Raw genomic sequence first — 52,825 nt, 5'->3', positions numbered from 1 at the left:
AAACTGCATGAACCGCAGAGATCGCAGAGTACGCAGAGAAGCAAATGGCTCAAAACAAGACCATCTAACGTCGCCGTCGGCGTTAATCTGAAAAACAGACTGTCCATGCGCCCCGCTTCGCTAGTTTTCTGTAAGTCTTTTCGCTCAAAATACCTCTGCGGCCTCTGCGATCTCCGCGGTGAAATATCCGGGTTAGTCGGCGCCGATGTCGTCCAGCACGTCTTTCGCCAGATTGCGCGTGTCGGCGTCCGCGTCGGCGTCGCGCACTTTCACCATCGCGTCCTTGGCGCCGGCGGCCGCCGGGCCCATCGCCCGCAGCACCGCCAGAACGCCCTGGCGCTTCTTGACGCTGGGGCTCTGCAATGCCGCCACGAGAGTCGGCAGCGATTCCTTCGGCGCCGCCACGGCCACCGACTCGACCGCCGTGCCTATCGCCTCCCAGACCAGGAAGTTTTCGTCATCGTACCGCTCGACCAGCGTAGGCAGGGCGGGCAGGGCGGCGCCCTGCAGACGGCTGAGGGCGAAGGCGGCCTCTTCGCGAACCTCATACTGGGGGTGCTTGAGTGCGACGATCAGGTCCGGAACGGCTGCCGCCCCGATGGCATTGAGCGCGTCGGCCACGCGCGCGCGATCTTCATCGCCACGAGGCTTGATCACCAGCTCGAGCCACTGCGCTACCGTCTTGCCCTGGTGCGCCGCTTGAGTCGCGGCGGTTGCCGCCGGCGCCGTGGCCGTTGCGGGTTGCGTCTTGGCCGCCGGCGCCACGTACGGCGTCGCGCCGCTCTTGGCGTGCTCCTCTTTCACTGGCGGTTTCTTGGGCTCGGTCCTGGAGCAGCCTGCAGCAAGGATCGAGATCAGGACCGTGGCAATGAGTGTTCGTGCTGGCATGGTCGCTCCGCGGGTTAGAGTATGACCCTATTCTACAAATCCCGGCGGTGGCTTCCAGCCTTCTGGGGAAAAGTCGCGGCGGAGGCACCAAGTATTTATCAAAGCCGTTGTGTGGCTTTGATGAATACTTGCGCTGGGCAGGGGTACACGGCCCCAAATGAAGAAGTAATTCACATAACGAATTACTTCTTCATTTAGTGCCTCCGCCGTGATTTTCCCCATGTCTGAGGCATCGCCGCATTTGCGGCCTTGGCGCAGGCAACATGACTCTGGATAATGCTGGCGCGGCAACGATCCGCCCCGGAAAGGTGGATACACGAACCGCCGCGACAGGAGACTCTTGTGGCACGAGCTAAGAACGGCAGCGGACCCATTCGCGTGGCGATTGTCGGATTGGGCCGGGCCGGCTGGGGGATGCACTGCGGCGAGCTGGACCGCCGGGCGGACAAATTCCAGATCGTCGCCGCCTGCGACATCGAGCCCTCGCGCTGCCAGCGCATGGCCGAGCGCTACCCCCACTGCACGACCTACGGCGACATCACACACCTGCTGCAGGATGAGTCCGTCGAGCTGGTCAGCATCGCCACGCGATCGCCCGACCACGTCCCCCACGCCCTGGCTGCCCTCAAGGCGGGCAAGTACGTCTTCGTCGAAAAGCCCATCGCCGTCACGCTGCAGGGCGCGATGAAGCTCAAAGCTGCCGCGGCCAAGTATCCCGGGCGCCTGTTCGTGCGGCACAACCGCCGGTTCGAGACCGAGTTCGTGCATATCCGCGAGGTGATCGACTCGGGCGTGCTGGGCAAGATCTTCCAGGTCAAGCTGCGGCGCAACAGTTACTCGCGGCGCGACGACTGGCAGACGCTCAAGGGCTGCGGCGGCGGGCAACTGCTCAACTGGGGCCCGCACATTATCGACCACGCCCTGCGCCTGCTCGATTCGCCGGTGTCGAGCGTCTGGAGCAACCTGGGCCTGGTGGCCGCACTGGGCGACGCCGAGGACCATCTCAAGATCATCCTTACCGGGCGCAGCGGCCGAGTGGTGGACCTCGAGATCAGCGGCGGCGCCGCTCTGGGCGGACCGGAGTGGACCGTTTACGGCTCCAAGGGCGCCCTGACCTGCTCGGGCAACACCGTCACCGCGCGCTACATCGACCCGGCGATGAAGTTCAAGACGCGCCGCTCCAGCCCCGGCACGCCGGGCATGGACGGGGCGTTCCACCAGGTCGGCCCGGACGAGACGCCCGTCTGGATCGAGAAGACCTATCCTGCCGCGGCGCCGGTGTCCACCGACAGCATCTGGGACGCCCTGTACGCCACCATCCGCCAGGGCAGGAAGTTCCCCATCACGATCGAGCAGGCCGTCGAGGTGATGAAGATCGTCTCGCAGGTGAAAAAAGGAACCCCCTTCGACACGCTGCCCAAATACCGCGGCTGCTGAACTCCCTCCTAAGACCTAAGACCTAAAAGGAAACCACTATGGCAAAGATTACGTTCATGGGCGCCGGCAGCACTGTGTTCGCCAAAAACGTGCTGGGCGACTGCATGTGCTCGGAAGCGCTCAAGGGCTCGACCATCGCGCTGTATGACATCGACGCGCGGCGGCTGGAAGACTCCGCCCGCATGCTCGGCCACATCAACACTACGCTCAAGGCCGGCATGACCATCGAGAGCTACCTGGGCGTGCCGCGCCGCAAGGCCGCCCTGCGCGGGGCGAACTACGTCGTCAACGCCGTGCAGGTCGGCGGGTACAAGCCCTCGACCATTATCGACTTCGAGATCCCCAAGAAGTACGGCCTGCGCCAGACCATCGCCGACACGCTGGGCATCGGCGGGATCTTCCGCACGCTGCGCACGTTGCCGGTGGTGCTGGACTTCTGCCGCGACATGGAAGAAGTCTGCCCCAACGCCTGGTTCATCAACTACGCCAACCCGATGGCCATGCTGACGATGGGCATCCTGCGGGGCACGTCGATCAACGCCGTGGGCCTCTGCCACAGCGTCGAAGGCTGCGCCCCGGGGCTGGTGTACATGACCGGCATGAGCAAGGAATGGGGGCACAACCCGTTCAAGAACTTCAACTGGAAGGTCGCCGGCATCAACCACCAGGGCTGGCTGCTGGAGATCAAGGACGGCGACCGCGACCTGTACCCGGCGATCAAACGCCGCTGGGCCGAAGCCCGCAAGGTGATCCTCAAGAAGGGTGTCGCGTTCGTGCGCGCCGCCGCCCAGAAGAAGCACGGCGGCGACTGGTGGACGAAAGACGCCACGGCGCGGATGTCATGCGACGCCGTGCGGCTGGAGCTCATGCACCAGTTCGGGCATTATGTGACCGAGTCGTCCGAGCACACCAGCGAGTACACGCCGTGGTTCATCAAGAGCCGCTACCCCGAGTTGATCGACCGCTTCGGGATTCCGCTGGACGAGTACCCGCGGCGGTGCGTCGGGCAGATCGCCGGCTGGAAGAGCATGCGCAAGCACCTGATCAGCAACAAGAGCCTGGACCACAATCGTAGCGGCGAGTACGCCTCGCACATCATGGAGTCGATGGAGACCGGCGTGCCCTACACCTTCGGCGGCAACGTGATGAACCGAAACCTCATCACCAACCTGCCGGCCAAGGCCTGCGTCGAGGTGCTGTGCGTGTCCGACCGCCGCGGCGTCAGCCCCACCGTCGTCGGCGACCTGCCCGAGCAGTGCGCGGCCCTCAACCGCACGAACATCAACGTGCAAATCCTGACGGTCGAGGCCGTGCTGAGCCGCCGCAAAGACTACGTCTACCAGGCCGCCCTGATGGACCCGCACACGTGCGCGGAACTGTCCATCGACGACACCGTGAGCCTCTGCAACGACCTGTTCAAAGCCCACGGCAAAATGATCCCGGCGATGAAGTAGCTGACCATTCACCGCAGAGGTCGCAGAGTTCGCAGAGAAGAAGATGGATGAGGGGATGGATGGATGGATGGATGGATGTTTAATCCAACCGATCATCTGTTTGTTCGTTCGGCTTTTTCTCCAAAGCTCTCTGCGTCCTCTGCGATCTCTGCGGTGAGACTACTATGAATTCTCGCGAAATCATTCTGGCGAATATCGAACACACCCCGGCCCCGCGGCCGGGAATGACCTTTGGCGGCGGGCGGCTTAACGATATGGCCTGGACCGGGCCGGGGGCTTCCAAAACGTACACGCCCAAACGCTGGACCGAAGGCGGCCGCGAGTATTACGACGATGAGTGGGGCAATCTCTGGGTCCGCATGGTCGGCGGCAGCGTCAAAGGCGAGATCCACACGCCCGCCCTGCAAAGCTGGGACGACCTGCCCAAGCTCCAACTGCCCGACTACCATGACCCCGACCGCTGGAAGGGCGTGCGGGAGATGCTCGCCCAGCCGACCGACCGGTTCACGATCGTCGGCATCGGCGGGTGGATCTTCGACAACGCCCGCTATCTGCGCAAGATGGAAAACTACTTCTGCGACATGGCCGCCGAGCCCGAGAAGATCAAACAGCTCAACGCTCTCGTCGCCGGCGTGTATGAGGCCAAGATCCATCACGCCGGCCAAGCCGGTGCCGATGGGATCATGATCGGCGAGGACCTGGGCACGCAGAACGGCCCGCTGTTCTCGCCGGCGATGTTCCGCGAGTTCTTTAAGGCCGACTACACCCGCCTGCTGGGGATCGCCCACGATTACGGCATGAAGGTGCTCATGCACTCCTGCGGCAACAACTGGAAGCTCATCGACGACCTGATCGACGTCGGCGTCGACGTCTTCCAGTTCGATCAGCCGGCCCTGTACGACATGCCCGCCCTGGCCGAAAAGCTCCGCGCCCGCGGCGGGGCCCTCTGGTCCCCCGTCGACATCCAGAAAGTCCTGCCCACCGGCGACCGCGCGTACATCGAAACCCAAACCCACCGCATGTGCGAAACCTTCAGCGGCATGCTGATCTGCAAAGACTACCCCGACCTGCCCGGCATCGGCGTAAAGGTCGAGTGGGACCAGTGGGCCTACGAGGCGATTCTCGATCATTTCGGCCTGAAATGAAGATCACTTTGCGGGCTGTGACGGTGACGTCACAGCCGCCCAGCCCAGGGCCGCGCGGATCTTGTCGCGGTTGCGCTCTGCTGCCACGCGGCCGGCGGCTAGCAGGAGGCTTTGTTCTTCGACGGCCACACTGTACCACGTGGGGACGTCGCGGACGAGGTGGAAGGGCTTGGGGGTCTTTTCTTTTGACAGCGATTTGATCTGGGCCTGCGTGAGACCTTTTTCGCACAGGGCTGCGCAGTCGGGCAAGTCCGCCAGGTCGTCGAAGCTCAGGAAGATCGGCGTGATGTTGTTGGCGCGGCAGATGTCTTGGGTCATCTCGCGGTAACGCCCGCGATATGAGGCTTGCTGCACCATCGCCGCCTGCAGGGCGGTCTTGGCGGCGCTGGGCGGCGAGGAGTCGTTCGAGAACGGAGCGTACCCGTCTGCCGAGGCGTCGATCACCAGCAGCACCTTGCGGCGCGGGCGCCGGTCCTGCTTGAGCATGCGCAGGGCGGTCACCAGCCCCATGTTGTCGCCGATGCCCCCGTCAAAGAGGTACAGGTACGGGTTGAGCTTGTCCATCTCGCTGCGCAGAACCGTGGCCGGAATGGCCGCGGGGAACGTGCCGCTGGCCTTGGCCGCCAGCGACAGCGGCACCGCGTCGAGAAATTCTTCGTAGCTCTGGGTCTTGGCGTCGAACGAATACCGCTTGAAGCGGTGCGTGTACCCGATCACCTGGTACAGCTTGAGCTGGTCAGGCGCGAAAGGGAACAGCGCCCCGTTCTCGTACACCGCCGCGTTGGCCACCCAGTACGGCAGCCGCACCGGCCGCGGCGAATCCGCCCGCACGAAGATGTCGCCCAGCGTCAGGCTCTGACCGAAAGCCGGGTCCCCGCCCATGGCCTTGATCTTGTCGCGCCGCCACGTGCGGCCCAGGACGTTGTCGTCGAAGGCGGCCTCCAGATATTCGCCCCGGTCGTGGCTCGTCCACGCCAGGGCGCCCTTGACGATGTCGCGCACGTAGCTGATCTCGAGATACCGCCGCAGTTGCGGGTCGCTGCGCGCCTCGGCCGTCAGAGGCCCACGGCTTCGCAGCGCCACGGCGAAGGAATAATCATCGGCCGAGCCGCCCAGGCAGAGGTGGTCGTTGAGGCTGCTGAGATACGCCGCGGCCGCCAACCCGCCGCCGGAGACGCTGGAAATATAGTCCACCTGTCGCAGGGCGTTGACGGCCGCGGCGCCGCTGGGGCTGATCTCTTCAAGCCCGACCATGACGCCGGCGGCGAAGTTGGCCGCCCGCTGCCCCCCGCCGGAGATCGCCACGGCAAAGGCGATATTCGCATCCTGCCCCGCGCGCTCCTGCGCATCGCGATACGCCGACATGTCAATGGGGCATTCCTGAAACGCCCGCCCCGGCAGCGACGGATGCACATCCGAAGCCCCGTCGCGAGTGGCTCCGCAGCCGCCCAACGCTAGAGCCGACATCAGAATGACCAGCTTGTGTAACAACCGCAGCATCTGCGCCCTTCAAAAACACTTGCCACGAAGCTCACAAAGACCACAAAGAAGTGGCACTGAGCCTTTTCCCTTTGTGTCCTCTGTGGCAATGTCTTCTTTTTGTTATTGGCCCGCCTGCGTCACAGGGTCAAGCAGCTTGTCCAGTTCATCCGGCGGCAGGATTTTGTTTTCCAGGCACACTTGGCGCACCGTTTTGCCCGAGGCGCTGGCTTGCTTGGCGATGGCGGCGGCGGCGTCGTAGCCGATTCTCGGCACCAGGGCGGTCACCATCGCCAGGGATTGCTCGAGCGACTGGCGGCAGCGAGACTCGTCGGCTTCGATGCCGGCGATGCATTTCTCGGCGAAGACCTTGGCGGCGTTGGTGAGCAGGTTGATTGCCGTCAGCAGGTTGCTGGCGATCAGCGGCATGGCGACGTTGAGCTGCAGGATACTGCCGACGCCGCCGGTGGCGCCGGCCGCGATCGCCGCGTCGCATCCGACGACCTGGCAGGCGACCTGGATGACGCTCTCGCAGATGACCGGGTTGACCTTGCCGGGCATGATGCTGCTGCCCGGTTGCAGCGCCGGCAGGCGAAGCTCGGCCAGCCCGCACCGGGGGCCCGACGCCAGCAGGCGGATGTCCGAGGCCACGCGCCCCATCGCCAGCGCTGTCGATCGCAGCGTGCCAGAGGCGGCCAGGGCCCCCGCCGGCGCGGACTGAGCGGCAAAATGATTGCCCGCCTCGTGGATAGGCAGGTGCGCTTCGGCCGCGAGGATCTTGCATACGGCTGCAGCAAAGCCCGCCGGGGCGTTGAGCCCGGTGCCCACGGCCGTGCCGCCCAACGCCACCTCGCACAGTCCCGCCGTCGCCGCCTGCAAGCCCGTCAGGCACGCGTCGATCTGCGCCGCGAAGCCCGAGAACTCCTGCCCCAGGCGCATGGGCACGGCGTCCATCAGGTGCGTGCGGCCGATCTTGAGGACCGAGTCAAACGCGGCGGCCTTGAGCTTGATCGCCTCCGACAGCGCCCGCAGGGCGGGGACCAGGCGGTCATGAATGGCCATCGCGGCGGCAAGGTGAATCGCCGTGGGGATCACGTCGTTGGAGGACTGGCCCATGTTGACATGGTCGTTGGCGTGGACGGCGGCGCCCGTCAATTGGGCGGCGCGGGCGGCGATCACCTCGTTGACGTTCATGTTGGTGCTGGTGCCGCTGCCGGTCTGGAAAACGTCGACGGGAAACTGCCCGCGGTGGCGGCCTTCGATGATCTCGCCGGCCGCCTGCGCGATCGCATCGGCCAGGTCGGGCGTGATGCGTCCGGCGGCCTTATGCACCGCGGCGGCGGCGCGTTTGATGCGTGCGACGGCGGCGATGAACTCGGCGGGCATGGGCCAGCCGGAGATGGGAAAGTTGTCAACGGCACGAGCGGTCTGCGCGGCGTAGAGCGCATCGGCCGGCACGGGCATCGGTCCCAGCGAGTCTCGCTCGATTCGGTCTTGCGCCATTACATGCTCCTTTGCTGGCGGGATTATACTCCCGCCGGCGCCGGTGGCACAGGCTTTCCAGCCTGTGACGGGTGGCATGGCGGCACGCGAAGCGGGTCGCCATGTCTGTGGTACCGTCATGCCACCCGATTGTGCGGAACCCCAGCGGCACCTCGAGCGTCTCAATTGCATGGGCCGACGTTGCCTCGGCGGCGGCGGCGGCTTAAACTCGTATTGGCATGAGTGCGTTCATTCACTACTTCCGCCTGCATCCCTGGCAGCGACGGGTGCTGACGGCCTTGGCGACGCTGGTGATTGCCTTGATCGCCGCGATCGCGCTGGCCGTGCCCATCCGCGACTGGATGCTCATGCGCCGCCTCTGCAGCGACGACATCGACCAGCGCGACCAGGGCCTGGCGGCGATGAGGGGGATGATGCAGCGCGTCGAGCCGCCCCAGTCGATCATCGACCGCCTGGAAGAAGGCCTCGATACCGACGACGACACGCGCTTCGACCGCATCGCCCAGGCCCTCAGTGCGGCGCATCGGTTCTCTTTGCTCAGCGGCGACCTGGCCCGGCGCGACCGCCTCTGGAGCATCCGCCTGCAGACCACCACCGACCCGCAACTGCGCATGGAGATGATCGAGACCACGCTCGTCGGCGGGAGGCAGAACCAGTACGTCCGGCGCATGATGCGCCTGGCGGCCGCCGACGCCGACGCGAACGTGCGCATCCGCGCCGCCCTGCTAGCGGCAATGCTGCACGAGGACGCGGCGCTGGAGGCGCTGCTGGGCGACAAGGAACCCGCCGTCCGCGCCGCGGCGGCTCTGGACGCCGGGCTGGCCGGGCGCAGCGCCCTGGCCGAAAAGATCCGCCCCCTGCTGGAGGACAAAGACGACCTGGCCGCCGCCTCGGCGGCGTACGCCCTGGCGACGATGGGCGATCGGCGGATGTTCGAGGCGCTGCCGGGCATGATCGCCACGAGCCAACCGGGGCCGCGGCAGGAAGGCCTCCTCCACGCCCTGCGCCTGGCCCCGCCGCAGACGCAGGCCAAGGCACTGCACCTCATCTTCGATCGCGCCAGCGATAAGAATCCCTCGCCCCTGGCGATTGTGCTGGCCGGGGCGGCCCGTTATGCCCCCGCTGGTAAGGCTATCCGCAAGATACTGGATCAGGCCACGGGGAGAGAGGACCCCGCCCTGACGGAGGCGCACGTCCTGGCGGCGCTGCTGGCGGCCCGGCAACTGGCTGTCCCAGTGGAGGAAGATGTCTATGCGCTGATGTTGCACTATTGGTCGCCGCCGCTTGAACTGACCATGATCGCCGCGGCGGAGGTACTGGGCGATCAATTGGGCCCTTCCCTGCCCATGGAGATAGGCGGCGCCTCGCCCCACAAAATGCTCTTGGCCCTGCGCGCAGCGGCGGAGTACTCCCCTCCGCTGCTGACTGGGCAAACTCAGCCTGCACAGACGCTGGCTGCCCAAAGCGCCGCGGGCACCATGCCGGAGGATCGTCCTGCCGACGAAAACCTCACGATGCCCCTGGCGCGGGCGGCGGCCGCGGCGGCACTGTGGCGGATCAGACCCTCATCCTCTTATATCGTCAACGAGGCGCCGGCGGACGAAGCGGCCGCAGGGCTGGCGGTTCTGAAGTACAATCGCCAATCCAGCGCGTTCTATGTGCACCTGGTCGCCGGCAGCGACTCGACCCTTTCCGGCGATTACATCGCCTGGCATCTGGCGCGGATAGGCTCCAGGAAGCCTGCCAATGTAGATTCGCCACATGCTGGGCCAATCCCCGGTGGTATAGAGTTGCCGCAAGCTTTCGAAACCGGCCTGGGCATGCTGCCTCTGCCCGGCGCGCCGCCTGAGCAGCGGGTCTACAACGAGAACGTCCGAGCCGCCGGCGCCATGCTGCTGGCGATGGCCGCCGCCAACGATGACCAGAAAGCCGCCGCCCTGGCCCGCATCGTCCCGCGGGTCCAAGGCAGCAGCCGCGAAACCGACCCCTACACGGCCGGGGCGTACCAGTGCGCCCTGTTGATGCTGGGCGACGGCAATTTCGACGCCGTGCGGCGGCTGGCGTCCAATCGCGAGTTCCCCCAGCGGCGCGTGCTGACCGCCCTTCTCTGGGCCGGCGACGTGCGCTGCCTCGACGAGATCCTGTGGACGCCCTCGCTGACGAACCAGGAGGTCGCCTACCTGCTCATCAACAAGGGCATCGCCGAGGTGGTCGCCGCACTGGTCAAGGACCTGCCGCCCGTCGACGCCGTGGCGTCGCCGGCCGTGATGCACTGGCAGACGCAGATCCTGCGCGACGCCTACCTGCTCCGCCGCGGGCAGCTCAAGTCCGGAGCGCCCCGATGAGCATCGCCGCCGGTCTTTCCGCCCGCATTGCCCACGCCGCCGCCGCGGTGACCGAGCTGGTGTGGCCGGAAGTTTGCGCCGCCTGCGCCGCGGCCCCCTGCCCCAACGACGCACTCTGCGACGACTGCGGCCGCAAGCTGCTGGGGCTGATCGCCGTGGCGTATTGCCCGCAATGCGGGGCGTCGCTTGGACCCAACATTCCCGCCCGCGACGACGGCTGTTGGCAGTGCCCTCAAGTGCTGCCCCGCTACAGCGAGGTGGTGCGCCTTGGACCGTACAGCGGTCCGCTGCGCGACCTGGTGCGGCAGATCAAGTATCGCCGCCGCCAGCGCATGACCGCCCGCCTGAGTGAAATGCTCGTCCAGCGCCTGGACATACAGTGCCCGCAGCGGGCGGTGGACCTGGTATTCCCCGTGCCGATGCACTGGCGGCGAAGGCTCTGGCGCGGGTTCGACCACGCGCGGGAACTGGCGGCCAGACTCGCCCGCCGGCTCGACGCCGCCATGGGCGACGAACTGATCCGCGTGCGACACACGCAGCCGCAGACGACGCTGTCCCGCACCGCCCGGCGGCGGAACATGCACGGCGCCTTTGCCATGAGCGGAAATGCGTCGCTCGACGGGGCGTGCGTGCTGCTGGTGGACGACGTGACCACCACCGGCGCTACGGCCGACGAGGCGGCGCGCGTCCTGCTTTCGGCCGGAGCGTCGGCGGTTATCCTGGCGGTGCTGGCCAAGGCCGAATCGCAGCGCAATTACGAGCCCGCCGGGGAGATTTCACCGCAGAGTTCGCAGAGATCGCAGAGTTGTTGAGGACAAAGAACGGCACGCGGGTTGGCATGTTAGCGGCGGAGCTTGCTCCGCGCGGTTGTTGGGCGGCGAAGAACGCGCGGGGCAAGCCCCGCCGCTAACGTGTCTGCTTGACGTTCCATCCTTTCAACATTCCATCATTCCATCATTCCACCATTCCATCATTCCATCATTCCGTTTCCAGAAACTCCCTCAGCAGCAGTTCCTGGCGGGCAGCCATGGCGGCTGCGGCGTCGGCCGACTGATCGTCGTAGCCCATCACGTGCAGCAGTCCGTGCAGCACGTAGAGCAGCAGTTCGTGCGTGGGGGCGATGCCCCGGCGGCGGGCTTCTCTCACGGCCAGCGGTCCGCAGACGATGATCTGGGCCTCGATGGGTTGGCCGGGGGTGGTCAGGTCGAACGAGATGACGTCGGTGGCGCCGGCGTGGCGCAGGTAGCGGCGGTTGACGGCGGCGATCTGGCGGGCGTCTACCACGGCGACGTCCACCTCACCCAGGCGGGCCCGCTGCCGCCGCGCGACGAAGGCGACCAGTGTGGCGATCGCCTTGCGGGGAACTCGCAGCGCCCGCTGGGTGGAAGATATCCGCACGATCAGTTTTTTTGCCTTGGACATGCCTTGAGCATAACGGCCGCAATGACCGATGGCGATACTGGAATTGCCGGGGGGAAGTATGTACAGTAATTGCTGTCATGGGGCGGAGGAAACCTGAGTTGTCCGGACAATCGAGAGTGCTGCACAAGGAGCTTCCTGAGGCACTGGAGCAGGCCCTGGAGCAATCGGGCCTGGCGCCGAAGGAAGCATGGCTGCGTGTCGACACCGACCTGAACCTCGCCAGCGATTACGAGCAGGTCTTTCTTTGCGCCGAGGCGGACCGGCTGTACACCGCCGCCGCGCCGACGACGGGCTCAGCCAGCCCGGTTCGCGTGCTGCTGACGCGCGAGTCGATCAAGGAGATCCGCACGCGCCAGGGGGTCGGCGGCGGGTTCCTCGAGGCGCTGGTGGAGGGCATCTACGTCGAGGTGCTGGCGTTTTCGAACGCGCGCTCGGACGTCTTCCACAAGGTTGCGCCCAAGCTGCGGGCCTGGTGCGAGAAAAAACCCGCCTCGGTCGGCGTCGAAGACGACCACGACCCGCGACGATGTCCCAAGTGCGGGCTGACGCTGGCGTTCCCCGGCGACCTGTGCCAGCGCTGCCTCAAACGCAGCGCCACGTTCTTCCGAGTGCTCAAGCTCATGCGCCCCTACGCCGGCAAGGCCGCTCTGATGATGGCGCTGGTGCTGGCGGCGATCGCCCTGGCGATGGTGCCCCAGAAGCTGGTGCAGTTGCTCATCGACGGGGTGCTGGCGCCGGTGAAACAGATCGACGTGCTGGGCTGGACGCTTTCGACGCCGGTGCTGCGGGGCGACAAGGTCGTCTGGCTGCTGGCGTTGATCGGCGTGCTGATGCTGGTCTACATTATCAGCGCGATCCTGACCGCTGTCAGCGGCCGCCTGTCCAGCCAGGTCGGCACGCGCATCACGTACGACATGCGCAACCGCGTCTTCGACCACCTGGTGAAGTTGGGCGTGGACTTCTACGATCGCTACAGCACCGGGCAGATGATGACGCGCGTGGCAATCGACACCCAGCAGATGCAGGGCTTCGTGCAGCAGTTGACGTCGGGCCTGCTGGCGCAGTTGATCCAGTTGGTGGTGGTGGGCGCGGCCCTTTTCGCCATCAATTGGAAGCTGGCGCTGTGTACGCTGTTTCCGGCCCCGTTCGTCGTGATCGCCACGCGGTTCTTCTGGAAGAAGATTTACCCCCGCTACTACCGGGTGCAGGACGCCACCAGCAAACTGCACGGGGCGCTGAATACGATTTTGTCCGGCATTCGCGTGGTCAAGGCCTTCGGGCAGGAACCTCGCGAGCAAGGGCGCTTCGACCGCTCCAGCACGTACGTGCGCGACCGCGAGCGCGAGGTGCAGTATTCCGTGACGGCGTTTCACCCCAAGGTCTCGCTGCTGTTCCAGGCCGGCTCGATGCTGGTGTGGTTCGTCGGCGGCACGCAGGTTTTCGACGGTGAGATGAAGCTGGGCACGCTGATGATGTTCTTCGGGCTGCTGGGGATGTTCTGGGCGCCGCTGACGCAGTTGACGCAACTGACGAACTGGCTGACGAACTTCCTGACAGCCTCGCAGCGGGTCTTCGAAATCCTCGACACCAATCTTCAGATCGTCGAGGCGCCCAACCCGGTGCCCATGCCCGCGGCCAAGGGCGCCATCGTGTTCGAGAACGTCTCGTTCGGCTACAACCGCCGCGAGCCGGTGCTCAAGAACGTCTCGTTCAGCATCGCCCCCGGCGAGCACATCGGCGTGGTGGGCAAGAGCGGCTCGGGCAAGACGACGCTGATCAACCTGCTGTCGCGGTTCTACGACGTCGACGAGGGGCGCATCCTCGTCGACGGGGTCGACATCCGCCAGATCAAGCTCAACGACCTGCGCCACAATGTCGGTATCGTCCTGCAGGAACCTTTCCTCTTCCGCGGCGGCATCTGGGCCAATATCGCCTATGGGCGCACCGACGCGACGCCCGAGATGGTGCTCACGGCCGCCAAGGCCGCCAACGCCCACGAGTTCATCATGCGCCACCCGCTGGGCTACGACACGTACGTCGGCGAGCGCGGGGCGGGGCTTTCCGGCGGCGAGCGCCAGCGCGTCTCCATCGCCCGGGCGCTGCTGTACGACCCGCCCATCCTCGTGCTCGACGAGGCCACCAGCAACATCGACACCGAGAGCGAGCAGCTCATCCAGGGCGCGCTGGTGCGAGTGACGGCCGGTCGCACGACGCTGGCCATCGCCCACCGCCTCAGCACGCTGCGCAACTGCGACCGGATCGTCGTCATCGACGGCGGCACGGTGGCCGAATGCGGCACGCACGACGAGCTGATGACCGGGCAGGGGCTGTACTACCGCCTGGTGAAGATCCAGACCGAGTTGTCGCGGGGCTCGACGGTCGACGCGATGATCGCCGGAGGTCAGGCATGAGCGCGGTCGAAAAGAACAACGAGCGGATCGGGCCGGACCCGACCATCACGCGGTTTCTGACGCCGGACATGTGCCGCATCCACCTGGGCAACATGTCGGCGATGCACGTGACGATCGTGGGCGAGCGGATCTACGGCGGGGTGTTCGCCGCCTACGCCTTCCCGGTGGGGCACCCGGACGGCTACGTCTCGTTGATCCACTCGCACAGCGGCGGCGAGATCGAGATCGGGATCATCCGCGACCTCAACGAGTTCCCGCCCGAGCAGGCGCAGCTCGTGCGCCACGCGCTGTCCAAGCGGTATTTCGTGCCCGTCATCCGCGGGATCGACGCCATGGCCTGGCAGTTCGGCCTCATCGGCGTCGAGGTGCAGACCGACAAGGGCCCGCGCAGCTTCCTGATCCGCTGGCAGCAGACCAGCGCCGTCGACTACGGCCATCGCGGCAAGGTCCTCATCGACATCGACGAAAACCGCTACCTCATCCCGGACGTCTCGGCCCTTCCGGGCGACCAGCAGCAGCGATTCCTGCGATTTATCTACTGGTGACGCGGAGTTCACGCGACCACTGTATCCGGGCCGTCTCCGTCGAGTTCCCCTGGGATGAAATCCAGCCGAATCATCTTTTTTGGGAGGACGCCCAGGCGCCAAGCCAGTCTGTGCAGAAACGGCAACGACCGATTCCAGGCGTGGACCACTTCTCGGAGCCGGCAGCAGTGCTCATTCTTCCTGTCACCAACCATCCGTAAGACTTCCAGGCAACCCAATGGGTTTCGCGCCATCAAACGTGCCGTGGCCAAGTTCCTTTTGACGCGGTCAGGCACGTCGCACTTCACGCACAGTGTGCGAGAATCCAACGCAATCTCATTGAAGACCGTCAAGGCCTCATATATTTTGCCCAACCGCAGCAGGCCTACTCCGTAGGCGTTTAGTAAATCCATAGACGAGGGCTCCGTGGACGCGGCAAGGCCCGCGGCGGCGTTTGGGCGATCTTCTTTCAATCGTTGCAGAAGGCTGTCCATCGTTGGGCCGGCATGTTTACTTGTCATGGGACCTGCTCCCGTGCTGTAAGGGCGCCGATCTGGACCCATCGGCCCATCCCGTGTTCCTTGCACTCATACCGCAAATAGGTGTCGCACCCGCTACAGCAAAGCTCCTGAAAGTGCCATTGCAGGCCGGCGCGGATTGCATAGCCGCACACCGGGCATTTGTACCACTGGTGCCCATTGTGATGTTGGATAGACCCGATCATAGGGCACGCCTTAAGCTCGAAGAGCCACACTGCCCGAATCGGAGGCCTGCCTTCCGGGCAACAGAGCCCGAGCGTCTTGAACGTGCGCGGCTGTGATCGCGCCACGCTCGTCACCAGGCGGCGTTTCCAGAACCAGCCACCCCTCGTATTCCACGCTCCGCAGCGCATGGGCCACTGCACCAAAGCAGACGCTTCCGTGCCCCAGGCGAACGTTGAAATCTGGCGGAAGCCCGCTAACAAGGCAGACATCCTTGATGTGGACTTGCGCCACCCGGTCTCTTCCCAGCCCCAGAATCATGTCGGCCGAGTCGCGACGGCAGGCTGTCACGTCTCCCACATCCAGGCACACCTGCACGGAATCACTGCAGCATCCGCCTAAGAGGCTCTCGATCTGGCCTAGATGGAGGCTGCTCTCCACCGCGAGCATCAGGCCCTGGTCCTCCGCTGCCGGCGCCAGAGCGGACATTGACGCCGCGGCCGTGTCGAGTTCCTTGGGCAGTTCAATGCGATTGCGCCCATAGAACGGGACGATCACATCCACCCCGCCCACACTCGCCGCCACTGCAATCGCCCGGCGGATCAACTCTTGCGATCGGGCAACCAGGGAGGAATCGGGACCGATCAGGGAGGGCTCTGCACACAGAACACCCAAGTGCAGACCGGTAACGGCCAGTCTGTACCGTTCGACAAGCCTGCGCACCTTCGCCGCATGGGCGGGGTCTTCCAGAAGAGCGGCATCCGCCGCAGTGCGATAGCACAAACCCACGCCGTCGGCCCCGGCTCGCTTGGCGCGGAGAAAGCATCTGGCAAGGCTGACTTCTCCCAACGTCGTTTGTTGAATTCCGATTTTCACGGCATTCTCCTTCGCTGTCATTGTTGCAAAGAATTCAAACGGTGGCGTCCCGAAACGCCCCCGGAGCACGCGAGCCGCGAAAAAACCTTTTTAGCGGCACGATTCATGTGGAAGGCAACGGGGCTGACAGGAAGACGGCCAAGCACATGCCGATCTCCTGCATCGAACGCCGCTGGAAGGGCTTGAGAAGAGAATTAGAGAAAACCGTCAGCGAACCGGGCGGCTCAAGACCTGCCAGCGGCGCAGCGCAAATAGCCACTGGCACTGGAGAGATTACCGCGAGCTCTTATATAAAATCGATCATACATGGCGGGGAGCCTCAACAGATTTAAGTATAGACTATCAACCCGTCATAGTCAAATCTTTATGGAGCTGCCTGGGGATAGAGGACAAATCACGAAACGCTCCTGTAAGCCAAAGGTTTCATCAATACCCGCCACCCCGCTACCCCATCTCCGACCTGTCCACCTGCCGGTCGACCAGTAGGCAGCGATTCCTGCGGTTCGTCTACCGGTCAGTACCGGTGAGCGTATCTGCCAGGAAGGCACTGCCCGGCTTTATTCCTTATGCACTGTCATTTAGCCAACGTCTGACCGGTTCTCATGAAGCAGTGTCTCGCGAATACGCGCTTCGTCCTTGATGTGTGCCAGCACTGTTATCTGGTCCCACCCCTGCAGATGGGTATCGCCTTTCGGCGCGATAACCTCGCTGCCCCGCGTGATCAGCGTGATAACGCAACCCGGCGGCAATTTCAGATCGGCAACTCGTGGGCCAGGCGCGCCCTGTGGGCCGGGCAGGTCAACCACGATAAGATCCATATCGCTCTGCGCCATCGTTACAAGCTCGAGGTTGTACAGCGATTTTGGACGTGCCTGCGTCGAAAGCCTGAGCCATCTGGCCAACGCACCTAAGCTCGAACCCTGGATGGCCACTGACAGCATCACCACGAAGAAGACCACATTGAATATTTCCCTCCCCACCTCCAGCCCGGCGGCCATCGGATAGGTGGCCAAAATGATCGGCACGGCGCCTCGTAATCCGGCCCAGGAGATGAAGACCCTATTCCTGGCGCTCAGTCCCATGCCCAACGTCCCCAGCCACACAGCAACTGGCCGGGCCACAAAGCTAAGGACCAGAAACAACACGATGCCTTGCACCCACAGGTCCGACCACTGGTGTGGGTAGACCAGCAACCCCATCAATACGAACATGCTGATTTCCGCAACGGTGGAAAACGCTGAGACGAAGTTTGTCACGCCTTGCTTGTGGACAAACGGCCGATTACCCATGATGTAGCCGGCGACAAACACCGCCAACATGGCGCTGCTCCGGGCCAGTTCTGCCAGGCCGAAGATCAACAAAACCACACCCACCGTCAGCACGTAGTAATGTCCCCTGTCCTGAGGCCTGAGGCGGTTGAACAACCAGACCGCAGTTCGGCCCAGCGCCGCCCCGATGCCTATGCCGGCAACAAACTTCCAGATGAAAGACAAAACCACAAGATACCACTGTGCATCGCCAACCGTAAACGCCTGTATGGCTGCAATCGTCAGGAGGATAGCCATAGGGTCATTGGCGGCGCTCTCGATCTCCAGAGTGGAGGAAACCTCGGAGGACAGCGACTGGCGGCGAAGAGTTGAAAAGGTCGCGGCCGCATCGGTCGAGGAGACTACCACGGCCAGCAGCATTGAGTTCTCAAGTTGCCACCCCAGCAGGCCCCAAGTAACCAAAAAAGTCGTCAAGGCTGTAAGGATGACGCCCCAAGTTGCCAGACCCCCAGCCGGGAGTGCGACAGAGCGGAGATTCTCGCGCCGTGTGCTGAACCCTCCGTGGAACAGGATGAAGACCAATGCCATATTGGCGGCTTGGTTGGTCAGGTTCACATCACTGAAGTCCCACAGGTTCAAAACATCGCTGCCAAAAATGATGCCCGATCCCAGTGCGATAAGAATCACAGGCACGCTCCAGCGGTCAAGCAAGGCGGCTACCAGAACGACCACCACCAGGATCAGCGGCACAACGATATAGACCTCATTCATACGTCAATCACTCCGGTAGCGAGTTCCGTGCAGCCCTTCTCCCGTAGCCGATCCCTTGGTAGAAGCTCGCCGCAGTCAGGCATCCCCCTTGGTCTCTGCATAATACTACCAAGACCGGACGCCCGCATAGTGTGAGATCGTCATTGTGGTTGGAGGATGGACAATGGTTTTGGCGGGGGTTCTACCTCACACGTACGGAGACGGCAAAACTCCGGCGGCTTGCATTGCCTCTGTTCCAGAAGGCCTGGTACTGACCGTGGCAACGATGCTGGAGGATGGAGAGCGTCCCCCGACTGCAGGCCGCGCGGGCGAGCGCACGAAGCAAGTCAACATCCGCCTGACCGCCTCCGAAAAGGCGTTGCTGGAGAATCACTCCCGGGTCGGCGGGTTTACGTCCGAGCGTCGGTACTGGAGAAGGACTGATCGGCCGGCGCTCGGCTGGTGTCCGGGCGCGCCGTTCAGGTCTTTCAGGCCTGCCTCTATTTGCTTGACGGTGGGCAGACTCCCTCGGAGCGTCTTGGGCAAAGACTCGACAAGTTTGGTCAAGTATCGAGCCACCCCCACCGGTTTGGCTACATCGCGCAGCGCATACTCGGCGACAACGCGGCTGCGGGTCTTGCAAAGGATCAGGCCGATGGAGGACTTGTCGTCAGGATGGCGCAGCAAGTCGTCCACAGCCCAGAGGGACCTGTTGGCCGACGAAGGCGAACCCGGCGCCAAGTTCCAGGAGGAACTTTCGTATGTGGCCGAGCAGGCCTTGTTCGAGATCGCGTTCCGCCGCGTCGGTGCGCAGCGTGAGGAAGTCGAAGGTGTAGGGGTCCTTCACAAGTTCGCTGGCCAGGTCCGACTGCGGGGCGGGTAAAGCGGTTTTGAAGTTTGTGACGGCCTTGCCCTGGCGAGCGTAGAGGTCCGATTCAATCCAGTGCAGGAGCATCGACCGCGACCAGCCGTTGGCCGATGCTTGTTGCGCGTACCAGAGGCGATGCTCGTGCTGCTCCAGCTTCTCAATCAGCAGGATGTTATGCCCCCACGGAATACTCAGAACAGCTTGCGGCATAGCTACTGAAGTCAATTCTCGCACAGCTTGTGCGAGATCTTTCCTGGACGAACCTTCTCGCACAGGCTGTGCGAGATCTTGCCGGAAAGCGTAAGCCAAGTAAAACGCTCGCATCCGCCATAGATTAGAGGAGGACAATCCTGACATCCTCGGAAACTCCCTTTGAAGGTCGCCAGCGGGTTGTCGGGCATCTGGGCCGGGCTGGTGGCCTTGGCCGGGTTGGCGATCGACAGTTGGGTCTGCGGCCACTGCGACGCGCGCACGGCCATGTGGATCAACCTGGCTGTCTGGGCGGGCGTGCTCGTGCTGGCGGCCGGCGGCGTGCTGCTGCTGACGCACGTCCGCGAGCGGCGTCAGGGCATGCCGGCCTGGTCGAGCGTCAAGAAGCGTATCGCCCTGACGATTCTGCCGTGCCTGGTTGCGGGGGTGGGCCTGACGCTGGTGATTGCGGGGCGCTGGTGGTGGAACGTGCTGCCCAATGAGTGGGGGCTCATCCCGGTCATCTGGATGTGCTTCTACGGCGTGGCCCTGTGGCAACTGGGCGAGTTCAGCCCGCCGGAGGTGCGCGTGCTCGGTGCGGCGTTCATTCTCTCGGGCCTGGTGACGGCCGCCTGGTTCCAGGCCGACCCGTACTGGGCGCTGGGCCTGACCTTCGGCGCGATGCACATTCTCTACGGCATCGTCGTCCGCATCCGCTACGGCGGGTAGGACCCGGGAAAAACATTAGTCCACGAATGTCACGAATGACACGAATGAAACAACAGGAAACAACCAGGGGAAAAGCACCCTCAGCGGTCGAGCTTGCTCGACGCGGTGTCTTCCCCGGCGCCGGAAACCGCGCGGAGCAAGCTCCGCCGCTAACGGTTCTCGTCTCATCCGTTCATCCCTGTCCTGCGATCCCGTTGTTCATTCGTGTCATTCGTGGAAAGTTGTTGTCAGTGAGACCTTGACCAAAGAACCGCACAACCTGATCGACGAGACCATCCACCAGCGTACGCGCCTGGCGATGATGGCCACGCTGGCCGGCGTGGGGACCCTCGAGTTCAACGAGCTCAAGGACCAGCTCGCCCTGACCGACGGCAACCTCTCGACGCACGCGGCCGCACTCGAACGGGCGGGCTTCATCCGCATCGACAAGCAGTTCGTCGGCAAGAAGCCCCGCACGACCATCGCCATCACGCCCAAAGGGCGCAAGGCCCTGGAGAACTACATTAACCTCCTGCAAGGCATCCTGAACAAGGCCAAGTGACCTGAAGAGACAGTGGTGAGTGGTGAGTTGTCTGTGAGCTCACCACTCACAACTCCTATGAAAGGAATTGCCATGAGCGTTTTGAGATTTTTCGCTGTCGCGATGATCTTCGCCTGCGTGAGCGTGGCCTGGATGATTCTCGGCGGGGCGGTATGGATGCGCACCGAATCGCTCAGCACCGACCTGGAGCGCGAGATGGCCCAACTCGTCGGCCCGCCCGAGGTGCGGCAGGTGGCGCCGTATGTGGCCGAAAAGCCCGCCCTGGCGCGCGGGCAGGAGGGCACGCGCGACGTCGACAGCAGCGCCATCGCCGTCGACCTCAAGCACGAGCACCGCTACAAGGGGCTGCTGTGGTTCAGCACATTCACGGCCGGCTTCGACGCCACCTACGGCGTCGAGTGCGACAAGCCGCTGTGGCTTATGTTCGAGATGCCTGGCGAGATCCGCCGGCTCGACGCGCTGGAGGTGCTGGTGGACGGCCAACCCGTGGCGCTGTCGGGGGCGGAGAAGATGTCCGGCCGCCTGGGCATTCCGCTGACGCCGGGCAATCGCAGCGTCACGGTTCGCTACACGACGCTGGGCCAGAATGTCTGGCTGTACGCGCCGGGCTGGGCCTCTTCGGCGACGACCATGACCGAGCTGCGCCGCTTCCAGCTTTCCGTCGCGACGGACTTTCGCGAGATCGACTACCCCAAGGGCTCCAGCAGCCCCTCGCAGCGGGCCGTCCAATCCGGCAGCGGCATGAAGGCCCAGTGGCAGTACGCCTCATCAATGACCGGCCAGCCGATGGGCATAGCCATGCTTCTCGTACGCGTTCTTTTACCCCGGTCAGACGGGCCTGACGATCACCATCGGGGCCATCCTGACGCTCTTCGTGCTGATGCAGGCCACCGGGCGCGTCAAGTGGTCCCAAGCCTTCAGCCGTCGCCGGTATGACGACGTTCCGCCTCTGCCGATATCGCTCCAGCCGTTATCGCCGCAGCCGCCGGCGCCGCCCACCGCCTGACCGCCAAACACGCGGCGGACCGGCGCGGGGCGGGCCGGTCCGCCGCAATAAATAGAGAAACGGCCGGGTGCCACGCACAACTCCGTTGTGCGTGTCCCGGACCTGCCGAAAGTAGTCTTCCGGGTGAAAATCAGAAGGATCCTGCCCGCCTTGACGGAGGCAGTCTCGCCCTTCGCTGGGCCGCCGGGCTTATCTTGACGGACCGCCAGCCTTTGGGGCGTTATTTTGTGGCTTTATTTGAGATTGTCCCGCGAAACGGCTTGACAAAATAGCGATGCCGGGTATACTCTAATCGGCTGTTTCAGGGTCCAAAGTCTGGCTCCCGGTCGAAAGCAGAGGACGGCTTCCCCACTTCCAAAGCCGTTTTCGCCGGGACGAAGGCAGACACTTCAAGCCCTGACGTTTTTTACCAGATTCACAAACATCGGCATTTTCCGGTTCGGCAGGTGTGCTGCCGCTGCCGGTAAACGGATGGTCCTTGATAAAGGAGCGGTCAGATGGTGAAGAAGCATTTTGGCGTGGTGGCGGCAGTCCTGCTGGTTGCGGGATTGATCGCAGGCCCGGCATGGGCGGGAAATTTCACCGCCACGGGTACAGGCAACTGGACCAACAATGGCACCGACCCGCAGGCCACCTGGGCTCCCAGCGCCGGGGATACCGGGCCCGTCGCGGGCGACAACGCCTACATCCAGGCGGCTGTCGATTACGATGCCGACGCCACGGGAGAGCTCAACTCTCTGGAGATCCGCACCGGCGGAACCCTGACGCTCAGCGGCGGGATTGGGCTGACCACTACCGGCGACGTCAACGTCCGGCGCGGCGGCACACTTGATCTCGTTGACCAAACGCTTGCCGTGGGCAGCAACATGACCCTCGGCGGCGACGGCGGCCCGGCCGTGGTCAACCGGACCACCGGCCAGATCAATGTCACCAACTGGCTGGGCGTGACCGAAGGCACCGATTTCGCCATGGGCGCCGGCGACACCTCAATGTACCTCCAGGTCTGGGGCAGCTATTGGAACGGCTCCGAGAGCATCTTCGCCAAGGCCTCGACCACCGCCACCAGCAACGTCACCAACTGGGTGGCCGTTGATTCCTGCGAACTGACGCTCGGGGCCAACATGGTGCTGTCTGAGTCGTTCCGCGTCGGCGGCGCCAATGACCAGAACACCCTGGGCGTGGTGAAGATGAACGGCTCCTCGATCAATGCCCCGAACATCCAGTTCGGCAGCAACGGCGCCGGCCGCATTGAACGCTCACTGGCCAGCGAAGTCATGACGGCCCAGTGGATCGGAATCTCGGAAGGTTCGAACGTCGACCTGATCGCGGGCGACACCTGCAACTATCTGCAGGTCTGGGGCAGCTACTGGAACGGCAGCGAGAGCGTCTATGCCAAGGCCTCCACGGCCGCCACGAGCAACGTCAGCAACTGGATTCAGGTCGATTCGTGCGAACTGACCCTCGGTGCGGACGTGGTGCTCAATGAGCAATTCCGCGTCGGCGGCGGCAATGACAACAACACGCTGGGCGTGGTGAAGATGAACGGCCACAGCATCACGGCTCCGAGCATTCAGCTCGGCGGCAACGGCGCCGGCACCATCGACCGCTCAGCGGCTGGCGAAGTCCTGATCGCCGACTGGATCGGAGTTTCCGAAGGATCGAGCCTCAACCTGATCGCCGGCGACACCACCAAGTATCTGCAGGTCTGGGGCAGCTACTGGAACGGGAGTGAACAGGTCTACTCCAAGGCCACGACGGCCGACACCGGCAACGTCACCAACTGGATTCAGGTCGATTCGTGCGAACTGACCCTCGGTGCGGACGTGGTGCTGTCTGAGTCGTTCCGCGTCGGCGGCGGCAATGACAACAACACATTGGGCGTGGTGAAGATGAATGGCCACAGCATCAGCGCTCCGAACATTCAGTTCGGCGGCAATGGCGCCGGCACCATCGAGCGTTCATCGGCCGACGAAGTCTTGACGGCCACCGACTGGATTCAGGTCAACGAAGGCTCGAATATCTCCCTGATCGCCGGCGATACCTGCAAATACCTGCAGGTCAACGGCAGTTACTGGAACGGCAGCGAGAGCGTCTACTCGAAGGCATCCACCGCCGCCACCGGCAACGTCACCAATCAGGTCCAGGTCGACTCGTGCGAGTTGTCGCTCGGGGCGGACATGGTGCTGTCAGAGTCCTTCCGCGTCGGCGGCGGCAATGACAACGGCCATATCGGGCTGTTGAAGATGAACGGTCATTCCCTGACCTCTCCGAACGTCGATTTCGGCGGCAACGGCGCCGGCACCAGCGACGGCACGGGCATGGTGTTCGTCAGCAGCAACCTGCAGGTATATGAAAACAGCATCGGCCAGGTTGCCGGTGGCACCGTCGGCAACGGGATCTATCTGCATAACGGCGACAATATCCTTCGCGTCATGCAGGGGCTCAACCAGCTTGACGGCCTGAGCCTCGACGGCAACACCTTCAGCATGGGCAGCGGCGCCCTGCTGGACCTGCTGTTCGACAACAAGGAAGTGGCCGGCCTGGACTGGGCGTTCCGATGGCTGGGCGACCGCGTGACCACGCTGGAAGGCTACCAGACCGCCGGCACACTGACCTGGAGCGGCGCTCCGGTTGATGTGAGCATCTTCTACAACGCCGACGACGGCTACACGTACGTCGGCTACGTCTCCACCATCCCCGAGCCGGCGACGATGACGCTGCTGGTTCTCGGAGCGGCCGGCGTGCTGATTCGCCGTCGCCGTGCCTGACGAGTCGCAGTAGACAATCAAGCTCCGGGGAGCACCTGCTCCTCGGAGCTTTTTTGCGCGCCTTCATAGACTCCGAACTGACCCGATATTTCACCGCTGAGGTCGCAGAGACCGCAGAGGTTTTTGAATGAAAAGACTTACTCTGCATAGCAAAGGTGTAACGTCGTGTTTTTCTGGCAAGATACTGGGGCTCCGCCCCAGACCCCGAAGTTTATCCCTTTTGGGCTTCGGGCAGATAGGCTCCGGCGCTTGGGTGAAGCACGGCAAGGCCGCCGGCGTCGTGGGCAGGCCCCAAACGGAGGCACATGGGGGGCCGGCTTGGGGCCTGGGGTCCCACGGCGACGGCGGCCGGCGAAATTGAGCAATGGCGTCGGCGGCGGAAACTTTTGTTGCGGCCGAGCGAAGCGAGGCCGCGTCAAGTACTCTGCGGTTCATGCAGTCTTCAGGCTAAGGTGATTATGAGCTTGCGGTCCGGCCATTTCGCCATTTGAATTGACCTGGCGGGGCTGATACAGTGCCGGCACGTTTATCTTTCCTTTCAGGGCACAGAGGCGTAACGATGAAGTGCGCGATCGCGTGGAGTTCCTTATACGTGCAGGCGGACGGAAAGGTCACGCCCTGCTGCGGGCGCCGCGCCGGCAGAAGACTCGTGCGGATCATCACCGGGGCCTTTCTTGGAGTCTTGCTCATGAGCACGCTGCTGCCAGGCCAGGTCGTTTACCATGTGTCACCGCGAGGCAGCGACGAGAATCCCGGCACGGCTGACAAGCCCTTCGCCTCGCTGCAGCACGCACGCGACGCGGTTCGCCTGGCCAAGCGCCAGCCGGGCTTCGCCGGCGCGACGGTGCGCGTCAACGCCGGGGTCTATCCGATCTCCCGTGGCCTGGAACTGACTGACGCCGACAGCGGCACCGCCCAGGCGCCCGTGCGCTACTGCGCGGGCGCGGGCAAGCCCGCACGGCTGATCGGCGGGATCGTGGTTCCCGCCGCGGCGTTCAAGCCTGCCGCCGACGGCCCCGACCGCGCGCGGCTGCACCGCACCGCCGCCCGAAAGATTCTCGTCGCCGACCTGGCCGCCCTGGGCGTCAAGAACCTGCCCGTCTGGCCGGACAAGACCCGCGGCGGCTCGGGCATGCCCGAGCTGTTCTTCGACGCCCAGCCGATGCAGGTGGCCCGCTGGCCCAACAAGGGCTGGGTGACCATCGAGAAAGTCATCAGCGCCGGGGCCAAGCGCGCCATGTTCGCCGGGCCCGTCAGCGGCAGCGGCGGAGGCGTGTTCCAGTATTCCGACCCGCGCCCGGCGGCATGGAACGCCTCGGCCGGCGTGTGGCTGAGCGGCTACTGGTGCCACGACTGGGCTGACGAAACCCTCCGCATCAAGTCCATCGATGCGGACAAAAAGACGATCGCGCTGGCGGCGCCGCACGGTTACGGCATCGGCGGCAGCGGCAAGCGGCGGTACTTTGCGATCAATCTTCTGGAAGAGCTCGACGCGCCGGGCGAGTCGTATCTCGACGCCAAGGGCCTGCGGCTGTACTTCCATCCGCCGGCGGACCTGGCCTCGGGCGAGGTGGTCCTCTCGCTGCTGACCGAGCCGCTGATCAAACTCAGCGGCGCCAGCCACGTCACGGTGGAAGGCCTGACGCTCGAGGCCTGCCGCAACGCGGCCGTCATGATCGAAGGCGGCCAGGGCGTGCGCATCAGCGGGTGCCAGATCCGCAACACCGGCCGCGCGGGCGTCGTCATCGCGAGCGGGACCGACCATGGCGTCGGCGGCTGCCAGATCAGCAATACCGGCACGGTGGGGATCAGCATCGCCGGCGGCGACCGCAAGACGCTCACGCCGGCGGGCAACTGGGCGGCCGACAACCACATTCACCATTTCTCGCGGTTGCAGCGGACGTACGCCCCGGCGGTGTCGCTGCAGGGCGTGGGCAACCGGGTGTCGCATAGCCTGATCCACGACGCCCCGCACTGCGCGGTGCTCTTCGGCGGCAACGAGAACGTCATCGAGTTCAACGAGTTCCACAGCGTCTGCCAGGAGACCGGCGACGTGGGGGTGATCTACACCGGCCGCGACTGGACCGTGCGGGGCAACGTGATCCGCCACAATTACATTCACGACGTCAAGGGCCCGGGCGTTTACGGGGCGCAGGGGGTGTACCTCGACGACTGCGCCAGCGGGACGATCGTGCGGGGCAATGTGTTCGTCAAGGTGCAGCGGGCGCTGCAGATCGGCGGCGGGCGCGACAACGTCATCGAGAACAACCTCGTGGTCGATTGCCCGGCGTCGCTGGCCTTCGACAACCGCGGCCTGGGGTGGATGAAGCACCACGTGGGCAAAGACGGCGTGATGCCCAAGCGCCTGACCGACATGCCCTACAAGACCCCGCCCTGGTCGACGAAGTATCCCCCACTGCTGACGCTGCTGGGCGACGAGCCGGGAAGCCCCAAGGGCAACGTCGTCCGCCACAACGTGATCGCCGCCGCCGGGGCGATGCAATTGGCCGGCGAAGTCACCCGCTACGGCACCGTCAGCGACAACCTGGTGCTCAAGACCGCCCCGAAGTTGCCGCTGGCGCCCGCGTCGGAAGTCTTCAAGAAGCTCCCCGCTTTCAAGCCGATCCCCTTCGACCAGATCGGCCCGCGACGCCACACGGAACAACAGGGTCAGCCGACCCATTAATTTTCAATTTCTCAGAAGTAATTGGCCGCAGGATCGTCTCAGATAGTGATGCTAAATGCCTGGGCGGCGATTGGGCATCGTATGGAAAGGGGCACTTATGAGAATTGCAGTCTCAGCGAGAGTCGGCGCGGCCGTGCTGATCGGTGCCTTTGCGGGCGGGTGTCATGGGCCGGCGGCGCGGCCGCTGCAGTCGCAGCAAGAGCAAGGGCAGCAGGAGCGGGTACTGGCCCTGCTGCGGGCGTACGAAGCCGCGCAGGAGCGGACAGCAAAGGTCACGCTGAAGTCCGGGGTCTTGAGCGGCCACTACGTTCTCACGGTGCGACGCCGGGCTCAGGCTTCTGCCGCCAGCGCGCCGGCGGCCTCGGCACCGGCCCCTTGGGTGGGGCACTCTCTCGACCTGGCCGCGGGAGGACTGGTCTCGACACTGCTGGGGCAAGTGGTCGGTTATGCGGCGGCTGGCATGTCTCCGCTGGCTGTTCTGGACGATGCATCGATCCGAGTGACAGGCACGGCGGTCGTTGACGGGCGGGCGTGTATATTGATCGAGGGTGCGCCTTCGGGTCGGTCGGCGCCGCTGGGCGATGTCGGGGAGGTGATTGCCGATAGAGGGGAGTTGACGCTCGGTCATTCTCCTGACGAAGATGCGTTCAAGTTCCCGGATGGGCAAAGGCCTGCCGCGCCGCCGGCACAGGCGCAGGTGGAGCACCCGCAGAGGCCGCGAGAGACGTGGCGTTTTGCCGTCGATGCGGCCGACGGATTTGTTCGGCGCTTTGAAGTAGTGGATGCAGAAGGCAAGAGCGAGTTCTTGGGCTCATACGCCAAGCTAGGCGAAGCCCCGGCCGCGCCTGCGAGCCAGCCGCGCAAATAGATTCTGCGTGGCAGAGGAGATTGTCGCCGGGACCGAGGCAGCGACGGCCTCGGAATGAGTAACGATTTTTAACATTTATGTTTATACTTGTTACATGTAATAGCCGACAGAATCTACATGAGCGAAGTAACCGAGACCATCCAGCGGACTGTGGCGAAATTGCTGGCCGGCAGCCCGGCAGGGCATCGGCTGCATCTCATTGGCGGCTTTCGATATCGCCTGCTGGACGGCAGCCCGCGCGTGTCGCAGGACATCGACTATGCCTGGGAAGGAGATCTCGATCAAAAACAACAGGAGATCATCGACCTGTGTAACCGTCGGCTGCTGCCGGACATTCGCAGCCGCATGGGGTACCAAGGCAGCGCGCAGGCGGGCACGGGTGAACTTGCCGACGCCCCCTCGCTGCGCGTGGTGAACCTGGCCTTCTGGCGCGACGCGCCGGGCAGTCGCATCGAGATCCCCGTCGAGATCACGCGCGTCATCCGCCTGGACGCCCCGGCCGTTCGCACCGCCGGCGGCACGGTGTACTCCACGCTCAGCGACGCCGACATGATCGAGAGCAAGGTCATCGCCCTGTTGGGGCGGCCGGTGATCGAGCATCGCGACCTGGTGGACGTGTTCCTCCTGGCCGACCACCTCGCCGCCGACAGCGACACGCGCGTGACAGAAAAGCTCGCCCGCCTCGGCCTTCAATCGCACGCCGCCCAGCGCATCGCCAGCCTGCACGACAGCCGCCGCTACCATGCCCGGTCGATCGATGCGGTGGTAGCCGCCCAGATCGATGAACCGGCGGCCGCGAACATCCGCTGCAGCGGCGGCGGGGAGATGATTCTCGATGCGGTGTTGGGCACACTGGAGCAGAAGCTGGCCTTGTCGAGGTGTCCCCCATGACCTGGCGTCGCCTGCAGGAATATCTGGAATCGCAGCGGCGGATGCATGGCAAGACGGTCTTTACCGCCACCGAGTTGGCCAACGCGGCCGGCTGTTCGCTGCCGGTCTTGCGGACGACGGTTACCCGCCTGGTCAAGGATGGGCGGATGGTGCGCTACGCCGCGGGCCGCTACGGTCTGGGCGCGGACGTGACGGTTGACGCGCTGCTGGCGACGCTTGACTCGAATGCCTACATCACCGGCCTGTACGCCCTGCATCGCTACGGCCTGGTGACGCAGGCGGTGCGCGAGATCACGTGCTTCACTACCCGCCGCCACAACCGCTCGCGCGTCAGGACCACGCCGCTGGGCCGCCTGGTCTTCGTCTGCGTCAACCGCGCCCTCTATACCCCCCCCGCCGCCGGCGTGGTCGCCCCGCCCGAGCAGGCCCTGTGCGACTTCGTCTGCCTCACGCTGCGCCAGGGCCTGCTGCCGCAGACCCTGGTGACCCTCCGCAACCTGGAGACGCTCGACGCCGCAATACTCCAGCGCGTCTGCCAGCGATACCCGCTATCCGTCCAGCGCTGGCTGAAGAAGACGCTGCCGTCTCGCCACACTGGCCCGAGCAGGTTCGAGCGCTGAGGGATGGCCGCGGGTGGTTAATCCATGGACGGAGTCTCAAGAGTCGGGAAGGCGTCGCCATGGCCTTTGAAGAGCTTGACCAGGATCAGCAGCACTCCCAAGGCGATCGCCGCGATTCCGCCACCCATCAGCCACTTGTACGCGGGTTTGCGCCCCTCCGCCAGGATCACCAGCTTCGACTCGTCGAGTTTCCAGACATCCCGAATAGCCCTGCGGTCATCATCGGAGAGCAGGGTGTTGACCACCAGCCCCTGCAGCGAGGGACTTTCGGCGTCATAATTCGGGATCGCCCCGACGCTCCTGAAACTGTCGGTCTTGACCAGCACCGCGAAGGACTTGAGCTGGGCATTCTCGGCGCCTTGGGCCAACAGCTTGAGATACGGATGATTCTGCGAGACAACGGGATAGAAGATGTAGTTCACCTTGGTCTTGGGTCCAGGGCCGCCAGGCTGAAACTCATAGGAATACACGCATAGTGGATACAGCCGCACGTGCGGACCAAGTTTCAGATGCGCGCTGGGCGGGGCGGTCCCCGCCTCCAGTTCCTCCAGCGTCACCCGAACCGGCTCGGTGCTGGCCCCTTTACTGCTCTTGTACTGGCTGTAGCCCACTGCCAGCACCGCCACCCCGACCACAGCAACCCCCAGTCCGATACGCACCATGTGCTAATCTCCTGAGAAAAGGTCCATAGCAGGAGGCCGCCCGCCTGCCGTGCGCGGACGCTACCACAGACATCGTGACCGATCAAGCACCGGCGGATCGGGTTGTATGCTCTCTGTAATGCCGCAGCCGAGCGCAGCGCCAGATTCTCCGCAATGAAATCCCAAACAAAAACCGCGTGGCGGGGGCGGTCTGCCCTCGCCACGCGGGGTGTCTTTTCAACTGCTGGGATTATTCCTCGGGAGCCGCGGCCGGAGCATCAGGGGTGGCCGGGGCGGCGGGCATGGCCGGAGCGTCAGGGGTGGCCGGGGCGGCGGGGGCGCCTGGGGCGGCGGGGGGAGTCATGGTTTTCATCATCTCACCGGCGAGCGTGTCGCCGAGCTTGTCTTTTTCGACCTTGCCGTCGCGGACCTGCTTTTCAAAGCTGGCGTAGGCTTCGCCCATCTTGCTCATCATGGCTTTGGCCTGTTCGGCCTTTTTGGCCATCTCGGCGGCGGGCTCATTGGGCACGACGTACCACTTGCCGCCGATCTTCTTCATGTTAAGGTCGTCGTCGGCCTTGCCGGCGATCTCGACGGTGGCGGCGTCGCCTTCGGTCTTGATCACGACCTTTTCCCAATTAACCTTGCCGTTTTCCATGGCGCCCTTCAGCGGGGTGTCGGATGCGGACATGCTGTTCTGGAAGGTTGCATCGGCCGCTTCTTTGCCGAACTTCTCGGTGACGGCTTTACGGGCCGAGGCCTCTTTGGCCTGAATATCTTTCAGCGTAGCCATCATGACGCCCACGGGCTTCTGGTACTCCGGGGCGGCGCAGGCTGTGATGGCGTCGACGTCCATCGCCCGCACGGCCTTGTCCAGGCTCTCCAGGGTGGCCTTGGGCGTATCCAGATTCACGCTGGCCTTGGGTGCCGCCTTTGCGGCGGGCTTGGCCTCTGTGCCGCCGGAGGGCGTGGTGGTGCTGGACTTATCCTTGCATCCGCCGGCCGCCAAAGCCGCCACCGCCACTACAACGAACAACCATCGTGCCGATTTCATGGGTCTCTCCTCAAGAGATTTTTCGATCCGCCGCGGACCCATTGCCCGCGCCGGTTGACAGCCCAGACTAAGACGAGAATCCTCTCCGACAATCCGCCGGAGCAGGCGCGTTTCATGCTAACACTTGCGGCGCGGTTGTCAAACAATCTCGCCGGAGGGGAAAGATTCTCTGTTCGGACACGCATGGGCGGGGGAAGTCTGGAGGTTCGGGGAAAGATAACTGCCAAGCCGCAAGCGGCAGGGGCGGCGACCTTGTCTGCCCTGACGCCGACCGAGGCGGCGTAATGTGTTAAGTCTTTGATTAATAAGTGTTTATGGTATGCCCAAGACTGACAAGGAACGGGCAATTGTGGGGCATGTAATATAGGTTTCCGGTACCGCCCTCGTCAGATGGTGCTCTGCAGGTCCCCAAAATAGGAAGCTCGCGCACCCGAAATCGCCAATCCGCAAGCGGCGAATCGTGGCGACTCACAGCGGGCGGCGTCCTAGAGAATCCACTTGCGGCGGATGTTCTTGAGGCTCATCGCGAACAGGGCGGCGCAGAAGGCCGCCAGCACGCCGAAATCCAACGCCAGGGGCATGTTGGGCGGGCGGTGGATCGCCGCGTGGAGGATGTCGGCCCCGTAGGTCAGCGGCAAAGCGTATGAGAGCGGTTTGAGCCAGAGTGGCAACTGCTCGATGGGAAAGAACAGCCCGCACAGGAAGAGCATCGGGAACCGGAAGAAGTTCGAGAACGACTGGGCTTCGAAGACCTCTTTGACGGACACCGCGACGAAGAGTCCCAGGAACGTCGAGCTGATGGCGATCAGTGCCACGGCAGGAATGAGCATGCCCCACTGCACGCCCGAAAGGTCGGCCAGGAACGCGGCGATGGCGACGGGAACGAAGGCGTTGGCCAGACCGAAGAGAATCGCCCCGGAAGTCTTGGCCAGCATCAACAGCTCCAGCGACACCGGCGCCAGCAGCAGGCGGTCGAAAGATCGGCCTTTCTTTTCGAAGGTGACGGTCACGGCCAACAGGCTGGTCGTGCCGAACAGCACCGAGACGGCCATCACGCCGGGCAGGAGTGCGGGGATGCTCCCGAGGCCGGCGCCGGAGCGGATGAAGAACATGCCCGTCCAGGCCAGGGGAAAGATGAGCCCCCAACTGATATTGGGCGGCTTGAGGTAGTAGGTCCGCAGGTCCTTGAGCATGATGTTCCAGAACGCGATCCAGGCCTTCATGACGACGCCCCCGCTTTCTCCTTCTCGCGTTTCATTGCGTCGGCCTCGATGCCCGTGACGGCGACGAAGACGTCTTCGAGCGAGGGCTGAACCTTGCGGGCCTCGGCGACTTCCGCCCCGCGGTCTTCGAGGAATCGCACCAGCGGCCCGACGCGCACGGGCTGGGGCGACTCGACGCGGATGCCTCCCTGCCCGGCCGACCGGCACGCCAGGGCGGGAAACTCCCGGGCGATCGCCTCGCACAGGTCGGCGGCGCTGTTGGAGACGGCGACATGCACCACGTGGCGACCGTCCGCTTGAGCCATCAGGTTGGCCACGGTGTCGGTGCGGACGACGCGTCCTTTGACGATGAAGGCGATGCGGCCGCAGAGTCGTTGGGCCTCTTCGATGTAATGCGTGGTGAGGAAGATCGTGGTTCCGGCGGCATTGAGGTCGGCCAGGAGCTGGCGGATCTGGCGGGCGCTGGCGACGTCGATTCCGGTGGTCGGTTCGTCCAGGAAGAGGATCTGCGGTTGATGGATGATGCCCGCGGCGATGGTGAGTTTTCGCTTCATGCCCTTGGAATACGCGGCGAAGCTGCGATCGGCGACGTCGGCCAGGCCGAATCGCTCCAGGAGCTCCCTCGCCCGCCGCTGGCGTGCGGGGCCGGTCATGCCGTACAGGGCCCCGCAGAAGCAGAGGTTCTGGTACCCGGTCAGCTCGGGATAGAGGTTGCTCTCGTCGGGCACGATGCCCATCAGATGCTGGGCGGCTTTGCGATTGTTCGAGCAGTCGACCCCGGCGATGCGGATCGTGCCGGCGGTGGGTCTGGCCAGACCGGTGAGCATGTTGATGGTGGTGGTCTTGCCGGCGCCGTTGGGCCCGAGGAATCCGAAGACCTCGCCCTCAGCGACGTCGAAGTCGACGCCGGCGACGGCCTGCACGTCGCCGAACCGCTTGGCCAGGTCGCGCGCTTCTATGATCGTGGTTGGCACGAAGGCCGATTCTAGCCCCAACGCCGCCGCGGGGCAACCGTCAGGAAATCGCGCCAGGGGCGCACGAATATTGCAGAACCTCCCGCCCACGCGCCCCGTAAAAATGACGCCGGTATTCCTCCAGGAGCGATGCGTGAAATCATTAGCGGTGTTCTTCACGGCCCCGGGCAAGTGCGAGTTACGCGAGTGGGACTGCCCCGATCCGGCGGGCGATCAGATCCAGGTGCAGTGCCTGGCCAATGGAATCTGCATGGGCGACACGAGCCTGTTTGACGGCAGGCAGCACACGCACTATCCGCGGGCGATCGGGCACGAGGGCGTGGGTGTGGTGACGAAAGTGCCCGCCGGCGTCAAGGGCTTCGTCGAGGGCGACTACGTCAACTGCTTCGGCTGGAGTTCGCACCAGAATCTGACGGCCGCACACGCCAACCGCTTCGTGCGACCGCCGGCGGACCCGTCGGTATACATTGTCGAGCCGGCCGCCTGCGTCGTCAGCGCGCTGTACAGCTACACCATCACGCCGGGCGACCGGGTGCTGGTGCTGGGGGCGGGCTATATGGGCCTGCTCAATGTTCAGGGCTTGGCGCGGTATCCGCTGGGCGAACTGGTGGTGGCCGACCTTAAAGCGGCCAACTGCGAACTGGCCCGGTCGTTCGGGGCCACCGAGACGATCCAGATCGGCACCCCGGCCGGCGACGCGCGTCTGGCGGCGCTCCGCGACGGGCAGTTCGACCTGGTGGTCGAGGCGGCCGCGGCGCCGGCGGCGATCCGCTCGGCCGGCGACTTCTGCCGCACGGGCGGGCGGTTGTCGATTTTCGCCTGGCACCACGAACCGCGCGAGCTGGACCTGGGCGTCTGGCACATCAAGGGGTTGACGGTGCTCAACAGCGCCCCGGGGATCGGGACCGACCACAACATCAACTCGATGGCCCGCGCGCTGACGCTGCTGGAGCGCGGCGTGTTCGACATGGCGCCTCTGATCACGCACCGCCATCAGGTTGAGCGCGTGCAGGAAGCAATGGAGCTCTCCGTCGCCCGCCCGGGCGGATATATCAAGGGCGTGCTGCTGTTCGGTTAGCGACCGTCTATGATTCCCATGTGCATTCTTAAGGAGGAACACCATGGGCAAGTGGACCGACAAAGACCGGCGCCAGTACGAACACATCAAGGAAAGCTCGCTCGATCGCGGGCGCGGCGAAACACGCGCCAAGCAGATCGCCGCCAGAACCGTCAATAAGGAACGGCGGCAGGAAGGGCGAACGCCCAACAAACGCACCCAGGGAACGGGCAATCCCAGACAGGGCCTGGAGGATCGCACCAAGGCCGAACTCTACAACAAGGCCCGCGACCTGGACATCAAAGGACGCAGCACGATGAGCAAGTCTGAACTGGTCGAGGCGGTGAAGAAGAAACAATGACGGCGCGGCCGCAGGCGGCGCCGCCGACCCTTGCATATAATTCGCCAAAGGGGGTTACCATGAGCAGCAAGAGTTCACACACCACGACGGACCACGATGACATTCGCCAGTGGGTTGAAGAGCGCGGCGGATTTCCCGCCACGGTCGAGACCACCGAAGAAGGCGGCGAGGCCGGTGTTCTGCGGATCGACTTTCCCGGCTACAGCGGCGGCGAGAGCCTGCGCCGCATCTCGTGGGACGAGTTCTTCCGCAAGTTCGACCAGGCGGACCTGGCCTTTGTCTATCAGGACCGCACCAGCGAGGGGGAGATCAGCCGGTTCTCGAAGTTTGTAAAGCGCGAGACGGCCGACATCCGCTAAGACGGCGTCATCGCCGGGCGCAGCGGCGGCGCCTCACGCGCCGCGCAAGGGGGGAGCATGGCCGGCAAGACAGTGCTGATTACCGGGGGAGCGGGTTTTATCGGTTCGCACGTGGCCGACGAGTTGCTGCGCAGCGGATACGCCGTGCGGGCGCTGGACAGTCTCGTGCCGCAGGTGCATGGCGGCGCCCGACCGGACTACCTTTCGCGTGAGGTCGACCTCATCGTCGGCGACGTGCGCGACGCGGCGGCCGTTCGCCGCGCCCTCGAGGGCGTCGACGCGGTCTTCCATTTCGCCGCCATCGTCGGCGTCGGCCAGAGCATGTACCAGATCGAGCAGTACGTCGACACGAACATTCGCGGCACGGCGGTACTGCTCGAGGCGCTGGCGCAGGCGCCGGTTGAGCGGTTGATCGTGGCATCGAGCATGAGCATCTACGGCGAGGGGCTCTACATCACGCCGACGGGGCGGCGGCGGTCCGACTGCTCGCGCACGCTCGAGCAACTGCGCCAGGGGCGGTGGGAACTCTTCGACTCCCAAGGCGACGGTCAGGCGCTCACGCCCGTGCCGACCGACGAGGCCAAAACCCCCGCCCTCAACAGCGTCTACGCCGTCAACAAGTACGACCAGGAGCGCATGTGCCTGATCGTCGCTCAGGCGTACGGATTCGAGGCGGTGGCGCTGCGGTTCTTCAACACCTACGGGCCGAGGCAGGCGCTGTCCAATCCTTATACCGGCGTACTGGCGATCTTCGCCTCGCGGCTGCTCAACGGCAAGGCGCCGCTGATCTTTGAAGACGGCCTGCAGCAGCGCGACTTCGTGAGCATCCACGACGTGGCCCGCGCCAGCCGGTTGGCGCTGGAATCGCCGCGGGCGGCGGGCATGACGTTCAACATCGCCAGCGGGCGACAGTACACCGTCACCGAGGCCGCGGCGCGCATGGCCGAAGCGACAGGGCGGCCCGACATCGCCCCCCAGATCACCGGGCAATACCGCGTCGGAGACGTGCGACACTGCTTTGCCGATATCTCGCTGGCCACCGACGTGCTGGGCTACCGCCCGCAGGTCGCCCTGGACCAGGGCCTGGAGGAACTGGCCCAGTGGCTGAGCACTCAGGCCGCGCAGGACAACGTCGAGGCCATGCGCAGCGAGCTGGCCCAGCGGGGGCTGACGATATGAAAGGCAACCACTCTAAGTCCGGCAACGGAAACGGGGAAATGCAGGATTTGTCAACGCTGACAAACGCCGCTTTACAGAGCAACCGGCTCGGCGTCGTCGAGTGGTTTCGCGTCGGCGAGCGGCAGAGGGTGGGCCAGGCCCTGGCCGACCTCAAGGCCCTGGGCGTCCATCACATCCGCACCGGCATCTCCTGGGCCGACTGGATGCTTCCGGAAGGTCCGGACTGGTTCGACTTTCTCATCCCCGCCCTGGGCAAAGACTGCAGCCTCATGCCCTGTTTCGTGTTCACCCCGCCGTCGTGCGGTCGCAAGGCCGACATCACCAGCCCTCCGCGGCGTCCCAAGGCCTATGCCGATTTCATCGACGTGATGATCACGCGGTACGGCCGCTACTTCGAGTACGTCGAGTTGTGGAACGAGCCCAACAGCACCGCCTACTGGGACATGACGCAGGACCCCGACGCGACGCTGCTGGGCCAGACGATCGGGTCTGCGGCGTACTGGGCGCGCCGACGGGGCAAGAAGACGGTCCTGGGCGGGATGAGCCCGATCGACGCCAACTGGCTGGAGATGATCTTCGATCGCGGGGTGATGGAGCACATTGACGTCGTGGGCGTCCACGGGTTTCCGGCCAGCTTCGACTATGTCTGGCATGGGTGGCAGGACGGCATCGACTCAGTGCAGCGCGTACTGGACAAGCACAAGAATAAGGCCCAGATCTGGATAACCGAGACGGGGTTCCCCGCCTGGCGGCACGAGCATCGCGAGCAGTTGCGCCAGTTCTTCCTGGCGCTGGCGGCGCCGGCCCAGCGGGTTTACTGGTACTCCCTGCACGACCTTCACCCCGAGGCGGCCACGCCGCAGGGGTTCCACATGGACGACCGCGAGTACTTCTTCGGTCTCAAGGACCCCTATGGCGAACCCAAGCTGCTGTACCGCCTGCTGGCGAACCAGGGTCTGTCGGGTCTGCGGCGTCACACGTGGTTGACCGAGAGGGCGTCGTTCAACGGCGGCCGGCGCAAGAACCGCCCCGTCCTGATCACCGGGGGGGCGGGGTTCATCGGCACGAACCTGGCCGATGCCCTGCTGCGCCAGGGCAACCGCGTGCTGCTGGTCGACAACCTTTCGCGCCACGGGGTCGAAGGCAACCTCACCTGGCTGCGCCGCCGCCACGGACAGGACGTGCAGGTCGAACTGGCCGACGTGCGAGACGCCTACGCCATGCAGCGCCTCGTGCGCCAGTGCCGCGCGGTCTACCACCTGGCCGCCCAGGTGGCCGTCACCAGCAGCCTCGATCAACCGCGCCAGGACATGGACGTCAATGTCGTCGGCACGATGAATATCTTAGAAGCCATCCGTTCCTGCGACAACCCTCCGCCGCTGCTGTATACCTCCACCAATAAAGTTTACGGAAGCCTGGAAGACATGGCCCTGGTGGCGGCGGGCACGCGCTACGCGCCCCTTAACCCGCAGCGCCGCCGCGGCGTCAGCGAGGATCAGCCGCTGAACTTCTACAGCCCCTACGGCTGCAGCAAAGGCGCCGCCGACCAGTATGTGCTGGACTACGCCCGCTCCTTCGGTCTTGCGACGGTGGTCTTCCGCATGAGCTGCATTTACGGTCCGCACCAGATGGGCAACGAGGACCAGGGCTGGTTGGCGCATTTTCTGCTCACGACGCTCAACAACCGCCGGCTGCATATTTACGGCGACGGCAAACAGGTGCGCGACGTGCTCTATGTGGATGACCTGGTCGCGGCGATGCTGGCGGCCCAAGGGGACATCGATCGCCTGTCCGGCAGGGCCTTCAACATCGGCGGCGGCGCGACCAACACCGTCAGCCTGCTGGAGGTGATCGAGATGATCGGCCGCCTGCACGGGCAGGCGCCGCAGCTCGACTACCACTACTGGCGCCTCGGCGATCAGCGCCTTTACGTGTCGGATATTTCCTCATTCACAGCCGCCACTGGATGGCAGCCGACCGTCGGCGTCGAGAGAGGCCTTACAAAATTATACCGCTGGCTGGCCGCCGCCCAGCGCGCGAGGCGGCGCGCCGCCAGGATCGAGAGTGTCGCTGTCGCTTCAGAAAGGGCCTCATGATGACCCGCACACAGAGCCCACCCCGCGGCACCCGCTCGCCGGCGCCGGTTCCGGCGGTGATGATGGCTGCCGTGATCCAGAGCCCGGGCAAGGTCGAACTGCAGCAGGTGACGGTTCCCAAACCCGATGCCGGTCAGGTACTCGTGCGGCTGGAGGGTTGCGGCGTTTGCGCGTCCAATCTGCCGCCGTGGCTGGGGCGGCCCTGGTTCAATTATCCGATGCAGCCCGGACAACTCGGGCACGAGGGCTGGGGCACGATCGTCTCTCTGGGAAGCAGCGCGGACGCGTTGGCCGTCGGTCAACGCGTGGCGATGCTCAGCGATCATGCCTATGCGCAGTACGACGTGGCGGATCACGAAAAGGTGGTGCCGCTGCCCAGGCAGCTTGATCATATGCCTGTCCCCGGCGAACCCCTGGGCTGCGCGATGACGATCTTCGACCGCTGCGGCATTCAGGCCGGCCAGACGGTGGCGGTGATCGGCGTGGGGTTCCTCGGGGCGCTGATGGTGCGGCTGGCGTCGATGCACGGCGCCCGCGTAATCGCCGTCGCGAGGCGCGAGTTCTCGCTCGATCTGGCGCGCCAGATGGGAGCCGCCGAAGTGGTACCCATGCTCGACCACGCCACGATCATCGAACGCGTCAAGGACCTCACCGGCGGGCGCTTCTGCGACGTGACGATCGAGGCCGCGGGATACCAGTGGCCGCTGGACCTGGCGGGCGAGCTGACGGGCGTCCGCGGGCGGCTGGTGGTGGCGGGGTATCACCAGGACGGTCCGCGGCAGGTGAACATGCAGTTATGGAACTGGCGCGGGTTGGACGTCATCAACGCCCATGAGCGTCAGGTGGAGGTTTCAGTCGCCGGCATCCGCAAGGCGGTGGCCCTGCTGCAGCAGGGCAAGCTGGACGTGACGCCCCTGCTGACGCACGTGTTTCCGCTGTCGAGCCTGGGCGAGGCGTTGTCGCTGGCGGCCCAGCACAGTGACGGATTCGTCAAGGCGCTGGTGATGATGAAGGATCAGTGAGGAGGACCCGATGCGAATCCTGATGAGCACCGACACCGTCGGCGGCGTCTGGACCTACAGTATCGAACTGTCCGCTCAGTTCGCCGCTCGCGGGCACGAGGTGGTGCTGGCCGCGATGGGCCCGCCCCCCACCGCCGCGCAGGAATCCGCCGCGGCGATCAAGGGCGTGCGACTGCGATGCAGGCAGTTCAAGCTCGAGTGGATGGACGACCCGTGGGACGACGTCGAGCGCTGCGGGCAGTGGCTGCTGGGCGTCGCAGCCCAGACCGCCCCGGACGTGGTACACCTCAACCACTACTGCAACACCTCGCTGCCCTGGCAGAGGCCCGTCGTCGTCGTCGGGCACTCGTGCGTGCTGTCGTGGTGGCAGGCGGTCAAAGGTCAACCCGCCCCTGCCCGCTGGCGCGACTACGCCGAAAAAGTGCGACAGGGCGTGCAAGCCGCCGACGTGCTGGTAGCCCCCACGCTGACGATGCTCTCGCAGCTCCGCCGCCACTACGGGCCCCTGCCGCCGGCCAGGGTCATCTATAACGGTCTGGCCGCCGATGGCGCGGTCGCCGGCGACGCCGGCAAGGAACTGCTGGCCCTTTCGGCCGGGCGATTGTGGGACGAAGCCAAGAACGCCGCCGCCCTGGCCAAGGCCGCCAGCATGCTGACCTGGCCGGTGTACCTGGCCGGAGCGGTCGATCACCCCGCCGCCACGCGCGACGGGCGCGTCGACGGCGTGCGGTGCCTGGGGCCACTCGATCGAACCGACCTGCTGTCGTGGATGGCCCGCGCGGCGGTCTATGTCTTGCCCGCCCGGTACGAGCCGTTCGGTCTGACGGCCCTGGAGGCGGCGATGCGCGGCTGTGCGCTGATCCTGGGCGACATCCGCTCGCTGCGCGAGGTCTGGGGGCAATCGGCCATTTTCGTGCCGCCGGCCGACGACACTGCCCTGGCCTATGCCATCGACCGCGTTCTGGGAGAAGAGCCGCTGCGCGTGACGCTGTCGCGCCTGGCGCGGGCGAGGGCGCGGCGATTCACGGCCGTCCGCATGGCGCTGTCGTACCTGGCGTTGTACCGCCGCCTGCTGCAGGGGCGCCTGGTCTGCGTCCCCAGCCACCAGGAGCACTCATGCGTATTGTGATGTTTTATCATTCACTGCTGTCGGACTGGAATCACGGCAACGCGCATTTTCTCAGAGGCGTTGCGGCCGAGCTGATCTCGCGCGGACACCGCGTGCGCGTCTGCGAGCCGGCGGATAACTGGAGCCTGGCGAACCTGCTCGCTGACGCCGGTCCGGCGGCCGTGGCGGCCATGCGCGCCGCCTATCCGACGCTCAAGAGCACGCGCTATCGCCGCGGCAACGTCGTGCGGCGCGCCGCCGCGCTGGTCGACGGGGCCGACCTGGTCATCGTGCATGAGTGGAACGATCCGGAACTGATAGCCGCCCTGGGGCGTCTTCGCCGCGGCGGGAACTTTCGCCTGCTGTTTCACGACACGCACCACCGCGCCGCCTCCGACCGCGACGCCCTGGCGCAACTGGACCTGTCCAACTACGACGGCGTGCTGGCGTTCGGGCGCGTCATCCGCGACCTGTACCTGCGCCGCCGCTGGACCGACCGCGCGTGGGTCTGGCATGAAGCCGCCGACGTGAGACTGTTCCACCCGCCGCGGCAACCGCCGCGCCTGCTGGGCGACCTGGTCTGGATCGGCAACTGGGGCGACGACGAGCGCACGGCCGAGTTGATGGAGTTTCTGCTCGGTCCGGTGCAGTCGCTGGGTCTGCGGGCGAAGGTCTACGGCGTGCGGTACCCTTCGCAGGCGCTGGCGGCGCTGGAGCGGGCGGGGATCCAGTATGGCGGGTACCTGCCCAACTTCGAGGCCCCGCGCGTGATGGCACGTTACCGCATGACGGTACACATCCCCCGCCGCCCGTACGCCGCCGCCCTGCCGGGCATCCCGACCATCCGCGTCTTCGAGGCCCTGGCGTGCGGCCTGCCGCTGATCTGCGCCCCGTGGCGCGACACCGAAAATCTCTTTCACGGCAGGGAGGATTATCTCGGCGTCGCCGACGGGCGGGAGATGACGCGGGCGATGCGCCTGCTGCTGTCAGACAAGGCTCTGGCCGCCGCCCTGGCCGCCCACGGCCGCGCGACCATCCTCGCGCGTCACACCTGCGCCCACCGCGTGGACGAACTGCTCGACATCTACAACAGTCTCAAGGACAGCGCCGGTCGCACCGCCGGCTGCGGACTGGCCGAGGTGGCATCATGAAGTCGCTGGGCACTGCAATGTTCGGATCGAGCCTGGTTTCGGCCTACTGGAACGGGGCCGCCACGTACTACCGCGGGATCATCAAGGCCCTGAACCAGTACGGCCACCGCACGACGTTTTACGAATCGGATGCGCTGGACCGCCAGCAGCACCGCGACATCCCCGACCCTTCATGGGCGCGCGTGGTGGTGTATTCATCCGTCGACGAATCGGCAGTGCGGCGCTGCCTGGACGAGGCGCGCAGCGCCGACGTGATCATTAAGGCCAGCGGCGTGGGCGCGTTCGACGACCTGCTCGAGGCGGCCGTGCCGGACCTGCGCACCACGGCGATGAAGATCTTCTGGGACGTCGACGCCCCGGCGACGCTCGACCGCCTCGAAGCCGACGGGGACGATCCGTTCGCCACGTTGATCGGGCGCTATGATCTGATCCTGACCTACGGCGGGGGCGAACCGGTCGCGCGGGCGTACCGGCGCTGGGGCGCCCGGCGCTGCGCGGCGATCTACAACGGCGTCGACCTGCAGACGCACCACCCGACGCAGCGGCAGCAGCAGTACGCCGCCGATCTGAGCTTCATCGGCAACCGCCTTCCCGACCGCGAGGCGCGGGTGGAGGAGTTCTTCCTGCGCCCCGCGGCGATGCTCCCGCAGCGCACGTTCCTGATCGGCGGCAGCGGATGGCACGACAAGCCCATGCCGACCAACGTCCGACGCCTCGCCCACGTGTACACGCGCGATCACAATGCCGTCAACTGCTCGGCCACCGCCGTGCTCAACATCAGCCGTCAGAGCATGGCGGCGTACGGCTACTCGCCGGCGACGCGGGTCTTCGAAGCCGCCGGCGCCGCGGCGTGCCTGATCAGCGACGACTGGGAAGGCATCGACCACTTCTTCGAACCGGGCAAGGAGATCCTCGTTGCCCGCGACGGACAGGAAGTGGCCCAATGGGTCGAATCGCTCACGCCGGAGGCGGCGCGGCAGATCGGCAACGCCGCATTGGAGCGCGTGCGAGCCCAGCACACCTACCAGCACCGCGCCGCCGTGCTGGACAAGCTGCTGCGCGGGGCGGCCGCGACGGCCTCGCCGGTGCATGCGTGAAGGCGACCTCAGCGGCTATATAGCAAGGGGGGTTAGATCATGAAGGTTCTCATCAGCGGGGCGGCGGGGTTTATCGGCTGTCATCTGGCCAGACGGTACCTCGAGCAAGGCCATAGCGTCATCGGCGTGGACAACTTCTGCACCGGCAGCCACGGGAACATCGAGTGGCTCAGCGAGCATGACGGGTTCGAGTTCATCCATCACGACATCACGTCGCCGCTGGACGTTCCGGGATCGCTGGACCTGATCTGCGACCTGGCGTGCCCGGCCAGCCCGGTGGACTTCGGCCCGCTGGGGGTGGAGATCCTGGACGTGTGCAGCCGCGGGGTTCGCAACATGCTGGAGTTGGCGCGGCGGAAGAAGACGGTGTTCCTGCACACCTCGACCAGCGAAGTCTACGGCGACCCGCAGGAGCACCCCCAGCAGGAGGGGTACTGGGGGCACGTCAACCCGATCGGCTCGCGCAGCGTCTATGACGAGGGCAAGCGTTTCGCCGAGGCGCTGATCATGGCGTACCACCGCCGATACGCCATCCCGACGCGGCTGGCGCGCATCTTCAACACGTACGGTCCGCGCATGCGCGCCGACGACGGGCGCGTCGTCAGCACGTTCATCGTCCAGGCGCTGGCCGGCCAGACGCTCACCGTGCAGGGCGACGGCAGCCAGACGCGCAGCTTTTGCTACATCGACGACCAGGTCGACGGTCTGCTGCGCCTGGTGGCGACCGACTACACCGGTCCGGTGAACATCGGAAATCCCAACGAGGTGACGATCCTCGAACTGGCGCACGAGATCATCGCCCTGCTCGACAGCGGCAGCGAGATCGTCTTCACCCCCATTCCCGACGACGACCCGCGCCAGCGCCGGCCCGACATCTCGCTGGCCCAGAAGGTGCTGCTCTGGCAGCCGCGCGTCCAGCGCGAAGAGGGTCTGGCGGCCACGGCGGCCTATTTCCAGAGCGTCCTGAAGGAAAGCGCGCCGGTGATTGCGGGAGGCAGACCATGAAGATCACCGTGATCGGCACCGGGTACGTGGGGCTGGTAGCGGCGGCGTGTTTCGCCAAGGCCGGACATCGCGTCGTCGGGCTCGACATCGACAGCGACAAGATCCGCATGCTGCGGCAGGCCCGAAGCTGTTTCTACGAACCGGGTCTGGCCGAACTGCTCCGCGCCGGACTCGATAGCGGCTGCCTGTCGTTCACCGACGATTCGGCGGCCGCCATCCGCCACGGGCGCGTCGTCTTCATGGCGGTAGGCACGCCGCCGCGTGAGAACGGGCAGGCGGACCTGTCGGCGGTGATGCAGGCCGCCGCCGATATCGCCGCCTGCGCCCGCTCGAGCAAGATCGTGGTCATCAAGTCCACCGTGCCCGTCGGGACCGGGCTGGCCGTGCAGCAGCAGATCGAACGCCTCACGAAGGTGAAGATGGAGGTCGTGTCGAACCCCGAGTTTCTGCGCGAGGGAGCGGCCGTCGAAGACTTCCTGCACCCCGACCGCGTGGTGATCGGCTGCGACAAACCGCGCGTGGCCGCGGTCCTGCGCAGGCTTTACCGCACGCTGGTGCCCGGCGAGGCGATCCTGACCCTGTCGCGCCCGGCGGCGGAGATGGTCAAGTACGCTTCCAACGCGTTCCTGGCGACGCGCATCAGCTACATCAACGAGATCGCCGACATCTGCTCGCACACCGGCGTGGACGTCGGCGACGTGTGCGAGGGTATGGGGCGCGACCACCGAATCGGGCGCGAGTTCCTCAAGCCCGGTATCGGGTACGGGGGCAGTTGCTTTCCCAAGGACGTCCAGGCCCTGATCCAGGTCGCCCGCGCCGCCGGGGCCAAGGCCGAAATCCTCACCAGCGTTCACCGCCGCAATGAACGCCAGAAAAGCGTGCTGGCCGAGATCATCTTCGCCCGCATGGGACGCAATCTCCGCGGAAAACGCCTGGCGATGTGGGGGCTGGCCTTCAAACCTCAGACCGACGACGTGCGACAGGCCCCCGCGCTGCAGACCGCCCGCATGCTCCTGCGCGCCGGAGCGCATGTGCAATGCTACGACCCCGTCGCCGAGGCCAACGCCAAGGCCGCCATGGGCGATGAACCCCGGATGCTCTTCGCCGACAACCTCTACGAAGTCGTCACGCGCGCCGACGCCCTGGTCATCTGCACCGAATGGCAGGAGTTCCTCAAACCCGATTTCGCCCTGCTCCGCCGACACCTGCGGACGCCGATCATCTTCGACGGACGCAACATGTTCGATCCCGCATGCGTCGCCGCCGAGGGGATCGAGTACCACTCGATCGGACGACCGCCCCGCCAGGGCAACGGACGGGCCCCGCGGCGGCGGCAGGAGAAACCCGCCCCGGCACGCACACGCGCGGCGGCCACTGCGACCTCCAGCGACAAAGGCGCCCCGGCATGAAGCTCAAGATCACGATCCTGGGTCTGTCGGTCACCAGTTCCTGGGGCAACGGGCATGCCACGAACTTTCGCGGTCTGATGCGTTGCCTGGCGGCCGAGGGGCACGACGTGCTCTTCCTCGAGCGCGACGTGCCCTGGTACGCCGCCAATCGCGACATGCCGAATCCGCCCTTCGGGCGCACGCAACTCTACCGCAGCCTGGACGATCTGCGCGACCGGTTCGCCGCGGAACTCGCTGACAGCGACCTGGCGATCGTCGGCTCCTACGTGCCCCGCGGCGCCTCGGTGGGCCAATGGGTCTTGCGCACCGCCCGAGGCGCGACGGCGTTTTACGATCTCGACACCCCCGTGACGCTGGACCTGCTGGCCGGCGACCGGTGCGAATACCTCTCGCCGCGGCAGATCCCCCGCTACGACCTGTACCTCTCCTTCACCGGCGGACCGACTCTGACGCGACTGGAACAGCACTGGGGCAGCCCCGCGGCGCGGCCGCTCTATTGCTGCGTCGACGAAACCCTCTACCGCCCGCGTCCCTGCCGACCGCGATGGGACCTGGCGTACCTCGGCACGTACAGCCTCGACCGCCAACCGGCGCTGGAGCGACTGCTCTGCCGACCGGCACGGGCGTGGGACCAGGGGCGATTCGTCGTCGCCGGGCCTCAGTACCCGCCGCAGATCCGCTGGCCCGGCAACGTCCAGCGTATCGAGCACCTCTCGCCCGACAAGCACGCGGCGTTCTACAACCGTCAGCGATACGCCCTCAACATCACCCGCCGCCAGATGCGCCGCGCCGGTTGGAGCCCCTCGGTGCGGTTGTTCGAGGCCGCCGCCTGCGGGACCGCGGTCATCAGCGACTATTGGCCCGGCCTGGAGGACTTCTTTGTCCCCGGCGAAGAGCTGCTGGTCGCCCGGCGCAGCAACGACGTGGTCGAACACCTCCGCACCACCAGCGAGACCGACCGGCGGCGACTGGCCGCCCGCGCCCGGCAGCGAGTGTTGGAACGCCATACCGCCCCCTGCCGGGCCGCCGAACTGGTCGCCTATGCCCGCGAGGCCCTGGACAGGCGAGCCCGGCGACGCCGAAAACGTCCAGCTTTGTCCGCGCCGATCTCCTGAACCCCCTTCCCTGCTATCTGCCCTTTGACTGCGACATGGGCATCTGCTATCTTCCCCGGCCGGCCAAGGCCGTCGCCTTGACGCCATAGAGGAGCGACCATGACCCACCGCGAACGCATCATCAAGACGCTGCTGTGCGAGAAGACCGATCGGGCGCCATTTCCGTGCTGGCTGGGGTTCTGGCCCTGGGGGCAGACGGTCGATCGCTGGAAGAAAGAGTCCGGCATCGCCGATCTGAATGTCTTCGAGTATTTCGGCTTCGAACCGTTCTTCCATGGCATCCCCGTCGAGTACGGGCCCTTTCCGCACTTCGAGTACAAGGTGATCTCGGAGACCGACGAGTTCATCACGGCTATCGACTGGCGAGGCATCACGACGCGCAATCGCCGCGACGGCATGTCCATGCCCGACTGGGTCGCCCACCCCGTGCGCAATTGGGACGACTGGAACCAGTACAAGGCCGAGCGCCTCCAGCCGCAGATCGCCCTGCGCACCGCCAGCGTGGCCGCCTGGGCGAAAGACGCGGCCACGAAGGACCTGCCCATTCAGATCGGCAACCCCGGCTGGGGCGTCTTCGGCACTGCCCGCGACATGATGGGCGCCGAGGAGCTGCTGATCGCCTTCTACGACATGCCCGACCTGGTGCATGACATCATGAAGACGTACGTGGACCTCTGGTTGGCGATGTACGAAGCCGCGGCCGAGCACATCCAGATCGACCATATCCACATCTGGGAAGACATGTCGGGCAAGCAGGGCTCGCTGATCTCGATGAAGATGACCGAGGAGTTCATGATGCCGCACTACGACCGCATCGCGGCCTTCGCGAAGCGCCGCGGCGTGGCGATCGTCTCGGTCGACTCCGACGGCGACGTGAAGGAGCTGGTGCCGCTGATGATGCGGCACGGTCTCAACGCGTTCTTCCCATTCGAAGTGCAGGCCGGCAACGACATCTGCGAGTACCGCAGGCTCTATCCCAAGCTGGGCATCCTGGGCGGGCTGGACAAGAACGCCCTGGCCAAGGGCAAGAAGGAAGTGCATGTCGAGCTCGACCGCGCCAGCCGCATGCTGGCCGCAGGCGGGTACATCGTCGGCTTCGACCACCTGATCCCGCCGGACGCCAAGTGGGAGAACTTCAAGTACATGGTCGAGCACCTGCGCACGATGTGCGGACTGTAGTCTCAGGCCGCTCTTAGTTGGCAGCGGGCGCATCGCTCCCAGCCGTACGGCTGGTCGATTGGGGTAAGGCATGAATAAGAATTTCGCGATCATTGCCCTGGCAGTCGCATCCGGCTGCGGCGTCGCTCCGCAGATGCGCCCGCAGGAGTCGAAGCAGGCGGTGCATCGTGACAACGTTGCTGTACCGACGCTTCCTTGCATGTCGCCGCTCTGTGCGGCGATCCGGGAAGGCACACTTGAAGATCCCAGGCGCTACGGGGATTTCTATGGGTATCCCTGCCGGAAATGCGGTCGTAAGCCGCTTCTTGCGGCCATCGAAACCGACAATGAGAAGATGATTGCTGTCGTTCTCAAGTTCGCTACGACCATCAGCGACCGCTCGGACATTCCTGCCGACGATTCCAATCTTACGAAAGAGGAATATAAGAAGTTGGCGGCATGGGCGGTCACACCGGCTGGAATGGCCCTGATCCACAACAAAGCCAATGCGCTGCGAGCCTTGGCGGCGCACGGCGCCAGCCTTGAGGAAAGGCCTTTTCGCGGCCGTTCGCTGCTGCACCTTGCTGCACAAACGGGCTCCTATGCAGTGGTTGAAGATTTCTTGGCCAAAGGAGCCGATCCCAGTTCCGCCGATCCAGTCGGATTGACCCCTCTGCACTGCCTGGCGCTAGCTTGCGCACGGACGGAATGGAAAGTTGATATCTTCGTGCCCGAGGACGAGACTGACATGGCAGATGACGAAGCGATGTTTCCAGACAGGGAAACGCTGAAGATTCTAAGATCCACACCCAGTGCCGGTGACTATGCCCAGACCGTCAAAGTGCTTTGCAGCAAAGGCGCAGAGATCAACAGCAATGCCGGGCCTTTCAAGAGAACGCCACTGCTCACGGCGGCCTTGCGCGGAAATCCTGAGGTGGTGAAGGTGCTGCTGGAAGCCGGCGCCGCCCCCACAATTCGCGGTGCGGATCTGGCTGGTCGCCCCAACAAGGGACTGACGCCCCTGATGGCTGCCATTGTGTGGAAGTTCCCGCTCGTGCAGCGAGTGCTTCTCGACCATCATGTTCCCATCGATGTTCACTCAGCGGCGGCGTTAGGAAAGACCAACGTGCTGGCGGACTTGCTGAAACGCAAGCCATCCCTCCTCAACGAGTCTGATGGGCTCTACTGTGCCCCGCCGATCTTCTGGGCCGTCTGGCACAAACAGCCTGGCGCAACTCGGTTCCTGCTCGAAAAGGGCGCCTCGACAAATTGTCAGGCTCGATACGGCGCAACGCTGCTCCACCTCGCCGTAGCGCAGAAGAATTATTCATTAGCGGCCGATCTGCTGAAGCGCGGCGCGCCTGCGGAAAAGGACGCCTTTCTGTTCTGCCTGACTCCGCTGATGCGGGCCGTCAGGGAAGAGGATGTTCAGATGATCCAGACCCTGCTCAGCGGCGGGGCCAAGCCCGGTACCCAGAACCGCTTTGGCTTGACGGCGCTCCACTTGGCCGTTGCTCGCCAGAATATGCCGATCGTCCGCATGCTTCTTGAGAAAGGCGCCCCTCCATCGCCGCTGGCCGACTATGGGCATGAGGAGTGGTTCACGGCCTACGGCATCCGCACTCCGGAACTGGCGCGGGCCATCTATCAAACCAAAGGTGATCCCAGTCGACAGGCCGGATATACCCCTCTCCAGCAGGCCGTCGCTTCCAAGAACGTCGATCTTGTTCGCGTGCTTCTGGCAGCCGGGGCCGATCCAACCATCAAAAATCCAGAGGGCAAGACTGCAATGGACTATGCCTCTGGGGCCACCGCAGAGATCAAGTCGCTTCTTCAATCGGCGATGCCACAAAAAGCACCGTCGCGACCTCATTGACCCTCTCATCCCGCTGGACGCGAGCTGGGAGAACTTCAAGTACATGGTCGAGCACCTGCGCACGATGTGCGGGCTGTAGGCGCTATGCCTTCTGCCGCCGCTGCAGTGCGGCCGCCACCAGACCTACGAACATCGGCTGGGGGTGCAGGGGGCGGCTGGTCAGCTCGGGGTGGAACTGGGCGGCCACGAAGTACGGGTGGACGTCGCGGGGCAGTTCGAGGATCTGCATGATCGGGTGCAGACCGTGTCGGCCGGTAAACTTGAGCCCGGCAGCCTCGATCTGATCGATGTACTTGGGATCGACTTCGTAGCGGTGGCGGAATCGCTGGCGGATGCGTTTGGCGTTGTCGTAGAGCCCGGCGGCGATGGTGCCGGGGGCGATCTCGACGTCCTGGCCGCCCAGGCGCATGTTGCCGCCGAGGCCTTCGATCTTCTTCTGGTCGGGCAGGATGTCGATCACCGCGTGCTTGCACTGGGGGTCGATCTCGGAACTGTCGGCCCCATCCAGGCCGCAGACGTTGCGGGCGTATTCGATCACGGCCATCTGGAACCCCAGGCAGATGCCCAGGTACGGTATGCGGTTCTCGCGGACGTGTTTCACGCAGGCGATCTTGCCGCTGGTGCCTCGCACGCCGAAGCCGCCGGGAACGATGATGCCGTCGACGTCGGCCAGGGCGGCCGCGACGTTGTCATCCGTAATGTCGGTGGTGTCGATCCACTTGATGTCGATTTGGGCCGAGTTGGCCACGCCCGAATGCTCCAGGGCCTTGAGAATGCTGGCATAGCTGTCGCGCAGGGCGGTGTACTTGCCCGTGATTCCGATGGTGGCCTTGTGGCGCGGGTTCTCCAACTCCGAACAGAACGCGTGCCACTTCTGGGCCGCCCGGGCATCGGCCATCGAGTTGACCTTTCCGCCCAGGCTCAGAAGCTGCACCACCTCGCTGTCAATGCCCGCCTCGCGCATGGTCTCGGGCAGCAGGTAGATGCTCTTGAGATCGTGCATCGAGAAGACGCGCCGCATCGGCACGTTAGTGTAGACGGAAATCTTCTGGCGCACCTTGTCGACGACGGGCTGCTCGGCCCGGCAGGCGATGATGTCGGGGTGGATGCCGTATTCCATCAGGCGCTTGATGCCCAACTGGGCGGCCTTGGACTTCTGCTCGCCCAGCGCCGGCGGGCTCAGCACGTACGTCAGGGCCACGAACAGCACCGAGCCCTCGCCTTCCTCGTAGCTCAGCTCGCGCAGGGCCTCGATGAAGAACGCGTTCTCGATATCGCCGACGGTGCCGCCGACTTCAACGAAGATCACGTCAGCCTTGCTCGCCAGCGCCAGCTCCCGCAGGCGCAGCTTCACCTCGCCGGTGACGTGGGGGATCATCTGCACGTCGCGACCGAGATAGCTGCCGGCGCGTTCCTTGTCGAGCACGGCCCGGAAAATCTGCCCGCTGGTGGCGAAGTTGGCGCGGGTGAGGTTCTGGTCGAGCATGCGCTCGTAGGTGCCCAGGTCCATGTCGGTTTCCATGCCGTCGTCCAGCACGAAGACCTCGCCATGGCGATACGGATTCAGCGTGCCCGAGTCGATATTGAGGTAGCCTTCCAGCTTGATCGGGGCGACCGACAGGCCCTTGTCCTTGAGCAGCTTGGCCAGCGAGGAGGAGAAGATCCCCTTGCCCAGACCGCTCATGACCGTGCCAAAGACGGCTACGTACTTGGTAGAGCCCAACCGGTAGCCGTCGGGCAAAGGCGTGTAGAATTCCGTTTCGTCGGTGCGATCCTTGACAGACCGCAGCAAATCCATGGCGTCGCTCATGGAACCGGACTTTACAGCAGCGCGCCCGCCAAGGCAAGGCTCAGGAAAAAAACGTTACGTCCGCGATGGGGAAAAAAGAAACGGAATGATGGAAGACTGGAAGGATGGAAGAACGGATGGAAGCGAACCACCAAGCAATATTCCATCATTCCATTATTCCATTATTCCTTGTTCCGTCCGTCCATTCTTCCCGTCTTGCTTTCCCCCATTCGTGTCATTCGTGACATTCGTGGACGTCAACTCTTTCCCCGAACCCGTGCCACGAACGCCGCGTAGTCTTCCGGCGTGTCGATGCCGCTGCCGTGGTAGTCGACGACGGCCGCAATGATCGCGAACCCGTGCTCGAGGGCACGGAGCTGCTCGAGTTTCTCCGCCTGCTCGGCCGGCGTCGGAGCCAATTGGGCGAACTGCTTGAGGAACCCTACGCGGTATCCGTAGATGCCCAGGTGCAGCAGGTAATTCACGCCGCCTTTCTTGTCACGGTCGAAGGGAATCTTTGCCCGCGAGAAATACATCGCCCGCCCGTCGCCAGCCAGCACGGCCTTGACGCGATTGGGATCTTCCGCCGCCGCGACGGTCATGGGCGTTGTCAACGTGGCCATCGGGGCGTCTGACTGCTCCAGCAGTTCTACCAGGCGGTCGATGCAGTCGGCCGGCATGTCCGGTTCGTCGCCCTGAACGTTGATGACGATCTGGTCGTCGCCCAGATTCAGCGTCCGGGCGGCCTGGGCGAGGCGGTCGGTCCCGCTGGGGCAGTCGGGGCTGGTCATGACGGCCTCGGCGCCGAAACCGCGCACGGCGGCAAGAATCCGATCGTCATCCGTAGCCACGACGATCCGCGCAATTCGCTTTGCCAGGCCGACGGCCTCGACGACGTGCTGGATGAGGATCTTGCCCGTCTGGGCGAGCAGAGGCTTGCCCGGCAGGCGCGTGGAGGCGTAGCGCGCCGGAATGATGGCGATGGCGGTGTTCATGGACGCAGATTCTACGCGGAACGGGCGGAAGAAGGAATGGATGAATGGATGGATGGATGGATGGATGGATGGATTGATGGCGGCGTTTTCCCGTTAGCGGCGGGGCTTGCCCCGCGCGTTTTGCCGCGCGATCTGCCTGCGCACATCAGCCTACGGATCAGGGAAACAACCGCGCGGAGCAAGCTCCGCCGCTAACAAAACGACGCGCCGTTTCACGTTCCCTCATGACGACCCGCCAAAAACAAAATGCGTGTCGCCATGCCACCCATTATTCCATTATTCCATCATTCCAGCCTCTACCGCCCTCTGCGCCGGCGACTGGCGCCGCTGGGGCGGCGCTGGCGGCTGCGCCAGAAGGCGCTGCGCTGCTGCTCGGGGGAACCTTTGGCCGCGGGGGTGGATTCCTTAACCGCAGGCCGCTCGCGCCGCACGTGAGCGCTCTGCTCATGAGAGTCGCCGCCGACGCGCGGTTCGGCGGGCGGGGCCTTGATGGCATGCTGGAGCACGGGGAGGCGCCGCCCCACCAGGCGCTCGATCTCGACCAGGTCGTCGCGCTGTTCCTCGCTGCAGAACGAGATCGCCTTGCCGCGGGCGCCCGCGCGACCGGTGCGGCCGATGCGGTGTACGTACGTCTCGGCGACGTTGGGCAGGTCGTAGTTGAACACGTGCGAGATGTCGTCGACGTCCAGCCCGCGGGCGGCGATATCGCTGGCCACCAGCACGCGAGTCTTGCCGGCCTTGAAGTTCGCCAGCGCCCGCAGGCGGGCGCCCTGAGACTTGTTGGAGT

42 protein-coding genes and 1 pseudogene (1 of these 43 cut by a window edge) are annotated in these 52,825 nt (G+C 64.9%); 29 read left to right on the top strand and 14 right to left on the bottom strand.

All coding sequences use genetic code 11. From position 1 onward, the window contains the following. Positions 1–192 precede the first annotated feature (192 nt). Complete coding sequence (locus tag ABFD92_13770) at positions 193–888, bottom strand: HEAT repeat domain-containing protein (GenBank protein MEN6505606.1); 696 nt, start codon at positions 886–888, stop codon at positions 193–195. Between the two features lie 342 nt (positions 889–1,230). Between ABFD92_13770 and ABFD92_13765 the strand changes: the two genes are divergently transcribed. The 3 genes from ABFD92_13765 to ABFD92_13755 all read left to right on the top strand — a co-directional run bounded on the left by ABFD92_13765 (position 1,231) and on the right by ABFD92_13755 (position 4,924). Beyond that, a complete protein-coding gene (locus ABFD92_13765) occupies positions 1,231–2,325 on the top strand; it encodes a Gfo/Idh/MocA family oxidoreductase (protein MEN6505605.1) in 1,095 nt (364 codons plus the stop codon). A 38-nt stretch (positions 2,326–2,363) separates the two neighbouring features. Further along, the gene (locus tag ABFD92_13760) at positions 2,364–3,779 is read left to right on the top strand and encodes an alpha-glucosidase/alpha-galactosidase (protein ID MEN6505604.1); all 1,416 of its coding nucleotides are present in this window, start codon (positions 2,364–2,366) and stop codon (positions 3,777–3,779) included. Between the two features lie 164 nt (positions 3,780–3,943). After that, positions 3,944–4,924: a uroporphyrinogen decarboxylase family protein gene (locus ABFD92_13755; GenBank protein ID MEN6505603.1), complete on the top strand. Its 981-nt coding sequence runs from the start codon at positions 3,944–3,946 to the stop codon at positions 4,922–4,924. A 3-nt stretch (positions 4,925–4,927) separates the two neighbouring features. Here the strand turns inward: ABFD92_13755 and ABFD92_13750 are convergent, their stop codons facing one another. Then, positions 4,928–6,424, bottom strand: coding sequence for a patatin-like phospholipase family protein (locus ABFD92_13750; protein ID MEN6505602.1), 1,497 nt, complete (start codon positions 6,422–6,424; stop codon positions 4,928–4,930). 102 nt (positions 6,425–6,526) lie between these two features. After that, positions 6,527–7,906 (bottom strand): class II fumarate hydratase, encoded by a 1,380-nt coding sequence (locus tag ABFD92_13745; protein ID MEN6505601.1) that lies wholly within the window; start codon positions 7,904–7,906, stop codon positions 6,527–6,529. A 218-nt stretch (positions 7,907–8,124) separates the two neighbouring features. Between ABFD92_13745 and ABFD92_13740 the strand changes: the two genes are divergently transcribed. Beyond that, positions 8,125–10,251, top strand: a complete 2,127-nt coding sequence (locus ABFD92_13740; GenBank protein MEN6505600.1) for a HEAT repeat domain-containing protein — start codon at positions 8,125–8,127, stop codon at positions 10,249–10,251. Further along, entirely contained in the window at positions 10,248–11,063 is an 816-nt protein-coding gene (locus ABFD92_13735; GenBank protein ID MEN6505599.1) for a ComF family protein, read from the top strand. The genes ABFD92_13740 and ABFD92_13735 overlap by 4 nt, the downstream gene beginning before the upstream one ends. 166 nt (positions 11,064–11,229) lie before the next feature. On the opposite strand, the gene ybeY is transcribed toward ABFD92_13735, so the two are convergent. Further along, on the bottom strand, positions 11,230–11,673 hold the full coding sequence (gene ybeY / locus ABFD92_13730; protein MEN6505598.1) for an rRNA maturation RNase YbeY: 444 nt from the start codon (positions 11,671–11,673) through the stop codon (positions 11,230–11,232). 98 nt (positions 11,674–11,771) lie between these two features. Between ybeY and ABFD92_13725 the strand changes: the two genes are divergently transcribed. After that, a complete protein-coding gene (locus tag ABFD92_13725) occupies positions 11,772–14,084 on the top strand; it encodes an ABC transporter ATP-binding protein (protein ID MEN6505597.1) in 2,313 nt (770 codons plus the stop codon). Beyond that, positions 14,081–14,629: a DUF1854 domain-containing protein gene (locus ABFD92_13720; protein MEN6505596.1), complete on the top strand. Its 549-nt coding sequence runs from the start codon at positions 14,081–14,083 to the stop codon at positions 14,627–14,629. The genes ABFD92_13725 and ABFD92_13720 overlap by 4 nt, the downstream gene beginning before the upstream one ends. A 713-nt stretch (positions 14,630–15,342) precedes the next feature. Here the strand turns inward: ABFD92_13720 and ABFD92_13715 are convergent. The 3 genes and pseudogenes from ABFD92_13715 to ABFD92_13705 form a co-directional block, all read right to left on the bottom strand. Continuing rightward, complete coding sequence (locus tag ABFD92_13715) at positions 15,343–16,206, bottom strand: sugar phosphate isomerase/epimerase family protein (protein MEN6505595.1); 864 nt, start codon at positions 16,204–16,206, stop codon at positions 15,343–15,345. A gap of 557 nt (positions 16,207–16,763) precedes the next feature. Next, positions 16,764–18,224: a potassium/proton antiporter gene (locus tag ABFD92_13710; protein MEN6505594.1), complete on the bottom strand. Its 1,461-nt coding sequence runs from the start codon at positions 18,222–18,224 to the stop codon at positions 16,764–16,766. Between the two features lie 369 nt (positions 18,225–18,593). Further along, positions 18,594–19,428: pseudogene (locus ABFD92_13705) on the bottom strand (PDDEXK nuclease domain-containing protein). Between the two features lie 15 nt (positions 19,429–19,443). On the opposite strand from ABFD92_13705, the gene ABFD92_13700 reads away from it, so the two are divergent. The 8 genes from ABFD92_13700 to ABFD92_13665 all read left to right on the top strand — a co-directional run bounded on the left by ABFD92_13700 (position 19,444) and on the right by ABFD92_13665 (position 29,369). After that, a complete protein-coding gene (locus ABFD92_13700; protein ID MEN6505593.1) occupies positions 19,444–19,989 on the top strand; it encodes a hypothetical protein in 546 nt (181 codons plus the stop codon). Between the two features lie 238 nt (positions 19,990–20,227). Beyond that, complete coding sequence (locus ABFD92_13695) at positions 20,228–20,530, top strand: transcriptional regulator (protein ID MEN6505592.1); 303 nt, start codon at positions 20,228–20,230, stop codon at positions 20,528–20,530. A 72-nt stretch (positions 20,531–20,602) separates the two neighbouring features. After that, positions 20,603–21,466 carry a hypothetical protein gene (locus tag ABFD92_13690; GenBank protein ID MEN6505591.1) on the top strand — a complete coding sequence of 288 codons (864 nt, stop codon included), beginning with the start codon at positions 20,603–20,605 and terminating at the stop codon, positions 21,464–21,466. A gap of 567 nt (positions 21,467–22,033) precedes the next feature. Continuing rightward, positions 22,034–24,304 carry a PEP-CTERM sorting domain-containing protein gene (locus tag ABFD92_13685; protein ID MEN6505590.1) on the top strand — a complete coding sequence of 757 codons (2,271 nt, stop codon included), beginning with the start codon at positions 22,034–22,036 and terminating at the stop codon, positions 24,302–24,304. Between the two features lie 688 nt (positions 24,305–24,992). Continuing rightward, positions 24,993–26,990, top strand: a complete 1,998-nt coding sequence (locus tag ABFD92_13680) for a right-handed parallel beta-helix repeat-containing protein (protein ID MEN6505589.1) — start codon at positions 24,993–24,995, stop codon at positions 26,988–26,990. Between the two features lie 97 nt (positions 26,991–27,087). Beyond that, positions 27,088–27,858, top strand: a complete 771-nt coding sequence (locus tag ABFD92_13675; GenBank protein ID MEN6505588.1) for a hypothetical protein — start codon at positions 27,088–27,090, stop codon at positions 27,856–27,858. A gap of 117 nt (positions 27,859–27,975) precedes the next feature. Next, on the top strand, positions 27,976–28,749 hold the full coding sequence (locus tag ABFD92_13670) for a nucleotidyl transferase AbiEii/AbiGii toxin family protein (GenBank protein ID MEN6505587.1): 774 nt from the start codon (positions 27,976–27,978) through the stop codon (positions 28,747–28,749). Then, a complete protein-coding gene (locus tag ABFD92_13665) occupies positions 28,746–29,369 on the top strand; it encodes a hypothetical protein (GenBank protein ID MEN6505586.1) in 624 nt (207 codons plus the stop codon). The genes ABFD92_13670 and ABFD92_13665 overlap by 4 nt, the downstream gene beginning before the upstream one ends. A gap of 17 nt (positions 29,370–29,386) precedes the next feature. On the opposite strand, the gene ABFD92_13660 is transcribed toward ABFD92_13665, so the two are convergent. From ABFD92_13660 to ABFD92_13645, 4 genes are all read right to left on the bottom strand, one after another. Beyond that, positions 29,387–30,031, bottom strand: a complete 645-nt coding sequence (locus ABFD92_13660; GenBank protein ID MEN6505585.1) for a hypothetical protein — start codon at positions 30,029–30,031, stop codon at positions 29,387–29,389. Between the two features lie 229 nt (positions 30,032–30,260). After that, positions 30,261–31,064, bottom strand: coding sequence for a hypothetical protein (locus tag ABFD92_13655; GenBank protein MEN6505584.1), 804 nt, complete (start codon positions 31,062–31,064; stop codon positions 30,261–30,263). A gap of 485 nt (positions 31,065–31,549) precedes the next feature. Then, complete coding sequence (locus ABFD92_13650; GenBank protein MEN6505583.1) at positions 31,550–32,287, bottom strand: ABC transporter permease; 738 nt, start codon at positions 32,285–32,287, stop codon at positions 31,550–31,552. Then, positions 32,284–33,261, bottom strand: a complete 978-nt coding sequence (locus tag ABFD92_13645; GenBank protein MEN6505582.1) for an ABC transporter ATP-binding protein — start codon at positions 33,259–33,261, stop codon at positions 32,284–32,286. The genes ABFD92_13650 and ABFD92_13645 overlap by 4 nt, the downstream gene beginning before the upstream one ends. Before the next feature lie 133 nt (positions 33,262–33,394). On the opposite strand from ABFD92_13645, the gene ABFD92_13640 reads away from it, so the two are divergent. From ABFD92_13640 to ABFD92_13575, 14 genes are all read left to right on the top strand, one after another. Then, entirely contained in the window at positions 33,395–34,339 is a 945-nt protein-coding gene (locus ABFD92_13640) for a zinc-binding dehydrogenase (protein ID MEN6505581.1), read from the top strand. A gap of 43 nt (positions 34,340–34,382) precedes the next feature. Then, positions 34,383–34,679 carry a Rho termination factor N-terminal domain-containing protein gene (locus ABFD92_13635; GenBank protein ID MEN6505580.1) on the top strand — a complete coding sequence of 99 codons (297 nt, stop codon included), beginning with the start codon at positions 34,383–34,385 and terminating at the stop codon, positions 34,677–34,679. Between the two features lie 59 nt (positions 34,680–34,738). Continuing rightward, positions 34,739–35,038, top strand: a complete 300-nt coding sequence (locus ABFD92_13630; protein ID MEN6505579.1) for a hypothetical protein — start codon at positions 34,739–34,741, stop codon at positions 35,036–35,038. A 57-nt stretch (positions 35,039–35,095) separates the two neighbouring features. After that, positions 35,096–36,217: an SDR family NAD(P)-dependent oxidoreductase gene (locus tag ABFD92_13625; protein ID MEN6505578.1), complete on the top strand. Its 1,122-nt coding sequence runs from the start codon at positions 35,096–35,098 to the stop codon at positions 36,215–36,217. Between the two features lie 38 nt (positions 36,218–36,255). After that, positions 36,256–38,313, top strand: coding sequence for a GDP-mannose 4,6-dehydratase (locus tag ABFD92_13620; protein MEN6505577.1), 2,058 nt, complete (start codon positions 36,256–36,258; stop codon positions 38,311–38,313). A gap of 59 nt (positions 38,314–38,372) precedes the next feature. Continuing rightward, complete coding sequence (locus ABFD92_13615; GenBank protein ID MEN6505576.1) at positions 38,373–39,335, top strand: zinc-binding dehydrogenase; 963 nt, start codon at positions 38,373–38,375, stop codon at positions 39,333–39,335. A 10-nt stretch (positions 39,336–39,345) separates the two neighbouring features. Next, complete coding sequence (locus ABFD92_13610) at positions 39,346–40,464, top strand: glycosyltransferase family 4 protein (GenBank protein MEN6505575.1); 1,119 nt, start codon at positions 39,346–39,348, stop codon at positions 40,462–40,464. Then, the gene (locus tag ABFD92_13605; protein ID MEN6505574.1) at positions 40,452–41,594 is read left to right on the top strand and encodes a glycosyltransferase; all 1,143 of its coding nucleotides are present in this window, start codon (positions 40,452–40,454) and stop codon (positions 41,592–41,594) included. The genes ABFD92_13610 and ABFD92_13605 overlap by 13 nt, the downstream gene beginning before the upstream one ends. Continuing rightward, positions 41,591–42,691, top strand: a complete 1,101-nt coding sequence (locus ABFD92_13600; protein ID MEN6505573.1) for a glycosyltransferase — start codon at positions 41,591–41,593, stop codon at positions 42,689–42,691. The genes ABFD92_13605 and ABFD92_13600 overlap by 4 nt, the downstream gene beginning before the upstream one ends. A gap of 39 nt (positions 42,692–42,730) precedes the next feature. Beyond that, positions 42,731–43,696, top strand: coding sequence for a UDP-glucuronic acid decarboxylase family protein (locus ABFD92_13595; protein MEN6505572.1), 966 nt, complete (start codon positions 42,731–42,733; stop codon positions 43,694–43,696). Next, a complete protein-coding gene (locus ABFD92_13590) occupies positions 43,693–45,105 on the top strand; it encodes a UDP-glucose/GDP-mannose dehydrogenase family protein (GenBank protein ID MEN6505571.1) in 1,413 nt (470 codons plus the stop codon). Before ABFD92_13595 ends, ABFD92_13590 begins: the two co-directional genes overlap by 4 nt. Then, positions 45,102–46,220, top strand: coding sequence for a glycosyltransferase (locus tag ABFD92_13585; protein ID MEN6505570.1), 1,119 nt, complete (start codon positions 45,102–45,104; stop codon positions 46,218–46,220). Before ABFD92_13590 ends, ABFD92_13585 begins: the two co-directional genes overlap by 4 nt. 99 nt (positions 46,221–46,319) lie before the next feature. After that, positions 46,320–47,399 (top strand): uroporphyrinogen decarboxylase family protein, encoded by a 1,080-nt coding sequence (locus ABFD92_13580; GenBank protein MEN6505569.1) that lies wholly within the window; start codon positions 46,320–46,322, stop codon positions 47,397–47,399. A gap of 70 nt (positions 47,400–47,469) precedes the next feature. Then, entirely contained in the window at positions 47,470–49,254 is a 1,785-nt protein-coding gene (locus ABFD92_13575; GenBank protein MEN6505568.1) for an ankyrin repeat domain-containing protein, read from the top strand. Between the two features lie 82 nt (positions 49,255–49,336). On the opposite strand, the gene ABFD92_13570 is transcribed toward ABFD92_13575, so the two are convergent. The 3 genes from ABFD92_13570 to ABFD92_13560 form a co-directional block, all read right to left on the bottom strand. Further along, positions 49,337–51,064: a CTP synthase gene (locus ABFD92_13570; GenBank protein MEN6505567.1), complete on the bottom strand. Its 1,728-nt coding sequence runs from the start codon at positions 51,062–51,064 to the stop codon at positions 49,337–49,339. A gap of 236 nt (positions 51,065–51,300) precedes the next feature. After that, entirely contained in the window at positions 51,301–52,038 is a 738-nt protein-coding gene (kdsB, locus tag ABFD92_13565) for a 3-deoxy-manno-octulosonate cytidylyltransferase (protein ID MEN6505566.1), read from the bottom strand. A gap of 296 nt (positions 52,039–52,334) precedes the next feature. Beyond that, positions 52,335–52,825: the 3' portion of a DEAD/DEAH box helicase gene (locus ABFD92_13560; protein MEN6505565.1), read on the bottom strand. 832 nt of this gene lie beyond the right edge of the window; only the last 491 of its 1,323 coding nucleotides appear in the window; the start codon falls outside the window, past its right edge; its stop codon occupies positions 52,335–52,337.

The organism is Planctomycetaceae bacterium (genome assembly GCA_039680605.1).
Classification (GTDB): domain Bacteria; phylum Planctomycetota; class Phycisphaerae; order SM23-33; family SM23-33; genus JAJFUU01.
This window is presented reverse-complemented; position numbering and strand designations above follow the sequence as displayed.

Excerpts from the sequence above, each read along its gene's own strand:
- ABFD92_13770 (MEN6505606.1), bottom strand. The coding sequence starts at position 888 with ATGCCAGCACGAACACTCATTGCCACGGTCCTGATCTCGATCCTTGCT.
- ABFD92_13760 (MEN6505604.1), top strand. The coding sequence starts at position 2,364 with ATGGCAAAGATTACGTTCATGGGCGCCGGCAGCACTGTGTTCGCCAAA.
- ABFD92_13755 (MEN6505603.1), top strand. The coding sequence starts at position 3,944 with ATGAATTCTCGCGAAATCATTCTGGCGAATATCGAACACACCCCGGCC.
- ABFD92_13750 (MEN6505602.1), bottom strand. The coding sequence starts at position 6,424 with ATGCTGCGGTTGTTACACAAGCTGGTCATTCTGATGTCGGCTCTAGCG.
- ABFD92_13745 (MEN6505601.1), bottom strand. The coding sequence starts at position 7,906 with ATGGCGCAAGACCGAATCGAGCGAGACTCGCTGGGACCGATGCCCGTG.
- ABFD92_13740 (MEN6505600.1), top strand. The coding sequence starts at position 8,125 with ATGAGTGCGTTCATTCACTACTTCCGCCTGCATCCCTGGCAGCGACGG.
- ABFD92_13735 (MEN6505599.1), top strand. The coding sequence starts at position 10,248 with ATGAGCATCGCCGCCGGTCTTTCCGCCCGCATTGCCCACGCCGCCGCC.
- ybeY (MEN6505598.1), bottom strand. The coding sequence starts at position 11,673 with ATGTCCAAGGCAAAAAAACTGATCGTGCGGATATCTTCCACCCAGCGG.
- ABFD92_13720 (MEN6505596.1), top strand. The coding sequence starts at position 14,081 with ATGAGCGCGGTCGAAAAGAACAACGAGCGGATCGGGCCGGACCCGACC.
- ABFD92_13715 (MEN6505595.1), bottom strand. The coding sequence starts at position 16,206 with ATGACAGCGAAGGAGAATGCCGTGAAAATCGGAATTCAACAAACGACG.
- ABFD92_13710 (MEN6505594.1), bottom strand. The coding sequence starts at position 18,224 with ATGAATGAGGTCTATATCGTTGTGCCGCTGATCCTGGTGGTGGTCGTT.
- ABFD92_13690 (MEN6505591.1), top strand. The coding sequence starts at position 20,603 with ATGAGCGTTTTGAGATTTTTCGCTGTCGCGATGATCTTCGCCTGCGTG.
- ABFD92_13685 (MEN6505590.1), top strand. The coding sequence starts at position 22,034 with ATGGTGAAGAAGCATTTTGGCGTGGTGGCGGCAGTCCTGCTGGTTGCG.
- ABFD92_13680 (MEN6505589.1), top strand. The coding sequence starts at position 24,993 with ATGAGCACGCTGCTGCCAGGCCAGGTCGTTTACCATGTGTCACCGCGA.
- ABFD92_13675 (MEN6505588.1), top strand. The coding sequence starts at position 27,088 with ATGAGAATTGCAGTCTCAGCGAGAGTCGGCGCGGCCGTGCTGATCGGT.
- ABFD92_13670 (MEN6505587.1), top strand. The coding sequence starts at position 27,976 with ATGAGCGAAGTAACCGAGACCATCCAGCGGACTGTGGCGAAATTGCTG.
- ABFD92_13665 (MEN6505586.1), top strand. The coding sequence starts at position 28,746 with ATGACCTGGCGTCGCCTGCAGGAATATCTGGAATCGCAGCGGCGGATG.
- ABFD92_13660 (MEN6505585.1), bottom strand. The coding sequence starts at position 30,031 with ATGGTGCGTATCGGACTGGGGGTTGCTGTGGTCGGGGTGGCGGTGCTG.
- ABFD92_13655 (MEN6505584.1), bottom strand. The coding sequence starts at position 31,064 with ATGAAATCGGCACGATGGTTGTTCGTTGTAGTGGCGGTGGCGGCTTTG.
- ABFD92_13650 (MEN6505583.1), bottom strand. The coding sequence starts at position 32,287 with ATGAAGGCCTGGATCGCGTTCTGGAACATCATGCTCAAGGACCTGCGG.
- ABFD92_13635 (MEN6505580.1), top strand. The coding sequence starts at position 34,383 with ATGGGCAAGTGGACCGACAAAGACCGGCGCCAGTACGAACACATCAAG.
- ABFD92_13630 (MEN6505579.1), top strand. The coding sequence starts at position 34,739 with ATGAGCAGCAAGAGTTCACACACCACGACGGACCACGATGACATTCGC.
- ABFD92_13625 (MEN6505578.1), top strand. The coding sequence starts at position 35,096 with ATGGCCGGCAAGACAGTGCTGATTACCGGGGGAGCGGGTTTTATCGGT.
- ABFD92_13620 (MEN6505577.1), top strand. The coding sequence starts at position 36,256 with ATGCAGGATTTGTCAACGCTGACAAACGCCGCTTTACAGAGCAACCGG.
- ABFD92_13615 (MEN6505576.1), top strand. The coding sequence starts at position 38,373 with ATGATGGCTGCCGTGATCCAGAGCCCGGGCAAGGTCGAACTGCAGCAG.
- ABFD92_13610 (MEN6505575.1), top strand. The coding sequence starts at position 39,346 with ATGCGAATCCTGATGAGCACCGACACCGTCGGCGGCGTCTGGACCTAC.
- ABFD92_13605 (MEN6505574.1), top strand. The coding sequence starts at position 40,452 with ATGCGTATTGTGATGTTTTATCATTCACTGCTGTCGGACTGGAATCAC.
- ABFD92_13600 (MEN6505573.1), top strand. The coding sequence starts at position 41,591 with ATGAAGTCGCTGGGCACTGCAATGTTCGGATCGAGCCTGGTTTCGGCC.
- ABFD92_13595 (MEN6505572.1), top strand. The coding sequence starts at position 42,731 with ATGAAGGTTCTCATCAGCGGGGCGGCGGGGTTTATCGGCTGTCATCTG.
- ABFD92_13590 (MEN6505571.1), top strand. The coding sequence starts at position 43,693 with ATGAAGATCACCGTGATCGGCACCGGGTACGTGGGGCTGGTAGCGGCG.
- ABFD92_13585 (MEN6505570.1), top strand. The coding sequence starts at position 45,102 with ATGAAGCTCAAGATCACGATCCTGGGTCTGTCGGTCACCAGTTCCTGG.
- ABFD92_13580 (MEN6505569.1), top strand. The coding sequence starts at position 46,320 with ATGACCCACCGCGAACGCATCATCAAGACGCTGCTGTGCGAGAAGACC.
- ABFD92_13575 (MEN6505568.1), top strand. The coding sequence starts at position 47,470 with ATGAATAAGAATTTCGCGATCATTGCCCTGGCAGTCGCATCCGGCTGC.
- ABFD92_13570 (MEN6505567.1), bottom strand. The coding sequence starts at position 51,064 with ATGAGCGACGCCATGGATTTGCTGCGGTCTGTCAAGGATCGCACCGAC.
- kdsB (MEN6505566.1), bottom strand. The coding sequence starts at position 52,038 with ATGAACACCGCCATCGCCATCATTCCGGCGCGCTACGCCTCCACGCGC.